The 57022-nt window shown below is 71.9% G+C and carries 48 protein-coding genes, 1 tRNA gene and 1 riboswitch (2 of these 50 cut by a window edge); of the genes, 22 read left to right on the forward strand and 27 right to left on the reverse strand.

All coding sequences use genetic code 11. The annotated features are described in order from the left end of the window. The 9 genes from ACIQVD_RS06420 to ACIQVD_RS06460 form a co-directional block, all read right to left on the reverse strand. A protein-coding gene (locus ACIQVD_RS06420; protein ID WP_400681974.1) for a ThiF family adenylyltransferase crosses the window boundary here: on the reverse strand, positions 1–1060 show its 5' portion. It extends 50 nt beyond the left edge of the window; only the first 1060 of its 1110 coding nucleotides appear in the window; its start codon is at positions 1058–1060; the stop codon falls past the left edge of the window. A 595-nt stretch (positions 1061–1655) separates the two neighbouring features. Then, the gene (locus ACIQVD_RS06425) at positions 1656–3518 is read right to left on the reverse strand and encodes a TniQ family protein (protein WP_402286398.1); all 1863 of its coding nucleotides are present in this window, start codon (positions 3516–3518) and stop codon (positions 1656–1658) included. After that, positions 3515–4765, reverse strand: coding sequence for an AAA family ATPase (locus tag ACIQVD_RS06430; RefSeq protein WP_402286400.1), 1251 nt, complete (start codon positions 4763–4765; stop codon positions 3515–3517). The genes ACIQVD_RS06425 and ACIQVD_RS06430 overlap by 4 nt, the downstream gene beginning before the upstream one ends. After that, entirely contained in the window at positions 4762–7023 is a 2262-nt protein-coding gene (locus ACIQVD_RS06435; protein ID WP_402286402.1) for a transposase, read from the reverse strand. The genes ACIQVD_RS06430 and ACIQVD_RS06435 overlap by 4 nt, the downstream gene beginning before the upstream one ends. Continuing rightward, positions 7023–7853 (reverse strand): TnsA-like heteromeric transposase endonuclease subunit, encoded by an 831-nt coding sequence (locus ACIQVD_RS06440; RefSeq protein WP_402286404.1) that lies wholly within the window; start codon positions 7851–7853, stop codon positions 7023–7025. Before ACIQVD_RS06440 ends, ACIQVD_RS06435 begins: the two co-directional genes overlap by 1 nt. Positions 7854–7997: 144 nt before the next feature. Beyond that, positions 7998–8549, reverse strand: a complete 552-nt coding sequence (locus tag ACIQVD_RS06445; protein WP_402286406.1) for a hypothetical protein — start codon at positions 8547–8549, stop codon at positions 7998–8000. Beyond that, a complete protein-coding gene (locus ACIQVD_RS06450; protein ID WP_402286409.1) occupies positions 8546–9367 on the reverse strand; it encodes a hypothetical protein in 822 nt (273 codons plus the stop codon). Before ACIQVD_RS06450 ends, ACIQVD_RS06445 begins: the two co-directional genes overlap by 4 nt. Positions 9368–9523: 156 nt before the next feature. Beyond that, the gene (locus ACIQVD_RS06455; protein WP_402286411.1) at positions 9524–11671 is read right to left on the reverse strand and encodes a CHAT domain-containing protein; all 2148 of its coding nucleotides are present in this window, start codon (positions 11669–11671) and stop codon (positions 9524–9526) included. Positions 11672–11960: 289 nt separating this feature from the next. Then, a complete protein-coding gene (locus ACIQVD_RS06460; RefSeq protein ID WP_402286414.1) occupies positions 11961–13664 on the reverse strand; it encodes a hypothetical protein in 1704 nt (567 codons plus the stop codon). 47 nt (positions 13665–13711) lie between these two features. Here ACIQVD_RS06460 and ACIQVD_RS06465 point away from each other — a divergent pair, with 47 nt between their 5' ends. Together ACIQVD_RS06465 and ACIQVD_RS06470 are read left to right on the forward strand one after the other, a co-directional pair. Next, complete coding sequence (locus ACIQVD_RS06465) at positions 13712–14191, forward strand: winged helix-turn-helix domain-containing protein (RefSeq protein WP_402286711.1); 480 nt, start codon at positions 13712–13714, stop codon at positions 14189–14191. Further along, positions 14188–14715: a transposase gene (locus tag ACIQVD_RS06470; protein ID WP_402286714.1), complete on the forward strand. Its 528-nt coding sequence runs from the start codon at positions 14188–14190 to the stop codon at positions 14713–14715. Before ACIQVD_RS06465 ends, ACIQVD_RS06470 begins: the two co-directional genes overlap by 4 nt. 460 nt (positions 14716–15175) lie before the next feature. On the opposite strand, the gene ACIQVD_RS06475 is transcribed toward ACIQVD_RS06470, so the two are convergent. Continuing rightward, positions 15176–15373: a helix-turn-helix domain-containing protein gene (locus ACIQVD_RS06475; protein ID WP_402286415.1), complete on the reverse strand. Its 198-nt coding sequence runs from the start codon at positions 15371–15373 to the stop codon at positions 15176–15178. A 177-nt stretch (positions 15374–15550) separates the two neighbouring features. Between ACIQVD_RS06475 and ACIQVD_RS06480 the strand changes: the two genes are divergently transcribed. The 3 genes from ACIQVD_RS06480 (at position 15551) to ACIQVD_RS06490 (ending at position 18581) form a co-directional block, all read left to right on the forward strand. Beyond that, a complete protein-coding gene (locus ACIQVD_RS06480; RefSeq protein WP_402286418.1) occupies positions 15551–15874 on the forward strand; it encodes a transposase in 324 nt (107 codons plus the stop codon). Between the two features lie 1269 nt (positions 15875–17143). Further along, positions 17144–17419: a hypothetical protein gene (locus ACIQVD_RS06485; RefSeq protein WP_402286420.1), complete on the forward strand. Its 276-nt coding sequence runs from the start codon at positions 17144–17146 to the stop codon at positions 17417–17419. A 433-nt stretch (positions 17420–17852) separates the two neighbouring features. After that, positions 17853–18581, forward strand: coding sequence for a M48 family metallopeptidase (locus tag ACIQVD_RS06490; protein WP_402286422.1), 729 nt, complete (start codon positions 17853–17855; stop codon positions 18579–18581). A 129-nt stretch (positions 18582–18710) separates the two neighbouring features. Here ACIQVD_RS06490 and ACIQVD_RS06495 read toward each other — a convergent pair whose 3' ends face one another. Next, on the reverse strand, positions 18711–19274 hold the full coding sequence (locus ACIQVD_RS06495) for an NUDIX hydrolase (protein ID WP_400681970.1): 564 nt from the start codon (positions 19272–19274) through the stop codon (positions 18711–18713). Beyond that, positions 19271–20911, reverse strand: coding sequence for a zinc-dependent metalloprotease (locus ACIQVD_RS06500; RefSeq protein ID WP_402286716.1), 1641 nt, complete (start codon positions 20909–20911; stop codon positions 19271–19273). The genes ACIQVD_RS06495 and ACIQVD_RS06500 overlap by 4 nt, the downstream gene beginning before the upstream one ends. Positions 20912–21101: 190 nt before the next feature. Between ACIQVD_RS06500 and ACIQVD_RS06505 the strand changes: the two genes are divergently transcribed. The 4 genes from ACIQVD_RS06505 (at position 21102) to ACIQVD_RS06520 (ending at position 24269) form a co-directional block, all read left to right on the forward strand. Further along, the gene (locus ACIQVD_RS06505) at positions 21102–22250 is read left to right on the forward strand and encodes an NAD-dependent epimerase/dehydratase family protein (protein WP_400681969.1); all 1149 of its coding nucleotides are present in this window, start codon (positions 21102–21104) and stop codon (positions 22248–22250) included. 88 nt (positions 22251–22338) lie between these two features. Continuing rightward, positions 22339–22779, forward strand: coding sequence for a molybdenum cofactor biosynthesis protein MoaE (locus tag ACIQVD_RS06510; protein ID WP_233533604.1), 441 nt, complete (start codon positions 22339–22341; stop codon positions 22777–22779). Positions 22780–22941: 162 nt separating this feature from the next. After that, positions 22942–23109, forward strand: a complete 168-nt coding sequence (locus tag ACIQVD_RS06515; RefSeq protein ID WP_199528107.1) for a hypothetical protein — start codon at positions 22942–22944, stop codon at positions 23107–23109. A gap of 77 nt (positions 23110–23186) precedes the next feature. Further along, positions 23187–24269: a PDZ domain-containing protein gene (locus ACIQVD_RS06520; RefSeq protein ID WP_400681966.1), complete on the forward strand. Its 1083-nt coding sequence runs from the start codon at positions 23187–23189 to the stop codon at positions 24267–24269. 36 nt (positions 24270–24305) lie between these two features. On the opposite strand, the gene ACIQVD_RS06525 is transcribed toward ACIQVD_RS06520, so the two are convergent. Then, positions 24306–24866: a PPA1309 family protein gene (locus ACIQVD_RS06525; protein ID WP_400681964.1), complete on the reverse strand. Its 561-nt coding sequence runs from the start codon at positions 24864–24866 to the stop codon at positions 24306–24308. Positions 24867–25030: 164 nt separating this feature from the next. On the opposite strand from ACIQVD_RS06525, the gene ACIQVD_RS06530 reads away from it, so the two are divergent. The 4 genes from ACIQVD_RS06530 (at position 25031) to ACIQVD_RS06545 (ending at position 32703) form a co-directional block, all read left to right on the forward strand. Continuing rightward, entirely contained in the window at positions 25031–28021 is a 2991-nt protein-coding gene (locus ACIQVD_RS06530; protein WP_402286718.1) for a UPF0182 family protein, read from the forward strand. A 57-nt stretch (positions 28022–28078) separates the two neighbouring features. Continuing rightward, a tRNA-Met gene (locus ACIQVD_RS06535) sits at positions 28079–28152 on the forward strand. A 260-nt stretch (positions 28153–28412) separates the two neighbouring features. Next, positions 28413–30434, forward strand: coding sequence for a glycosyl hydrolase family 18 protein (locus ACIQVD_RS06540; RefSeq protein WP_402286429.1), 2022 nt, complete (start codon positions 28413–28415; stop codon positions 30432–30434). Positions 30435–30786: 352 nt separating this feature from the next. Beyond that, positions 30787–32703 carry a tetratricopeptide repeat protein gene (locus tag ACIQVD_RS06545; protein WP_400681960.1) on the forward strand — a complete coding sequence of 639 codons (1917 nt, stop codon included), beginning with the start codon at positions 30787–30789 and terminating at the stop codon, positions 32701–32703. Positions 32704–32860: 157 nt separating this feature from the next. Here ACIQVD_RS06545 and hisN read toward each other — a convergent pair whose 3' ends face one another. From hisN to ACIQVD_RS06570, 5 genes are all read right to left on the reverse strand, one after another. Further along, positions 32861–33658, reverse strand: a complete 798-nt coding sequence (hisN, locus tag ACIQVD_RS06550) for a histidinol-phosphatase (protein ID WP_100836431.1) — start codon at positions 33656–33658, stop codon at positions 32861–32863. Positions 33659–33677: 19 nt separating this feature from the next. After that, positions 33678–34001 (reverse strand): DMT family transporter, encoded by a 324-nt coding sequence (locus ACIQVD_RS06555; RefSeq protein WP_400681957.1) that lies wholly within the window; start codon positions 33999–34001, stop codon positions 33678–33680. A gap of 89 nt (positions 34002–34090) precedes the next feature. Continuing rightward, positions 34091–35146, reverse strand: coding sequence for a ribosome small subunit-dependent GTPase A (gene rsgA / locus ACIQVD_RS06560; RefSeq protein ID WP_400681954.1), 1056 nt, complete (start codon positions 35144–35146; stop codon positions 34091–34093). Positions 35147–35161: 15 nt separating this feature from the next. Then, positions 35162–36481 (reverse strand): 3-phosphoshikimate 1-carboxyvinyltransferase, encoded by a 1320-nt coding sequence (aroA, locus tag ACIQVD_RS06565; RefSeq protein ID WP_402286432.1) that lies wholly within the window; start codon positions 36479–36481, stop codon positions 35162–35164. Between the two features lie 27 nt (positions 36482–36508). Then, positions 36509–37216, reverse strand: coding sequence for a M50 family metallopeptidase (locus tag ACIQVD_RS06570; protein ID WP_402286434.1), 708 nt, complete (start codon positions 37214–37216; stop codon positions 36509–36511). A 134-nt stretch (positions 37217–37350) separates the two neighbouring features. On the opposite strand from ACIQVD_RS06570, the gene ACIQVD_RS06575 reads away from it, so the two are divergent. The 8 genes from ACIQVD_RS06575 (at position 37351) to def (ending at position 45059) form a co-directional block, all read left to right on the forward strand. Then, positions 37351–38088, forward strand: a complete 738-nt coding sequence (locus ACIQVD_RS06575) for an SOS response-associated peptidase (RefSeq protein ID WP_400681945.1) — start codon at positions 37351–37353, stop codon at positions 38086–38088. Between the two features lie 32 nt (positions 38089–38120). Beyond that, a complete protein-coding gene (locus ACIQVD_RS06580; RefSeq protein ID WP_402286437.1) occupies positions 38121–38768 on the forward strand; it encodes an alpha/beta family hydrolase in 648 nt (215 codons plus the stop codon). 425 nt (positions 38769–39193) lie between these two features. Beyond that, positions 39194–39940 (forward strand): sigma-70 family RNA polymerase sigma factor, encoded by a 747-nt coding sequence (locus tag ACIQVD_RS06585; RefSeq protein WP_033212168.1) that lies wholly within the window; start codon positions 39194–39196, stop codon positions 39938–39940. Continuing rightward, complete coding sequence (gene rsrA / locus ACIQVD_RS06590; protein WP_100836423.1) at positions 39937–40299, forward strand: mycothiol system anti-sigma-R factor; 363 nt, start codon at positions 39937–39939, stop codon at positions 40297–40299. Before ACIQVD_RS06585 ends, rsrA begins: the two co-directional genes overlap by 4 nt. A gap of 213 nt (positions 40300–40512) precedes the next feature. Next, positions 40513–41883: an HD-GYP domain-containing protein gene (locus ACIQVD_RS06595; RefSeq protein ID WP_400681940.1), complete on the forward strand. Its 1371-nt coding sequence runs from the start codon at positions 40513–40515 to the stop codon at positions 41881–41883. Beyond that, positions 41880–43214: an HD-GYP domain-containing protein gene (locus ACIQVD_RS06600; RefSeq protein ID WP_402286441.1), complete on the forward strand. Its 1335-nt coding sequence runs from the start codon at positions 41880–41882 to the stop codon at positions 43212–43214. The genes ACIQVD_RS06595 and ACIQVD_RS06600 overlap by 4 nt, the downstream gene beginning before the upstream one ends. 107 nt (positions 43215–43321) lie before the next feature. After that, positions 43322–44305 carry a hypothetical protein gene (locus ACIQVD_RS06605; RefSeq protein WP_100836420.1) on the forward strand — a complete coding sequence of 328 codons (984 nt, stop codon included), beginning with the start codon at positions 43322–43324 and terminating at the stop codon, positions 44303–44305. A 115-nt stretch (positions 44306–44420) separates the two neighbouring features. Continuing rightward, positions 44421–45059, forward strand: coding sequence for a peptide deformylase (gene def, locus ACIQVD_RS06610; RefSeq protein ID WP_400681934.1), 639 nt, complete (start codon positions 44421–44423; stop codon positions 45057–45059). Between the two features lie 72 nt (positions 45060–45131). Here the strand turns inward: def and ACIQVD_RS06615 are convergent, their stop codons facing one another. The 3 genes from ACIQVD_RS06615 to ACIQVD_RS06625 form a co-directional block, all read right to left on the reverse strand. Next, the gene (locus ACIQVD_RS06615; RefSeq protein ID WP_402286721.1) at positions 45132–46127 is read right to left on the reverse strand and encodes a ribonucleotide-diphosphate reductase subunit beta; all 996 of its coding nucleotides are present in this window, start codon (positions 46125–46127) and stop codon (positions 45132–45134) included. Positions 46128–46147: 20 nt separating this feature from the next. Continuing rightward, positions 46148–48562: a ribonucleoside-diphosphate reductase subunit alpha gene (locus ACIQVD_RS06620; RefSeq protein WP_402286445.1), complete on the reverse strand. Its 2415-nt coding sequence runs from the start codon at positions 48560–48562 to the stop codon at positions 46148–46150. Positions 48563–48731: 169 nt separating this feature from the next. Beyond that, positions 48732–48870, reverse strand: a riboswitch (cobalamin riboswitch). A gap of 228 nt (positions 48871–49098) precedes the next feature. Beyond that, entirely contained in the window at positions 49099–49593 is a 495-nt protein-coding gene (locus ACIQVD_RS06625; protein ID WP_400681929.1) for a GNAT family N-acetyltransferase, read from the reverse strand. A gap of 269 nt (positions 49594–49862) precedes the next feature. Between ACIQVD_RS06625 and ACIQVD_RS06630 the strand changes: the two genes are divergently transcribed. Beyond that, on the forward strand, positions 49863–50849 hold the full coding sequence (locus ACIQVD_RS06630) for a helix-turn-helix domain-containing protein (protein WP_402286722.1): 987 nt from the start codon (positions 49863–49865) through the stop codon (positions 50847–50849). A 234-nt stretch (positions 50850–51083) separates the two neighbouring features. On the opposite strand, the gene ACIQVD_RS06635 is transcribed toward ACIQVD_RS06630, so the two are convergent. The 6 genes from ACIQVD_RS06635 to ACIQVD_RS06660 form a co-directional block, all read right to left on the reverse strand. Continuing rightward, the gene (locus tag ACIQVD_RS06635) at positions 51084–51842 is read right to left on the reverse strand and encodes a histidine phosphatase family protein (RefSeq protein WP_402286447.1); all 759 of its coding nucleotides are present in this window, start codon (positions 51840–51842) and stop codon (positions 51084–51086) included. Positions 51843–52008: 166 nt separating this feature from the next. After that, positions 52009–53604 (reverse strand): monocarboxylate uptake permease MctP, encoded by a 1596-nt coding sequence (gene mctP, locus ACIQVD_RS06640; protein WP_100838505.1) that lies wholly within the window; start codon positions 53602–53604, stop codon positions 52009–52011. A 20-nt stretch (positions 53605–53624) separates the two neighbouring features. Next, positions 53625–53927 (reverse strand): DUF3311 domain-containing protein, encoded by a 303-nt coding sequence (locus ACIQVD_RS06645; protein WP_402286449.1) that lies wholly within the window; start codon positions 53925–53927, stop codon positions 53625–53627. Positions 53928–54194: 267 nt separating this feature from the next. Further along, positions 54195–54980, reverse strand: a complete 786-nt coding sequence (locus ACIQVD_RS06650; RefSeq protein ID WP_344559039.1) for a GntR family transcriptional regulator — start codon at positions 54978–54980, stop codon at positions 54195–54197. A gap of 240 nt (positions 54981–55220) precedes the next feature. Next, entirely contained in the window at positions 55221–56795 is a 1575-nt protein-coding gene (locus ACIQVD_RS06655; RefSeq protein ID WP_400681917.1) for a glycoside hydrolase family 3 protein, read from the reverse strand. A 62-nt stretch (positions 56796–56857) separates the two neighbouring features. Further along, positions 56858–57022 carry the 3' portion of a carbohydrate ABC transporter permease gene (locus ACIQVD_RS06660; protein WP_400681915.1) on the reverse strand. 756 nt of this gene lie beyond the right edge of the window, so 165 of the gene's 921 nt are visible here — the last part of the coding sequence; its start codon lies beyond the right edge, outside the window; the stop codon is at positions 56858–56860.

Raw genomic sequence — 57022 nt, forward strand, 5'->3', positions numbered from 1 at the left:
CGCAGTCCGGGTGGCTGCGCAGCCGCAGCCGCCGGACCATGCCGTCGGCGGCGGACAGCTCGCACCAGCCGTCCACGCTCGGCGGCAGCACCCCGTCCAGGTACAGCTGGGCGTGCAGCGCGGCGAGCCCCGCGACCGAGGCCGCGACCGCGCCGTCGCAGGCCGGGACGCGGGCCCGGCCGGGGCCCTCGTCGATCAGCTGGGCCAGCAGCCGGGGCCACGCCTCGTCCTCGTCGCGCCGGGCCAGGGTCGCGCAGCTGCCGCAGGCGGAGGCGCCGGGGACGACCAGCGGGCCGACCACGCCGAGGTGTTCGAGCACCCCGGTGTACAGGTGCGGGACGCCGGCCCGCATCAGCTCCTGGGCGTCCACCGCGGCCCCGGTGTACGCGGCGGAGCCGTCCCTCGGGGCGAGCACCACCAGGGTGGGCGGCGGGGGAGCGGCGGGCGGGCGCCGGTAGCGCTCGCCCACCGGGGCGCCGGTGACGCGGTGCACCAGCTCGCGGGCGGCGGTGGAGCGCAGCCGCCCGATGTCGCCCGGGGGCAGGCCGCCGGGCAGGCAGTCCCGGGCGGCGACCCGGCCGCGGTCCAGCACCGCGACCTCGCCGATCCCGCCGGCCGCCAGCGCGGCCCCGACGGCGGCCCCGACCCGCCCGGCGCCGCGCACCTCGACCCGGGCCCGGACCCGGCCGTGCAGCACGGCGGCGGCCTCGCCCGGCGCGGGGTGCACCAGGGAGAGCGAGGCCAGGTCGGGGCCGAGCAGGTCGCGCCGGGCGGGTGGGTACAGCTCCAGCACGTCCCGCAGGGCCTGGGCGTCGTCCAGCAGCTCGCTGCGGCCGAGCGAGTCGAGCACCGCCCGGCAGTACTCGGCGCCCAGCCCGAGCCGCTGCCCGGCGGCGATCAGCGCGGGGCCGTCCCGGCTGCCGTCGATCAGTTCCAGGAAGCCGGCCAGCTTGCGGTCGACACCCTCGATCAGCCGGGCGTGCCGCCGTACGGTGCCGAACTGCAGGGTCTGCTTCTCCCGCCAGAGCCGGGACAGGGCGGGCTTGATCACGGGGCGCATGCGGGTACCTCCCACGGTCGGGACCCCGGCGTCGGGATCGCCGGTGACCGCTGTGATGGAGCACCGCAGTTTGCGAGCCTGCTCGGAGTAATCGCTGGTCTCGCAAGTGGTGGTGCAAGTTAGTTTGCGAGGGTGGAGCACAATACTTTGCGAGTTTCGTGACTGAGGGTGACATCACTGAGAGTGCGGGGCAGGCGGTGCTTGACGTCGAGCCTCTCGGTGAAAGTGTCACCCGAGTAGCTCAGCAGCAGGATTGACGGTGGGTCGAACGGCAATCGGTTGTCGGAGCGCGTCAGTAGCCTCGAAGGTTGAGAGGTCCGTTATGGGCGCACGGATCGTGCTGAATCACGGGGCGATCCGCCGGGAGGGAATGAAGGCGGTCGAGAGGCAGCTTCCGCGGTGGCAGGCGGTGCTGGACGCAGTGCTGGCGTCCCACCAGGGCCAGCCGGTCGACGAGGTGAAGACGGAGCTCGCGCGGCAGTGGCAGCTGGTTGCCGGACGCCCGCTGGCCGAGCCGAAGTTGCCCGACTGGGGGGCCGCCTCGCGACGGGGGAACGGGTGGTTCTGCGCGCTGCGGGTTGAGGCCCCGAGCGCATCAGCGGCCGGGCGTGAGGGGCTGGCCGAGATGGTCGGTGATGAGCGCGTCGGCGAAGGCGTCGGCGGAGCGGGCGAGCCGGATGGCTGGCCCGCTCAAGCCCATCTGCAGGTTTCTGATCTTGGTCTCTTCCGGGGACTTTCTGGCGAGCCGGGTGATCGGAGAGTAAGGCGGGCGCATGACCGTGGCCAGGCGCCATTCGCTGCCGGTCAGGCGGGACCAGATGTAGGCGGACAGGCAGTCGTGCTGCAGCCGTTGTTGGTCGGCGGTCGCGGCAGGGTGGACTTGGGCGTCGTTCAGGAGCTGCTGCAGCTCGAAGCCCCTCAGGTGCCAGAGGCCGAACTGTTTTCTTCGGGCGCTGTAGTTCTCCCGCTTCGGGAGGTTCGCGAGGTGCTGGCCGAAGCGTTCCAGGCCGCCGCGGATGTTGTCGTGGGCTGGCCGGGCGAGCAGGGCTTGGGCGGACAGCAGTTCGTTGTCGTCGTCGAGCCAGGCTGCGGGGATGCCCAGGAAGCGGGCTGCTTCCTGGTGGTCGACGCGGTCGACGGACATGACGAGGTGGAGCGCGACCGCGCGCCGCAGTGTCAGAATTCGTCGAGTCCCGAGCCGTGGGGTGCGGCCGAAGTGGTGGGTGAACGAGTCGAGGGGGATCTCCTGGGGGACGTGTTCGGCCCAGAAGCCGCGCGGGCGGACGTCGAGCAGTCGTGGTTCGGTGCGCTGTGCTTCCGAGCGCCTGTCGAGGGCGGTGAGGAACTCCCTGCGTCGGGAGGGTGAACAGTCCTTGTGAACCCGCGAGCTCCAGATATTGCCCCATCGTGGGTGCCGGTGGTCTGGAGCATGGCTCAGCAGGTCGAAGACCTGGTGGCGGAAGTCCGGGAGGGGCAGGTTCAGGCTGTCGACGGCCATGCTCAGGAGGGCGGCTGTGGCGGGGGCGGACTCGGGGAGGAGCCGCCAGGAGTCGAGGATCCGGGGCCGGGAGCGCGCGGCCCGCCAGCCTGCGGCGGTCTTGTCCTGAGTGTCGATGTGGGTGTCGAGCGAGTCGAGCAGACCGGTCGGCCCGGCGGGAGCCGGGCGGTTGATCCCGGTGGCCAGTATGAGGGTGGTGATGAAGCTCAGGTCGGCGAAGAACTGCGTAGCGGTGGCCGGGGCGGTGGTCTTCAACTGGTCGAGCAGGTGTTGCTGCAGCGCGGCGATGTCGGGGGTGAGTGGGGGCAGGTTCGTCGGTGCCTGGTCGAGGCGGGTGCCGCAGCCCTGCTTGCTCCACTTGATCGTCACCCGGCGGCACTGGGCCGGGTGAAGGTTTCGGACGCCCGTCATGGGGATGGCCCAGGAGGAGGCGCCGGACTGGAGCGGGCCGTGTCCGCAGTCGGGGCAGGCGTGGTGCAGGAAGGCGTTGTGGTCGAGGCATGCGAAGACGACCGGCAGGTGCCACTGGCGTTTCCAGGGGCCGCCGTGCATGTTCTGGATCGGTGATCCGTCGCCGGCCAGGCACTGGGGGCAGAAGCGGGTGGATTCGAGCCGGAGCCAGGGCGGGAGCGGAGCCCTTTCCCCAACCGGGGTTAGGGCGTCGGCGAGCGGCGGGTAGCGGTTGGCGAACGGTTTCAGGGTGAGGTCCTCGGCGCTCCGCTCGTCGAGCCGGGCGGCCTTCGCGAAATCTCGTAGGAGCGGTGCCTCCAACTGCAGCAGGGACCTGAGCGGGACGGCGGAGCGTTTGCCGCTCCGCCAGGTCAGGCCGATGCGCCCGGCCAGCTGGAGCGGGCTCTCGTCGAGGCGGTGGCTTAGCCGGAGGAGGAAGCCGAGCAGGCCCTCGTCGGGCAGCGGGACCAGGCTCCGGGCGAGCGGCCGGTTGTCGGTGGCCGGCGTCATCCGGTCGCCGTCCCGGGCTGGGTGCCGCGGTCGTCGAAGACTGTGTTGCGGCCCCGGCGGCGTTCGGCGCGGGAGGACGGTGGCTCGGCTTCCCGGTCGGTGTCGGTCGGGCGGTCCTCCCGGCCGATCACGATCTCGTCGAGCAGGTCCTCGTCCAGGACTTCCTGTCCGCTGTCCATGGCCTCCTGGGCGCCGTCGGCGATCAGTCGGCCCAGGATGCCGACGACGCCGCCGCTGCGGCGGAACAGGTATTCGGGCATGGTGCCGTCGGTGAGCATGCCCGCCTCGGCGTTCATGAGCCGTAGGTGGACCTCGATGCCGCGGAGGTGGTCGGTGAACGCCTGGATCTCCTTGGCGGTGCCGTAGTGGAAGCGGTCCAGCTCGACCATCTCGAAGCGGCGCTCGGTCTGGGTGACTTCCAGGCCGTGGACGCGGGTGCTCTCCAGCGGCGGCATCACCCACTGTCGTGCCCCGGGGTCCCATTTCGCCTCCCGCAGCAGTCCCATTCCGGGGATGTTGACACCGGTGAGGACCAGCGTGACCTGGAAGCTCATCAGGGCCCGGATCAGGTCCAGGACGTCCTGGTCGTCCTGTCGGTGCATGCGCAGGCGGTTGATGTCATCCAAGACCAAGGCCCGGACGCCGTGGTCCCGCAGCGACAGGGCGACCTGCCGGACCAGTTGGGGAAGCGTCAGCGACCCGGGCGTCGGGCCGAAGAAGTTCAAGATCGCCTGGCAGAGGCTCTTGGGGCTGGCCGTGACCGGGGTCTGGACGTAGGCGATGGGGGCGTGCAGGTCCGAGGTGCCCCCGACGGCGTTCGGGTTCAGGTGCCGGTGCAGGTCGAGCCAGGTGTCCTCGAACGCCGCGGTGACGCTGCTGACCGTCGCGGTCTTGCCGTGGTTGCCGGAGCCGCTGACCATCACGCCGGCCAGCGTCGGGTCGTCCTGGTTAAGCACGTTGCCGTTCAGCCGCCGGTTGATCAGCCGGGAGACCTTCCGGGACATCGGGGTCTGCTGCAGCGGCAGGTTCACGTTGGTCAGCCGCCGGAACAGGTCGTAATCCGCCCGCCGGTTCGGCGGGAGCAGGCCCCACCGGTCGGCGCTCAGCGCTGCGGGCGGTCGCAAGGTGCCGCGGCGGGCCCGGAAGTCCTGCCAGCCGTCGAAGGTGTCCCGGTGCGGGCGGGGCCGCAGGATCAGCTCCGCGATCCGCTCGCGCGAGGGCAGCCCGTCGGGCAGGTCGTGGCTCATGAACCATCCCCGGCCCGGGCGCTCGCGTCGTCTGCTCCACCCGGCAGCAGGAACAGGCCCCCGCCGCGCAGGGCGTCGTCCAGCAGTGGAGGGGCGACTGGCTCGCGCCGCCCCAATTCCTCCCGGCGTCGGCGCCGGGAGGAATCGACGGCTCGGCCGAAGGCGGGGACCGCGACGGTGGCGGTCGCCCGGTCGCTGCCGCGCTCCCCGGACCGGTCGGCTTCGGCCGCGCGGCCGCGCGAGTTCTCCCGGACCCGGCCGGCGCGCTGCCGCCGGCCGGCGGCCGGGGTCTTGCGCGTGGAGGTCTTCCGGGTCGGCCACTGCTCGACGGGGGTGGTGGCCGACAGTAACTCGACCAGGACCGGCAGCAGCTCGTCCTCCGAACGCGGTGCCAGTCCCTGGCGGCGGGCGTGCTCCAGCAACTGTGTCACGCTCGTGTCGGAGAACGCGGGGACCTCGCCTTCGGGCGGCAGCCCCGTCCAACGCAGGGTGTGCCAGGTCTCGTGGTCGTCGGGGTCCTGGAAGAACACCTGCCTGCGGTCGCGCCGGTCGCTGCGGACCACCCACTTCCCGGCGTGCGTCCCGCCCCGCCGCGACGGGCCCCGGAAACGCTCCTGCTCCAGGACATCGGCGTGATACCAGAGTCCGAGGATCCGGACCCCGCGGCGCGAGTGGATCTTCACGTGGTGCTTGCGCAGGACCTTGTAGTAGAGCTCCGGCTCGGGGATCTGCATCGACCAGCCGCCCTGGTGCATCGCGGCGGCGAACAGCGAGTTGGGGCTGTGCTCCTCACCAGGGCCCCAGGCCGGCGCGTACTCGCCGAGCTGGTGCGTCTGCCAGACGGTCACGATCCAGCGTGCGATCACCCCTTCCATCTGCGCGAGGGTCAGGCAGGCGTCGGCGTCCGGGTCGGCGCCACGATCGGCGACGTCGGTGCCGGTGAAGCCCAGCAGGTGCTCGAACAGCATCGTCTTGACCGAGCCGAAGGCCCGCTCGACCGCGAACTTGTCGGTCTGCCGCAGCACCCGCGCGGGCAGGATGTTGCAGCCCAGCTCGCGCTCGGCCTCCACCAGGTCGTGGTTCTTGTAGGGGCCGCCGTGGTCCGTGGTGACCGTCTCCGGCGCGAAGAACGGCAGCCCGGCGACGTCGTGGCCGGCGAACTCGGCGATGATCTCCGCCGGGACGCCCGGGTAGGGCCAGGCCATCTCCTCGCCCCAGCCCTCCCGCATCGGCAGCGGCATCATCACGTCCCGCAGCAGCATCGCGACGTCCACCGACGTGTCCGAGCCCAGCGTGAGCCGGAACGCCGGCAAGGAGTGCGTGAACAGGTCCAGACCCAGCGTCAGCGTCGCGTTCACCGGCTCGCCGAACACGCTCTCGCGCAGCTTCACCGGCAGCGGCGTCGAGTCCAGCGCGAGGACCTGGCCCGGCCGGTGGACCACGAACCGGCGCCCGACACCGGCCTCCGCCGCGGCCTGGGCTGTCCGCAGGTAGCGCTGCCGGCCACCGCCCGGACCGAACCACTCCTCCCAGACCCTGGCCAGCGTCCAGCGCGAGGGGATCTTGTCGACGGGGAAGTCGGGGAACATCTCGTGGACGAACTGGTGCAGCAGCCGGTGCTTGGCCCGCATCCCGATCCGGGCCCGCAGGTCGCATTCCTCCTTGACCGCGAAGACCGCCTGCCGGATCTCCTCGGTGACGCTGGAGCGGCCGGTCAGCCGCCGCGTCCAGCGGCCGTCCGCGCAAGCCAGCAGCAGGCTCTCGCCCTCCAGCGCGGTCAGGCCCTCCAGTGTCCGCAGGCCCAGCCCCTTCAACCCGAGCATCTCCGCCTCGTGCGCGGGGATCGCCGCGATCTCCTCGACCTTCGCCCGCCGCCGCGCGGTCAGTGTCGTGCACTGCGGGTCGTAGGCCGCCCGGGGCTCGCCCGGCCTGGCCCGCAGCGGGTGGCCGTCACGGAAACCGGTCGCGGCCTCCCGCACGTGCTCGGCCCGGACCATCGTCTGCCGCAGCCGCCCCTCCGGAAGATCCGACCGGCTCAGCGGCTGCCCGCCGCCCTGTCGCGGCCGGTCGGGTGAGCGCGTCGGGCGGACGTCGGGATGTTGAACCAGCCAGCGAAGCGTCCGCTCCTCACTCCTGCCGTCCTCGTGGACCAGGCGGAGCCGGCCTAGGTGCGGCTCGATCGACTCGACCGTCCACTCGACCCCGTTCAGCACCAGCCGGCCGCCGGGCGCCAGCTCGCGCAGCCCCTGCCCGGTCATCACGTCCTCCCCGAAGTGGCGGGCCAGACGGGCGAGCCGTCGCCCATCGGACTGCCTAAGTCCGTGGCCAGCTTCCGGTGCCAGAGCAGGTGAGCGGCGTGCGCGCGGGCCACCACCGGCAGTCTCGTCGCCCCCACCAACTCCCCGAAGGCGAGCGGCCCGGCCGCGGCGGCGGCCAGCAACTCCTCCTGAAGGCCCATCGGATCGCGCAGCGGACGGCGCTGGGACGACAGGAAGTCCAAGACGCTGAGGACGTGCGGGCGCCAGCCGGTCACCACCGAGTAGCGCCAGCCGCAGGACTCCGCCATCTGCCCGGCCGCCGCGAACTTCAAGGCGTCCAGCGGCTTGACCAGCCCCGCCGGCCTCACGTCGAACAGCCATGCGTTCCCGTCCGGCAGGACCGCCAGGAAGTCCGGGGTGTGTCGGGCCCGGCCCCCTCGGTGCTCGAAGTCCAGCTCGAACGGCTGGCCCAGCATGTCTGCGGCCCCAGCGAAGTCCATTGCGAGCAGCAGCCGTTGCTCCTCCAGCGACTCGAACCCGTGGTGCCGACCGGTCGAAACCATGAACTGCAGGCCCGGCCGGTGCCCCTGCCTGGCCCGCCAGGTGAACCCGCGCACCGGCGCCGCCGAACCCAGCGGCACCGAGCCGACCTCGCCCACCGGCCAGGCCACCGACCCGCCACCGACCTGCCACGACGTGACCCACCGCCGCCGCCAGCCCTCGGCCAGGTCCAACTCGCCCTGGACTGGCCCGTCTTCCGGATGCGGCACGAACAGCGCGTCCAACTCGCACGAATCGGAGCGGATCACCGGCCGCGTCGAAGCACCCATGGAACTACTTGATCAGCATCACGGACATGCCGTGCCCGAACTCCGAAAAAGTTCGCAAACGTCACAATCGGGTTCGGGCTTGCGCGACTGCGACCGGAAGCAGGGCGTCTCCGAAGGCGAAGGCCCGGCCCTCGAACGCGCCCGTCATCGTTCGAGGTTGATGAACCACCAGCCGAGCGGATCGTCTTCGCAGCCGGGGACGGCGAGTTCGAGGCCATTGCGCTCGGCCATGGCCATGCTGGCCCGGTTGCGGAAGTCGATCTTGGCGGTGACCGAGATGCGGTCGGCGTCCGGCTCCCGGTCGAGGATGTCGTAGAGGGCCTCGGTGAACGCGTAATCGGCGAACTCGCCGCCGTTGTAGCGGTGCCGGTGAGCGACGGCGATCGCGATGAGAAGGCGGACAGGAGCGCCGGGCGGGACGTCGAGTTCAGCAGGGGAGCCATTCAAGCGGGCGTGCGCGACGACGGCGGCCAGGCCCTCAGTGTCATAGGCCAGCTTCAGGCGCTGATCGAGATGCGCGTGGCGCGCGGTGTCCTTGAGGATCTTGTGGCGGATGCCGGCCTGGACCTCCCATTCCCACGGACGGGGGTGGGGCTCGCCGAACGGCGGCCTGGGGGTAGTGCACTCGAAGGATTGCAGGGCGAGGCGATCGCCCTGCGTGTCGGCGGCAGGGCGCCAGGCGAGGAGGGTATTCACCGGCGGGGCGGCAGCTTCCTGGAGGCGGCGTCAGGGGCGTTTAGGCGAGCTGAGAGCAGACGGGCCTGCTCGGCCGTGGGCGGTTGGTGGACGCGCCCCAAGTAGTCACTGTCGTCGAGTGGTTCGTCCAGATCCTCGCCGCCATGGCACGCATCGAGCACATGTACGGATTTCCACAGGGCGCGACGACGTGGCCCTGCAGCAGCGAAATCGGACAGCTGGCCGCGCCAGTGCCAGTCGCCATCGGGGAGGTCGGCCAAGAGCTTCTTGAACGGGTCAGCCGCAGGGACCGCATCGTCGTCGTGGCAGTGCTTCGACGCGAACGCGGCACTGAAGAGCGAGCAGGCCTGCACGTAGTCGGAGTCCCACTTCGATACGAGCTTGGCGCTGGCATCCCAGATGTCGATGTCATGGCGGCACTTCGATGCGAATTTGGCGCTGACGGCCGGGCGGACCCACAAGTGGTCGTAGTCGATCCCGCGAGTCGCATGACCCCAGTTGGCGTGGGTCGCTTCCTTGAGGAGGAAGAACAGCAAGAAGGCGGGTGTGGCGGCGTCCGGTTTCGAGGGCTCCGTCGAGAGGCTGGTGAGGATGCGGTCCGCGGCGCGGTCAAAGCCCTCGGCGGAGGTGTCGGGTGCGCGCTTGCAGCTGATGAGCCAGGTCTGACCGTTGTTGCCCGTGGCCTGTATATCGATGTCCACATCGGAGCCATCGGGGGTGAGCATCACGAGGCCCGCGATGTCCTCCTGGGCTGCAGCAGTGAGGTCCCAGTCTGCAGGATGGATGTCGCGCAGGACGGCGTCGAGCACGTTGGTCATGGGACCAGGTTACCGCTGGGCCGACGCTGTGAACCTGGGTTCGCAAGGCTTCTGCTGCTAAGCCAGTGACCAGCCCCGGCGTCGTTGCTGTTGGTAACGTTCACAAACTATGCGGTCTGTACAGCCAGCGGCTCTATCCCGTATAGACCTCCAGGCTTAGCCGACGGCAAAGGTTCGCTCGGTGTGTTGGCGGAGGGAGGAAAGGAAGATTCGGTCGGGGCGGCCGGCGAAGACGTAGAAGAGGGACTCGGGGATGTAGCCGGGGCTGCGGAACCAGTTGCGGATGAGGGAGCCTTGGCCCTGGTCGTCGGCGATTTCACCGAGGACTTGTTCGGTGTCCTCGTAGACGTGTGCCCGGCGGATTCGGCCAGTGGCGCGGGTGGCCATGAATTCCTCGATCACGGGACGGCCGGTGGCGGTGGGGCTGGCAGCCCACTTCCTGAGCTTTGGGGTTGCGGTGAGGATGTCGTTGACCGCATTAGAGGTCTGGACGTGATGCCAGACGTCCAAGAGGGTGGCGAACTGCCCGGGCTTGGCGATCCCTTCGGCGAGGTAGATCAGGAAACGGTTCATCAGCGTGGCGTTGTGCCGGACGTCGACCGGGACTTGGGTACCGAGAACTGCCAACGCGCCCTCTCGGAGTAGCAGGTCAGTGATTGCTACGGCCCCAGAGCCGCGCGGGGCAACGTGGCAGGCGCTGAGCATGACTACTGGGGGCATGTGGTGGATCCCCAGGAACAGGTGTGAGGCGCCGCCGACCTGGAGTGCGGCAAGGTTGCCGACCATCGTTCCGTGCGCGCTGAGGATGAGGATGTCAGGGCGGTGTTCGGCCACCGCCTCCTGCAGGGTGTCGAGGGTGAGTGTCTCGGCCTGGACGACGGTGAGCGCGTCGGGGATGGCAGTCTGGCGGGCCAGCCGCCAGCCTTCGCGGGAAAGCCGCCCGATTCGGTCGCTGACGGGGATGCACTCGGCGATCAGCACCTTGACGTGATGGTTTAGGCCGAGCGGCGGCGGGACGGCGGTCTGGAGCTGGAGCGTCCTTGTCAGCGGCTGGAGCGGCCGGTAAGCGATAGGCAGGCGGGTGCACAGCGGGGAAGTGTCCCCGGGCATGGTGAGCAGCCCGAGTGGGAAGTCGGAGAACACCGTCAGGGTCGGGGAGCGTTCGATCGCGGCCCGCAGTTCGTCGCTCCATAGTGGCCGAGCAGTGTCGTTCAGTCGGGCGAGCAGGCGTCGGGTGGTGGCGCTGCCGGGGCCGTCGATGAAATGCCGTTCGAGGTCAGCGAGAGCGAGGAACGCCTCCCGGGGTACGGTGGGCAGCATCAGGCCCAGCCCGCTACTTGCGATGGCATGGTGGGTCACTGCGAACTCGACGGCTGCTCGTTCGACCAGGTGATCGGGGCGTTTATGGAGGTTGATAGACCAGGTGTCGTCTGGGCTGACGGCGGGCTGCGGTTCCAACTGCTGCCGGAGTTGGCTGTTGTAGGCGTTGCGAGCGTATGCGGGAGCCGCGCCGGGCAAGCCCAGCGCGAGCGGCACTTTCAGCCTGGCGGCTTCCTCTTTGCCTGTCTGGGGGAGGCGGCGTTCGGCGTCTTCGAAGGAGACACCCTCCCGTTCGAGGCGGGCCAGGGTGGCCAGGCGAATCTGTCCTCTGAGGGCCTGGGTGAACGCCCGGTTGGTGTCCGTGTCCTGAACGGTCGACTCCGTGGTCGGCCAACCCATCTGCCGGGCCAGTCTGCGGTGAGGCAGGGTAAGCGGGGCCAGATCCAGGCGATGGGTGAGGGACAACTCGCCGGTGAGTGCCGGCAGCTCGGGGGCGTAGCGCTGCTGGATAGCGTGCCATTGGGCGGCGAGGGTGCTGTCGTTCAGCTGCGAGTAGGGGGTTGTGGGCAGGGCGAACCCCAGTGACGAGGCCCGTTCCTGGGCCTCGTCGAGCAGCTCGTCCGGGCAGACGGTGAGGACGGGGTAACGGCCTTGCAGGAGGTAGCCGACCCTGTCCGAATCGAAGCAGTCGATCGGCACCATCAGGATGTGGTGGTCGAGGAGTAACTGCTGAGCGGCCTTCAACTTCCGGATGGGGGCGTCGACTAGGTCCAGCAGCGTGGCGGGAAGGTGCAGGCAGTACCAGAGCCCGGGGAGCGCAGCGGCCACGGACTTGGCCAGGCCATGCGGCGCCGTCGACTCTGCGTCGGCCTGCCGCTCAAAGACGACCGGGGCATACGGCGACGTGTCTTGGGCGCGGCCTTCTCTGGGGCCAGGGGTGAACAAGACCGCATACAGCGGGGGCAATTCCAGAGGTAGCGGCATGACGTGGAGGACCTTGTGTGCGCTCGACCGATGACCTGGCCAATCTACCTTTTGAATAAGGGAGTTGGCGACCACTTTGAGCAGTGGAAGAGGAGGTCGAGGACGGTGGCGTAGCTGCGATGAGATCGGCGGTCAGGGAAGGGGATGGTGGGATTGGAGGAGGAAGGCGAGGGGGTCTCAGTGATCCCAAATTCGTGGGTGCGCAGTGTGAGGCTACCTTTAGATCCAGGTTTGGCGGCGTTCAAGCCGCCAATCGGCCGAAAAGCCGACTTGCCTTGGGGACGGGATCTCACTGTTCGTCATGGGGAGCCCAAGTCAGGATGCCACCTGAATCGCCGTATGGTACGAGTGTGACCTGACCGCCACGCTCGGGAATGACTGCACCGGGTTTGAGGTGGACAGCTGGTGTGTAGAACTGCCTGAACCCTAGATCGAGTTCCAATCCGTCAACCGAGATAGTTAGCTTGTCTCGAACCATAAGGGCTGCGGGGAGGGTGTCGATGAACTCCGCTGGAGCTGCGGGCGGAGTGAAGGACAGTTCATCCCAGGCAAATTGGAGGGGTTTTCCTTCTAGCAAGTGAGCGGCTTCGATCCACGGTGCGAAGTCGGTAACTGGCCGGTCGAGCAGTTTGGGCATTCTAATCGTCCGGCCAGCGATGGCCTGGATCCTGATTAGAGCTTCAAGGACGTCATAGGCAGTGGAAGCAGATGCATCCCCAGGATCGGCGATCGGCATCGGTTCACTCCCTGTCGTACGAAGTGGGTTCCGCAGGCAGAGCTGATTCGGAGCTCGGAAATTTGCTAGGAACTTGAATCCGTCCCGTAGGGACTCAAGTCGGCTTCCTTGCGGCTCGCGAAGGCTGAATCTGAACGACTGCTTTTGGTTTTTCACATCCAAACGGACTGTTACATCGAAGGCTCCATTGATCTCCTGTCCGCGCAGGTAGCCGCTTACGCCTGACGACCCCCTGATAACAGTCGTCAGTTCCACAGTCACGCTGGCGAGCTCAGAACCATCAGGGGCCATGATGACCAACAGCATGTCTTGCGGGAACCGCGCAGGCTCCCCTAGGGCACGGATCCTCACGGCCGTTGGCGCACCTGGGGTGGGACCAAGGCCTCCAGGCAGGTCGGCGGTCAGCTCCACCGCTTCGGCCGGCAGGTCTAGATCGCCGCCAAACTCATGGAACTCCTCCAGGCGATCCCTCAGCTCTCCCTCTGCAGGAACGCGGATTTTCAGAGAAAGTGGAATTTCACGCACGTTGGGGGCATCGGCGAATCGAGCTCGAACGGCGATTGCGATCGAAGGTGAACCGTAGCTTTGTGTCGCAAAAACGAGAAACTTATGATCGAGACTATCCAGCTCAATAGGGTTAGTCGTCGCGTATAGATCGTAAGAGTAATGTGGGTCATGCAGATTCACTTGCCGGAACAACGCCTCCAGCAGATTTGGAGCGTCGGATGCTTGAAAACTTTCCGCCGTGGGGTCGCTGCCAGTTAGAGGGCCGCGCAGGAGGGCGGTGAGATCTGCAAGTGCTGCCGCGAGCCGTTCCTTCCCATTGTGCAGGTGATAATCTACCACCTCGGGAAATTCTGAGACCAAAGCCTCTACGAAGTTGAGGCCCTTCCAGTCGACGACCATGTCAGGCAATGCTGGTTGCTCCGCAAGCCAGACAAGGTTCTCCTTAGTGGGATCAAGCGGAGTGACGAGGCTCCACTTTGACACGGCAAGGCCCTCGTCTCGGACGAAGGCGGATAGCCGAGCAAGGGACCGAGTGATCTGCCTTTTCTCGCCGGCTTTTAGGTTCTGTGCGAACTTCTTCACCTGTAGGACATGGAAAGTCTCATCCGGCAGCGGCACCAGGATGTCGATACCACCATCGCCTTTAGAGGGGCGGATGCGGATGCTGTCGGGATGCTTCCGCGACACCATGATCGCTACAGCCTCTTCGACATCGTCACCACTCAGTCGGGTCCACTCAACTCTCGCCACAGGGCAGACTCTACTGAACCTGAAAGGGTGATGTCGGGGCTGTTTGCCTGACGGCCACCGGTTTCCTCCGGGAGTCGGGGCAGAAGAACAGGGAGATCGCCGCCGCGTTGCGGGTGAGCGAGCGGTCGGTCGAGCGGTGGCGGCGGGCCTGGCGCGAGCGCGGAGAAGCCGGCGTCCAGTCGAAGGGGTCCCCTGGGCGCCCTAGGCTCGGACCTGGCCAGCTCGCCAGACTGGAACAGGAGTTGGAGCGCGGCCCGCTCGCCCACGGGTGGGCGGACCAGCGGTGGACGCTCGCACGGATCAAGACTCTGATCGGCCGGCTGTTTCACGTCTCGTACACAGTCGAGGGAACGTGGCAGCTACTCAAACGGCTCGGCTGGTTGTGGCAGCAGCCGGCCCGTCGCGCGATCGAGCGCGACGACGGTGCTGTCGAGGTGTGGCGGGAGGAGACCTGGCCGCGGGTAAGAGAATCGCGGCGGAGCGCAACGCGTGGCTGGTCTTCGAGGACGAAGCCGGGCAGTCGATGACTCCGCCGCGCGCCAGGACCTGGGGCCGGATCGGCCGTACCCCGGTGGTGCGGGTACGGGCCCGGGGCTCCGGACGGCTGTCGATGGCGGGGATGACCTGCTTCAAGCCGGGCGAGCGGTCCCGGCTGATCTACGCGGTGCGCGAGTACCGGGGCCGCAAGAACGAGCCGAAGGGCTTCGGCTGGCGGGACTTCCGCGACCTGATCGTCCGTGCCCGCATCCAGCTGGGCGGCCCGATTGTTCTGGTCTGGGACAACCTCCGCCTCCACCTGACAGTAGGGATGCGGGAGTTCATCGCCGCGAACGCCGACTGGCTCACTGTGTTCCAGCTGCCGACCTACGCCCCCGACCTCAACCCGACCGAGGGCATCTGGTCGCTGGTCAAACGCGACATCGGAAACCTCGCGGCCGCCGGCCTCGGCCAGATCACCCGGGCCGTGAAGCGCAGACTCAAGCGCATCCAGTACCGCCCCGACCTGGTCGACGGCTGTCTCGCCGGCACCGGCCTCATCCTGGACGGCTGACCGGCATCACCCTTTCAAGTTCAGTAGCCTGGTCATCTGACAAGGCTTCAGTGGCAGGCCCTCGGTCCGGCTGGGAGGCGCGGGGCTGGTGGCGGTTAGTGTGGCCCGCGTACGCCGAGATGGTTGAGCGCTCCATCTACGCTCGCACTGGTTGCCGGGGCTGGGGCGAACGCGTCGCTGGCGACGCTGATCGATCTCACCGAGCGGGTTGGGATCTGGATAGTCCAGCCCGACGTCCCCCTGCGAACATCGCCAGCCTCGCCCTGCACGCCGCGCTGGCTTCTTTTGGGGTCGGTGGCGGCCGCGAACGCGTCGCCCGCCACTGCGGGGTGTGGCGATCGGATGATGCAGTCGCTGATCGACTGGGCACTCTCGTTCAGGTGCTCCAAGAGCGCAAGTTTTGCCGCCAAGCTTGATGGTGAAGCTTGGCTCTCTAAGAGTGGGGCTGGGTCTCGATGTTTTAGCCCTGCCCATCAAAGATGACAAGAAGAGAAGAAGGCTTTGTCTGCAGGCCTTTAGCCAGGCAGAGCAGGGTGGCCAAGCTTGGATTTCTCCGCCCATGTTCGATATAGGCGACGCCGCGGAAGCTCAAACCGCTCCTGGCCGCCAGCTCTTCGAGGGTGAGTCCGCGAGCCTCCCGTAGTCGCCTCAGGTGCATGCCGAAGGCATGGAGCTGAGGGTCTGGGGGCTCTGGTGGTAGCACGAATCTGACTCGAACACTGACAGCCGTTTGACTGCCATGAACAGCTGTGCATAATCGGCGCTGACTGATGCTTCAGATCCGTCGACCCGAGGCCAGGCCGCTGGCGGAGCTGGCTCTTCGAGAAGGAGTGCCATGCCAGCCCAGAGGAAGTACCCGGACGAGCTCATCGAGCGCGGGGTCCAACTAGTGATGGACAAGAAGCGAGACCAGCCAGGTCGGGCCGGAATCGTCAGGGAGGTCGGAGATCTTTTGGGAATCCACCCGGAAGTTCTCCGGCACTGGGTGAATAAGGCAGGCCAGAACCCGGCTCCGGCCGCACAGGAATTTGTGGGGGAGTCCGAGCGGGTCAAGGCCCTTGAGGCTGAGAATGCGAATCTCCGAAGGATCAACGCAATCCTCAGGTCTGCTGCCGCATTGTTCGCAGCTGAAATCGAGAACGGAAAATCTATTGGCTGATTCGGTGTGAGCGTTGTCTACTCTACTGACGGTGGGAGGCTATATCACGCCTCCCTTGTATCGGGCGAATAGTGTTGCGCAGGCCCGAGCGGCCTCGGGGATTGGCCGAGGGCTTTACTTCTCGTCGTGGTCCAGTTCGCTGCCGGCTTCTGCGGCTCACGACAAGGCTGATGTCCAGGTTGGGGTTCGGAGGCTTGACGATCAGGTCGGCGACGGCCCGCCGGACCACGGGAGAGGCACTGAAGAGTGAATCCATGGACGCATCGTCCTCAGGTCTCTCCGGCGGACTTCGGCTAGACGATCTCCGGCGAGTCGCTGCAAGTCCTGACTGGCAAGAACGCGACCCTGAAGGTCCGTATCCAGCAGTTGACTCGCGAACGCCGCACCCTTCAAGGACACCTTGATGGAGCCTGTTCCAACCTGTGCTTCGCGTACAAGCGCGTAGCGGCTCTTGAAGCTGACCTCCTTGAAGCACAGCAGCGATGAAGCCTGCTGCCAGCCAGGCCCGAGCATGAGCTCACTGCACTGGTCCATGGCTTGTGGATGGGAAGTAGGCCGACATCTCACGAGTCCTGCTTGCCGCTATCGGCGTCTGATCAATGGCCTGGAGCATGAGACGGACGAAAGCGCAGGTCAGGTGAGGCAAGAGCCTTGCTTGGCTGGCACCTGGGATGCTGCGGCTGCGTCTACTGCCGGAGTCGATAGCCTCGCGTTGAGAGGTGAGAAGAACTCGCAGGTCAGGGCAGGTGCAGTGGCTGCTGGATGACTGTTGGGCGGCCGGTCTTCGACTGTTGCACTCTTGCAAGACAGGGCCACTGTTCGAGCTGGCTTCTGCAGGGCAAAGTGCCTGGTCAGAGGCTTGCGGATGGTAGTCGGAGGTGACTGCATCTTGCAAGGAGAGTCACTTTCTCTTAGGCTACCCGCATCGACGCTCCTGGACAGTTCGTCTATCGCGGAGTGTGGATGGGTCGTTGGGTTCTCTCTATAGCTCGATGACTCTGGTTCGACTGTTGATCGCCCGGGGCAAACGGTTTGGTCTCAGTAGTCGGACCCAGAACTTAAGACCCATAGCGCCTACCACACTTAGTGGTCTGGGCGCTAGTTCTGTTGCTGTGATTTAGTTCACGCCGCCGGCCTCTTGCGCACCCATTGGTGATCACCTCTACAGTCAGCGTGACGATGGACCCCTCGCCCCGGGCGAAACCGTCACCTCCAGGAAGCCCCCGGCCCGCGGGTCGGGGCTTCGCCATATAGAGAAAGGCGCAGAGCATGAAGCGGTTGATCAGCAAGGTCCGTCGGGACCAGGTCGCGGTCGGATACGCCGCCCTGTGCGTGGTGACCTTCGGGGCCGCAGTGCTCCAGCACTACGCGCCGGGGAGCGAGTTCGCCCGGAATGCGCAGCATGCGGCCCTCGCCGGAGCCATTGGCGGCCTAGCGCACCTGGTGGCGCGCGGCGTCAAGTGGGCCAGCGTGCAGTTCGTCGCTCGTCTCGCCAAGAAGGTCCAGGAGGCGACGGTGTCGACGGGCACCAGCGCGGACCTCTGACAAAACGGCGGTGGCCGGACCGGCAGCACGTCGGTCCGGCCACCGCCTTGTTGCGGTCGTTGTTGAACTGTCCCGGACGTAAAAGTCCAGCTCGCCCACGTGGTGGTGGCGAACACCAGGGTTGCCCGAAAATTCGACGCACACAGCAAATCCAGTGCTGGCCCGACGCGGCTGGTGTACTGCGACGCGCGGCGGCATCGTTACTTTTAGTAACGATCGCAAACTGGCGTGCTCCTTCGCAAACTACGCTGCTCCATCACAACCGCAGCTTGCCCGCCCGTCCGGACCGGCGGAAATCCGTTGTCCACAGCCCCGGTGTGACGATCGGTTCATCGCCGCCCACCACCTGTGGACAACGCACCCGGGTGGACCCGTGGGCCGCGCCGTCCCGCTGCCGGACTTCTGTCACGGGGACGGGGTAACGTCCTGTGCCATGGCAGCCGAACGGGACTCCCATCGGTCGGCGTCGCATCGGCGTGCCCGGGCAGCCTCCGGTCCGACGGTCGCGGCGCCCGGTGCGCATGCCAGCACCGGGGCCGATCGTGAGTACACATCCGACCGCGAGCACACCCCCGATCCGACCTGCGCGGCCGACCGCGGCGGCCTCGACCGCACCGGCCCGGAGCGCGGCGGCGTCGACCGCGGCAAGGTCGAGGTCCGCCGCAGCGCCCGCCGCAGCCGCACCGTCTCCGCCTACCGCGAGGGCGACCGCACCGTGGTGCTGATCCCGGCCCGGATGTCGCACGCCGAGGAGCAGCGCTGGGTGGCCCAGATGCTCGACAAGCTGGCCGCGCAGGAGAGCCGCCGGATGCTCGGCGACGAGGCGCTGCAGTCCCGCGCCCGCGAGCTCTCGCGGCTCTACCTGGGCGGTCGCGCCGTCCCCGAGCAGGTCCGCTGGGTCACCAACCAGAACTCCCGCTGGGGCTCCTGCACCCCCAGCGAGCGCACCATCCGGCTCTCCCACCGCCTCCAGGGCATGCCCGAGTACGTGGTCGACTACGTCCTGCTGCACGAGCTCGCGCACCTGCTGGTCCCCGACCACGGCCCCCGGTTCTGGGCCCTGCTGGACGCCTACCCGCGCACCGAGCGCGCCCGCGGCTACCTGGAGGGCGTCGCCTCCGCCGCCCGGCTGCCGCACGTCCCGCCCGCCCACCTCACCTGACGTCCCGCTCCCCGGCCGCCGCACCACCGGCCCGGCCCGGGAGCGGCACGGAGGCCCCCGACCGGCCCCGCCGGGGCGATCGAGGGCCTACGGGACGGCGGAGGACGCCGGGCCGGTGCGGGGAGGGCGTCAGACCAGCGCGCGGGCCCGCGCGACCAGGTCGCGCACCGAGCGGTCGGTGTCGGCGGGCAGCTCGTCCCAGCCGAACCAGCGCAGGTCCAGCGACTCCTCGCTGATCAGCTCGCGCGCCCCGGCCGGGGCCAGCGCCACGTACTGCACGTCGAGGTGGGTGTTCTCCGGCCGGTCCTTCCCGGTGCAGCGCACCCGGTGCCGGTCCAGCTTCACGGGCGCGGGGCGGCCGTCGACGGCGAGCAGCGCCAGGCCGGCGATGCCGGACTCCTCGACCGCCTCGCGCAGCGCCGCCGCGGCCAGCGTGCCGTCGCCGGGCTCGCAGTGGCCGCCCATCTGCAGCCACAGCCCGACCTTCGGGTGCAGGGTGAGCAGCACCCGCCCGCCGTCCGGGTCGACCACCAGCGCGCTGGCGGTGAGGTGCCCGGGCAGGCAGGCCCGCCACATGCCGTCGGGGCGGTCGGCCAGGTGGGCCAGGTAGTCGCGGCGCAGTTCGTCCTGCCCGGCGCCGTCGGGCACCCAGTCGGTGAGGACGCGGACGGCGTCGGCGTGCAGCGCGGTCACTTGGCGGTGCCCTCCGGACCCTGCTCGCCGCCGTCCTCGCCCTTACCGTCCTCGCCCGGGGCATCACCCGAGGCGTCGTCCGGGGCAGCCTTCGGGGCGTCCTCCGCGGGCTGCTCCGCGGACTCCTCCGCCGCCCTGTCCGCCCCGCCGTCCTTGCCCTTGCGCAGGTCCGCCTTCCCGGCACCGGAGCCGGCACCGGAGCCGGAACCGGCCCCGCCGCCCGCCGCCTCGCCGAGCAGCTTGTCCAGCGCGTCGAAGTCGAAGCCGCCCTCGGCCACCGCCGCGGTGTCCCGATGCACGAAGCCGTCCGGGTCGTCCAGGTCGGCGGCGGTGGGCAGCATGTCGGGGTGGCTCCACAGCGCGTCGCGGCCCTCGACGCCGCGGGCGTCGGCGAGCGAGGCCCAGAGGCGGGAGGCGTCGCGCAGGCGGCGCGGGCGCAGTTCGAGGCCGACCAGGGTGGCGAAGGTCTGCTCGGCGGGGCCGCCGGAGGCGCGGCGGCGGCGGAGCGTCTCGCGCAGCGCGGCGGCGTGCGGCAGGTGCGGGGCGGCGGCGGTGTGCACCACGGCGTCGACCCAGCCCTCGACCAGGGCGAGGGCGGTCTCCAACCGGGCCAGCGCGGCCTTCTGCGCGGGGGTGTCCTCGGGCTGGAGCAGGCCGCCGGCCAGCGCCTCCTGGAGGGCCTCGGGGTTGGACGGGTCGAGCTGGCCGACCAGCTCCTCCATCCGCGAGGTGTCGACCTTGATGCCGCGCGCGTACGCCTCGACGGCGCCGAACAGGTGCGCCCGCAGCCACGGCACGTGCGCGAACAGGCGCTGGTGGGCGGCCTCGCGCAGGGCCAGGTAGAGCCGGACCTCCTCGGCCGGCACGTTCAGCCCCTCGCCGAACTCGGCGATGTTCTGCGGCAGCAGCGCGGCCTTCCCGGCGGGGGCCAGCGGCAGGCCGACGTCGGTGGAGCCGAGCACCTCGGCGGCCAGCGCACCGAGCGCCTGCCCGATCTGGGTGCCGAACATGGCGCCGCCCATCGAGCGCATCATGCCCATCAGCGGCCCGGCCACGGCCTGCATCTCCTCGGGCAGCACGCCGCCCATGGCGTTGCCGACCCGCTCGGCGACCGGGTCGACCAGGTCCTTCCAGACCGGCAGGGTGGCCTCGATCCACTCGGCGCGGCTCCAGGCCACCGCCGCGGAGGAGGTGGACGGGAACTCGGTCGCGGAGTCCAGCCACAGGTCGGCCAGCCGGACGGCCTCGGTGACGGCGGTGCGCTCGGCCGCGCCGACCGAGCGGTCCTTGGTCTTCCCCTCGGGCTGCTCGGCGACCACGGTCTGCCGGGCGATGTTCTTGGCCAGGTCCCAGTTCACCGGGCCGCCCTCGAACGAGAGCATCTGCCCGAGCTGCTGGAACGCCGCGCCGAGGTCGTTGGGGTTGAAGCCGCCCATCATCGCGGCGAACGGGTTGTCCCCGCCCTGGCCGCCGCCGGGGCCGCCCATGCCGAACAGCGCCCCGAAGGGGTTTCCGCTGCCGAAGCCGAACGGCTGCTGCGGGGTCGAGTCGCCCGGCTCGCCGTCCTTCTTGCCCTTGTTCTCGCCGTCCTCGGGCTCCTCGGGGGGAACGCCGAATCCGAAGGGGAGGTCGCTCACGGGGTCCTCGATCTGATCGGCCGTCACGCGGGTGGTGTGGCGGGAAAGTCTGCCGCCCGGGGGCTCCGAGCGGTTTCAATGGTCTCGCGGCGACCGCGCCGGGTGCACCGCCGGGGCCGAGCCTCGGGCAGGATGGTCGAGTGCGTGACACTCGTACGTCCGCACTTAAGCTAACCGTGGAGGATGGCCGGTGAGTTCCCCGCCTTCGGACGTTCGCTCTGGGCTGACCGAGGGCGAGGGCGTGCCGGCCGACGCCGGTTCGCCGATTCCAGCCTACGGCGGCAAGCCGCTGACCGTGGCGGTCACCGGCGCGGCGGGCGTGCTCGGCGAGCGCGTCGCGCAGCGGCTGGTCGACTCCCCGCACGTGCGCCGGGTGCTGGCGGTGGACGACCGGCGCGGCGAGGTGCCCGGCGTGCAGTGGCGGGTGCTGGACGTGCGCGACCCGGCGGTGGCCGAGCGGCTGTCCGGCGTCGACGTGGTGGTCCACCTGGCGATGGACCTCGGCATGGAGTCCGACCCGCGGGCCCGCAGCGCCTACAACGTGCGCGGCGCGCAGACCGTGGTGACCGCCGCCGCGGCGGCCGGGGTGCACCGGGTGGTGCTGTGCACCTCCGCGATGGTCTACGGCGCGCTGCCCGACAACGAGGTCCCGCTGGCCGAGGACTCCGAGCTGCGGGCCACCGAGGAGGCCTCGCTGGTCGGCGACCTGCTGGAGATCGAGCGCCTGGCCCGCCGCGCGCCGCGCGCCCACCCGGGCCTGCAGATCACCGTGCTGCGCCCGGCCGTGGTGGTCGGCCCCGGCATCGACACCGTGCTGACCCGGCACTTCGAGGCGCCGCGGCTGCTGGTGGTGGCGGGCTCCCGCCCGTGCTGGCAGTTCTGCCACCTGGACGACCTGGCCTCGGCGCTGGAGTACGCGGCGCTCGGCCTGGTGGAGGGCGAGGTGACGGTCGGCTGCGACGGCTGGCTGGAGCAGGAGGACGTGGAGGAGCTGTCCGGGATCCGCCGGATGGAGCTGCCCGCCTCGCTGGCCCTGGGCACCGCGGCCCGGCTGCACCGGCTCGGCCTGACCCCGGCCCCGGCCGGGGACCTCGCGTACACCATGTACCCGTGGGTGGTGTCCGGCAGCCGGCTGCACGAGGCGGGCTGGCGGCCGCGGCACAGCAACGAGGAGGTGCTGGCCGAGCTGCTCGCCCAGGTGTCGGGCAAGCACGCGGTGGCCGGGCGCCGGCTCGGCGGCAAGGAGGCCGCCACCAGCCTGGGCGCGGCCGGGGCCACGGTGGCGCTGATCGGCACCGCCGCGCTGGTCCGGCGGGCCCGCAGGCAGCGCCGGATCTGAACCGACATCTTTCCGCATCATGGAATTACCGCATCGTGATACGAAAATCCTTGCGGCCGCTCGCCGGGGATGCGGAATGATGGTGGGCATGTCCGAGAACCACGACCCGATCCGCCTGCTCGCCGTCCGCGACACCCCGCTCTCGCTGGACGAGGTGCACGCCGCGGTCGGCGACGACGCGGCCGGCGGCACCACCCTGTTCGTCGGCACGGTGCGCGACCACGACGGCGGCAAGCCGGTCGCCGCGCTGGAGTACAGCGCCCACCCGACCGCCGCGCGCGAGCTGCGCCGGATCGCCGAGAAGGTCTGCGCGGACTTCCCGGTCCGGGCGCTGGCGGCGGTGCACCGCACCGGCCGGCTGGGGATCGGCGACGTCGCGGTGATCGTCGCGGTGTCCTGCCCGCACCGCGGCGAGGCGTTCGCGGCGGCCCGGCGGCTGATCGACGACCTCAAGCACGAGGTGCCGATCTGGAAGCACCAGGTCTTCGCCGACGGCGAGGAGGAGTGGGTCGGCGCCGGCTCCTGCTGACGCCCCCGTGTCCGGCCCCGGGCGGCGCTCGTTCCCCGTTCGGCGGTACCGCCGTGCGGTGGAGAACGGGCCCCGTCCCGTAACCCGGATGCCGCTCGCGCCGTTCCCCCAGCAGGCGGCTAATCTGCTGATACGCATGACGAGCCTGTGGGGAGTTCGAAAATGGCTGTGCTCGCCTGGTTGAGCATTCCTGTGGTGGCCGGGGTGCTGGCCGCGGTCTGGGCCACCTGGGCGGCCCGGCCGCCCCGCGCGATGACCGATCCGACCTCGCTCGCCGAGCACGAGCGGTTCCGCGCCGCGATGGAGCGCAGCACCGGCGCCCGGGACTGACCGGCCCGTCCCCGATCGGCGGTGCCGGGCGCGGACCGCCGGTGCACCCCGAACCGCACTTCCCGTACTGTCGTGCCATGCCACGCCGATCGTCGACGATGCTCGCCGCCACCCTGCTGCTGATAGGCCTGCTCTGTGCCTCGGTGCTGTTCAAGGTGCCGTTCACCGAGATGAGCCCGGGGCCGACGTACAACACCCTCGGCACGCAGGACAAGACCGGCACCCCGGTGATCACCATCACCGGCCACGAGACCTACCCGACCAGCGGCCACCTCAACATGACCACGGTCCAGGTCACCGGGGCGAAGTACCAGCCCAGCCTGGTCTCGGCGATCGTCGGCTGGGTGCGGGACGACGTGCTGGTCGTCCCGCACGACAACGTCTACCCGAAGGGCCAGACCGACCAGGAGGCCCAGCAGGAGAACGCCGAGCAGTTCGCCTCCTCCGAGGACAGCGCCAAGACCGCGGCCCTCAAGCAGCTGGACATCCCGGTCGGCACCGAGATCATCGTCTCCTCGGTGGCCGCGGGCGGGCCCGCCGAGGGCAAGCTGCACGCCGGCGACCAGATCGTCGCGGTGGACGGCACGGCCATCTCCAGCCAGGCCCAGGTCGCCGCGCAGGTGACCAGGCACAAGCCCGGCGAGACCACCGTCTTCACCGTGGTGCCGCACGCCAAGGCCGGCGCGACGCCGGACCCGGCGGACCGGGTCGAGGTGCCGATCGTCACCGGCAAGTCCGCGGACGACGGCCCGGAGCGGGCGGTCGTCGGGATCACGCCCGGCGTCGACCACGTCTACCCGTTCAAGATCGACATCGGCCTGCAGGACGTCGGCGGCCCCAGCGCCGGCCTGATGTTCGCCCTCGGCATCGTCGACAAGCTCACCCCCACCGACCTCACCGGCGGCACGTTCGTGGCGGGCACCGGCACCATCGACGACGACGGCGCGGTCGGCCCGATCGGCGGCATCCAGATGAAGCTGATCGCCGCCCGCGACAAGGGCGCCGAGTACTTCTTCACCCCCGCGGACAACTGCGCCGAGGCGACCAAGGGCACCCCGTCCGGCCTCACCCTGGTCAAGGTCGAGAACCTGGACGGCGCGGTGAAGGCCCTGGACGGCATCCGGGCCGGCGACAGGGCCGCGCTGCCGAAATGCGGTTAGTCACCCCGGCGGGGGCCCCGGCGGGGCCCCGGGCGGTCAGGAGAACGTCGCGAGCAGGGCGTCCGTCAGGTTGGGGACGAGCTCGGGGCCGGTGAGCACCTCGCGCGCGAGGTCCTTCTCGCGCAGCCGCAGCGCGACCTCCTTGGCGCCGTCGCGCAGCACGGCCGCGGTGATCCGGACCTCCTGGCGCTGCGGGTGGGTGGCCACCCAGTCGTTGATCTCCTTCTCGGTGGCGTTCTTCGGCCGGGTGGCCTCGGCGCCGGGCGGGAGCATCAGGCGCTCGACCACCAGGGCGCAGCCGACCACGCCGTCGGGCCAGGCGATGGTGCCGAGGAAGCGGTCGAGCTCGGTGCCCGGGGGGATCTCCTCCTGCTCGACCGGGGTGAGCCCGGTCGGGTTGTCGTCCAGGCCGAGCTGCGAGGCGAGCCGCGGGTTGGCCTTGAGCATCTGGGCGTTGTCGACCAGGGCGAACAGGCGGGCCGGGAGGTCCCAGCCGAGGGTCGCGGCGTGCTCGTCGATCTCCAGGGCGGCCCGGGTGAGCGGGGTGGCCGCGGGCGGGCCGGAGGTGGCGGCGGTCAGGTCAGGGGAGTCGGACATGGGGTCATCCTCACACGTCCGGGGGGGCCGTCTCCAACTCCGACGCAGCCACCGGGAACTCAGGTAAAGACTGATTAAGTTGCATGGGGAGACCGCTGCCGGTTATCGGTGCGGCAGCGGGCATTCCCAACGACGACAGCTGAGGTGGCGCCTTGACCTTCCAGATGCCGGACCGCTCCGGTCCGGGTTTCCGAGCGAGAGTCGGGCCGCCGTCGCGCCGGGCGAAGGTGCTGCTGCTGACGCTGGGCGTCCTGGCGGCGCTGTTCGTGCTGTTCGTGCTGTTCGCGGGGCTGTGGACCGACTGGCTGTGGTTCGACTCGGTGCGCTACGGCTCGGTGTTCACCGCGCAACTGGGCGCCAAGGCCGGGCTGTTCGCGGTCTTCGGGCTGCTGATGGCGCTGGTGGTCGGCTTCAACCTGTGGCTGGCGTACCGGCTGCGGCCGCCGCTGGCCGCGATGTCGGTGGAGCAGCAGAGCCTGGACCGCTACCGGATGGGCATCGCGCCGTTCCGCAAGTGGCTGATGATCGGCCTGTCGCTGCTGGTCGGCCTGGCGGCCGGCGCCGCGGCGGGCGCGCAGTGGCGGACGTGGATGCTGTGGGTCAACGGCACCGCGTTCGGCGTGAAGGACGGCCAGTTCCACAAGGACGTCTCCTACTACGCGTTCAAGCTGCCCTGGTACGAGTTCGTGCTGGGCTTCGGCTTCAGCGCGGTGATCGTGTCGCTGCTGGCGGCCACCGCCGTGCACTACCTGTACGGGGGCCTGCGGCTGCAGGGGCCCGGGCGGCGGGCGAGCGCCGGGGCGCAGGGCCACCTGGCCGTGCTGCTGGGCGTGTTCGTGCTGCTGAAGGCGGTCGCGTACTGGCTGGACCGGTACGCGCTGGCGGTGAAGAGCGAGTCGTACAAGAACGTCGACGGCTGGACCGGCCTGCGCTACGTGGACGCCAACGCGTTCCTGCCGGCCAAGACGATCCTGTTCTTCGTCGCGGTCATCTGCGCGCTGCTGTTCTTCCTGACCCCGATCCGGCGGACCTGGGCGCCGGCGCTGATCGGCTTCGGGCTGATGGCGCTGTCGGCGATCCTGGTCGGCGGGCTCTACCCGGCGCTGGTGCAGCAGTTCCAGGTCAAGCCGAACGAGCAGGCCAAGGAGACCGCGTACATCCAGAAGAACATCGACGCGACCAGGCAGGCGTACGGCATCGCGGACGTGGCCGAGCAGCAGTACGCGCCGACCGACTCCACCGACGCCGGCACGCTCGCCAAGGACGCCCAGACCGTCTCCGACATCCGGCTGCTGGACCCGAACGTGGTCTCGCCGACGTTCCAGCAGAACCAGGCGCTGCGCAACTACTACGCGTTCCCGAAGACGCTGGACGTGGACCGCTACGGCGACCAGGACACCGTGCTGGGCGTGCGCGAGCTGGACCTGACCGGCGTCCAGCAGCACAACTTCATCAACGACCACTTCAAGTACACCCACGGGTACGGCGTGGTCGCCGCCAAGGGCAACCAGGTCGACTCGAACGGCAACCCGGTCTACACCGAGCACTCGCTGCCCGCCGAGGGCAGCATGGGCAGCTACGAGCAGCGGGTGTACTACGGCGAGAAGACGACGATGTACTCCGTCGTCGGGCCCGGCCTGGACGAGATCGACTACACCCGGGACGGCCAGCCGGACCAGACCTCCCAGTACAGCGGCGGCAGCGGCGTCTCGCTGAACAACCCGCTGACCCGGGCCGCGTACGCGCTGAAGTTCGCCGAGCCGCAGATCCTGTACTCGGGGGCGATCAAGGACGACGCGAAGATCCTCTACGACCGCACCCCGAAGGAGCGGGTCGAGAAGGTCGCGCCGTGGCTGTCGATCGACGCCGACCCGTACCCGGTGGTGCAGAACGGCCGGCTGGTGTGGGTGCTGGACGGCTACACCACCTCGGACGGGTACCCGTTCTCGTCCAAGACCACCTTCGGCGACGCCACCAAGGACTCGCTGACCGACCAGCGCGGGCGCACCCTGACCGCCGTCAACCAGGTCAACTACATCCGCAACTCGGTGAAGGCCACCGTGGACGCGTACACCGGCGAGGTGACGCTCTACCAGTGGGACGAGGCCGACCCGGTGCTGAAGACCTGGATGAAGGCGTTCCCGGACACGGTGAAGGCCAAGGCGGACATCCCGGCCACCCTGCTGCCGCACCTGCGCTACCCGCAGGACCTGTTCAAGGTGCAGCGCGACCTGCTCGGGCAGTACCACATGACGGACGCCACGGCGTTCTTCAACGGCACCGACATCTGGGAGGTGCCGGAGGACCCGACGGTCAACACCCACGAGGTGCAGCCGCCGTACTACCTGACGCTGCGGATGCCGGACGCCCAGGAGGCCAGCTTCTCGCTGACCACCTCCTTCGTGCCCTCGGGCCGCAAGAACCTGGCCGCGTTCATGACCGCGGACGCCGACCCGGGGCCGGGCTACGGCAAGCTGCGGATCCTGCGGATGCCGTCCGGTTCGGGCGCGCTCGGCCCGGCGCTGACCCAGGCGAAGTTCAACTCGGACTCCGAGGTGGCCCGCCAGCTGACCCTGCTGCGCAGCGGCACCGACTCCGACGTGGTCTACGGCAACCTGCTGACCCTGCCGGTCGGCGGCGGCATCCTCAACGTGGAGCCGGTGTACCTGGTGGCCCGCGGCGCCAAGGTGCCGGTGCTGAAGAAGGTGCTGGCGGTGTACGGCGACCACAACGTGGCGCTGGAGGACACCCTGGACCAGGCGCTGGCCAAGGTGCTCGGCGGCGCGGCCGACGGGGCCACCACCCCGACCGCCCCGGCCGACCCGCAGAACCCGGGCACCGGGACGCCGACCACGCCCACCACGCCGGACAGCCCGGAGGTGCAGCAGGCGCTCACCGAGGCGCAGAAGGCCTTCGACGACGGCCAGGCGGCGCTGAAGAACGGCGACTGGACGGCGTACGGCAAGGCCCAGGAGGCGCTGAAGAAGGCCATCGGCGACGCGATGGCCGCCGAGCAGAAGGCGTCCGGCGCCACCGCGCCGGCCCAGCCGGGCGGCGGGGCCGCCGCCTCGCCGTCCGCCTCCCCGCCCGTCTCCCCGCCCGCCTCGCCCCCCGCCGCGCCCTCGGCCGCGCCCTCGGCCTCGCCGACGGGCTGAGCTGCGGAAACCGGTTTGTTGGTCCACCCCGTGATCGTGATACAGTGGTTTCACCGACGCGGGGTGGAGCAGCTCGGTAGCTCGCTGGGCTCATAACCCAGAGGTCGCAGGTTCAAATCCTGTCCCCGCTACTCAGTAGCGAAAGGCCCGGAGGCATCAGCCTCCGGGCCTTTGCCATTCCTTGGGCGTCGGGCCGATTGACACCCCATGTGGTCCAGTCCAATCTGAGTCATGCCCATGGCGGGCGGCCCCCACCGTCCGCCTTGATGCGTTGCAACTCCTTTGCCGGCACCGGGAATTGATCACGTGCCGGCTCCGTCTGCCGCTCTCCCCGACCGGGTGTCGGACGGCGTTCCTGCATCCCCACGTGACAGGAGAGAGGCACATCCGCATGCATCGCCACAATCGCAGGGCCTGGGCCGTCACGGCCGCGGCCGCCACGCTGCTCGCCGGGGCGGTCTCACTGCTGGGAGCCCCCAGCGCGAGCGCCGGACCGGGCAACACCACCGGGGCCCCCGCCACCAGCGGCGGCATCAAGGTCGCGTACTTCGACCAGTGGTCGATCTACCAGAACGCCTACTACCTGAAGAACGTCGACACCAACGGCATGGCCGGGAAGCTCGACTACCTGCTGTACGACTTCGCCAACATCGACCCGGCCAACCTGACCTGCTTCGAGGCCAACTCGGCGGCCTCCCAGGACGAGAACAACCCGAACGCCGGCGACGGCGCGGGCGACTACTACGCCGACTACGCCAAGACCTTCGCCAACGGCAACAGCGTCGACAACTCCACCGACACCTGGAACCAGCCGCTGGCCGGCAACTTCCACCAGCTCCAGGAGCTGAAGGCGAAGTACCCGAAGCTCAAGGTGCTGCTGTCGATCGGCGGGTGGACGTACTCCAAGTACTTCTCCGACGCGGCGGCCACCGACGCCTCGCGCAAGAAGCTGGTCTCCTCCTGCGTCGACATGTTCATCAAGGGCAACCTGCCCGCCCAGGGCGGCTACGGCGGCCCGGGCACCGGCAAGGGCATCTTCGACGGCTTCGACATCGACTGGGAGTACCCGGGCGGCGGCGGCCACACCGGCAACCACTCCTCGACGGCCGACAAGCAGAACTTCACCGCCCTGCTGGCCGAGTTCCGCAGCGAGCTCAACACCCAGGGCGCCGCGGACGGCAAGACCTACGCGCTGAGCGCGGCGCTGCCGGCCGGCCAGGACAAGATCCAGAACATCGAGACCAACAAGATCGGGCAGTACCTGACCTTCGCGGACCCGATGACGTACGACATGCACGGCGGCTGGGAGGCCCAGGGCCCGACCAACCACCAGACGCCGGTCTACCAGAGCCCGAACGACCCGATGAACAACGTGCCGCCGGGCAACGCCAAGTACTCCATCGACGAGGCGATCAAGGCGTACACGGTCGGCGACCCCTCGTACGGCATCCCCGGCGGGTTCCCGGCGAACAAGCTGAACATGGGCGTCCCGCTCTACTACCGCGGCTGGACCGGCGTGGCGGCCGGGGCCAACCACGGGCTGTTCCAGCCCGCGGCCGGCCCGGCCCCCGGCGCGCCGAACTCCGGCAACGTCGCGGGCGTGCGGATGTACAAGGAACTGCTCGGGACGGTGGACAACCCCGCCTACACCTACTGGGACGCCGCCGCGCAGGCCGCGTACTTCTACGACGGCACCACTTTCTGGTCCGGCGAGAACGCCAAGTCCATCCAGGCCAAGATGGACTACGCGCACTGCAACGGACTCGGCGGATCGTTCGTCTTCTCGCTCTACGACGACCCGAACGCGGCGCTGCTCAACCCGCTGATGACCGCGACCGGCGGCTCGGCCGCCTCCTGCCCGGCCCCGCCGACCGGCTCGCCGAGCGCCAGCGCCAGCGCCTCGCCGTCGAAGTCCCCGTCGCCGTCGCCGTCCACCAGCCCGTCCACCAGCCCGTCGACCAGCCCCTCGACCTCGCCGTCCGGCAGCCCGTCCGGCAGCCCGTCCTCCTCGCCGACCTCGCCCGGCGGCGGGATCGTGGCCAACCCCGGCTTGGAGTCCGGCGCGCTCAGCCCGTGGACCTGCTCGGGCGGCGCCGTGGTCGGCGGCGGGCACACCGGCTCCTACGCCCTGCAGGGCAACGCGAGCGCCGGTGACACCGCGCAGTGCCAGCAGACCGTCACGGTCAAGCCGAACACCTCCTACACGCTGTCCGCCTGGGTCAAGGGCAACTACACCTACCTGGGCGTCACCGGCTCCGGCGCGGACAGCTCGACCTGGACCCCCGGCGGGAGCGCGTGGACGCAGCTGTCCACCAAGTTCACCACCGGCGCCTCGGTCACCTCGGTGACCGTCTGGGTCCATGGTTGGTACGGACAGGGTGCCTACCAGGCCGACGACTTCAGCGTCAGCTGAGGCTCCGTCAAGACCCTTTTAAGGAAGGCCCGGAGGATTCCGTCCTCCGGGCCTTCCCCCTTGCGGGCGCGCGGAGTTGATCGACTCCGGTACGATGCGTGGCCGGGGTTTGTGGGGCCCAGTGTCGGGAAATCGACAAAGAGCCGAAGCGATCTCGCCGGGCTTCGGCCCCGCTCCGCCAAAACGGACGGAGCAGGTGTACGCGGTGTGCGGGTGATGCGACGATGGACCACGAGGGGGACGCGGCGCGGCCGTTGACGGGCCGTCCGGTCCGGCGTGCCCCCCGGGGGAGACGACCCGGGCCGACGGCCCGGGGCGGATGCCGCGACACTCGGGGGGAGCGGGAGTCGGCATGAAGCTCATCGGCAACAGCGGGACGGGGGAACGACTGGCGGCCGGCAGCACCGCGGACACCGACACCGGTGCCCGCCCCACCGACCAGTCCACCGGCAGCCTGCCCGCCCAGCGCGGCACCGCGGGCGGCATCGACGTGACCGGCTACGGCCCCGAGAGCCTGGTCCACCTGACCGCCGACCAGGTCGCCGCCGCCTCCGTCCGCGACCTGATCGACCCCGACGACGACGCCGCCGACAGCTTCGAGACCGCCCTCGCCGCCCGCGAACAGGCCGCCCTCGAGGCCCGCCACCGCGGCTCCGCCGACGCCGGCGACCCGGGCGCCGCCAGCCAGCTCGGCGCCCTCCTGCTGCGCCGCGGCGACCTGCTCGACGCCGAGCGCTACCTGCGCGCCGCCGCCGCGGCCGGACTGCGCGCCGCCGCCAACAACCTCGGCGTCCTGCTCCACCAGCAGGGCCACCGCACCGAGGCCGCCCAGTGGTGGCGCCAGGCCGCGGTGGCCGGCTCCGCCCCCGCCGCCCACGCCCTCGGCCTGCAACTGCGCGACCAGGGTGAGGAGGAGGCCGCCGAGTACTGGCTGCACTTCGCCGCCGAACAGGGCCACCCGCTCGGCGCGTACGCCCTCGGCGACCTGATGGAGCACCGCCGCGACGTCCGCGCCGAGCGCTGGTTCAAGGCCGCCGCCGACTCCGGCCACCGCGAGGCCGCCTACCGCCTCGCCCGGATGCGCGAGGCCGCCGGCGACAAGGACACCGCCGAGACCTGGTACCGCACCGCCGCCGCCCGCAGCCACGCCCGCGCCGCGCTGCGCCTGGGCGTCCTGCTCGAAGCCCGCGGCGACCTCGACGAGGCCGCCCGCTGGTACCGGCAGTCCGCCCAGAACGGCGAGGCCCGCGCCGCCTGCGCCCTCGGCTTCCTGCTCCGCGACACCGGCGACCTCTCCGCCGCCGCCGAATGGTGGCAGGAGGCCGCCGAGGCCGGCGACGGCACCGCCGCCAACGCGCTCGGCGCGCTGCACGCCGGCCGCGGCGAGAACGCCGTCGCCGAACGCTGGTACCGCGCCGCGCTCGACGCCGGCGACCACAACGGCGCCTTCAACCTCGGCCTGCTGTGCGCCGGCGCCGGGCGCGAGGCCCAGGCCGAGCAGTGGTACCGCCGCGCCGCGTACGCCGGCCACCGCGAAGCCTGCAACGCGCTCGCCATCGTGCTGCTCCAGCGCGGCGACGAGTCCGGCGCCGAACCCTGGTTCTCCAAGGCCGCCGAGGCCGGCTCCGTCGACGGCGCCTTCAACCTCGGCGTCCTGCACGCCGGCCGCGGCGAGACCCGGCAGGCCCAGGAGTGGTACGCCCGGGCCGCCGCCGAGGGCCACGGCGAGGCCGCCCTGCAACTCGCCGTCGCCCAGGAGCAGCGCGGCAACCTGGCCGGCGCGCTGGAACGCTACCGGCAGGCCGCCGACGGCGGCTCCGCGGAGGGCGCCTTCCGGCTCGCCTCGCTGCTCGACCGCCGCGGCGACGCCGACGCCGAGGCCGAGCACTGGTACGCGGTCGCCGCGGACGCCGGACACCGCCGGGCCCAGGTCCGGATGGGCGTGCGCGCGGCCGAGCGCGGCGCGCTCCAGATCGCCGAGAGCTGGTACCGGCGCGCCGCCGAGGGCGGCAGCCGCAGCGCCGCGTTCAACCTCGGCCTGCTGCTGGCCCGGCAGGACAGCGAGGCCGAGGCGATGCTCTGGTACACCCGCGCCGCGGACGCCGGCCACGGCCGCGCCGCGCTGCGGCTGGCGCTGCTCGCGCTGCGGCGCGGCGAGGCGATCCAGGCCGAGAACTGGTGCCGCCGCGCGGCGGAGTACGGGCCGGCCGAGGTCGCGGAGCGGGCGGGGCGGCTGCTGGGAGCGCTGAGCGCGGAACTGAGCGCGTAGCGGGGGAGCGGGCCTCAGCGGGGGAGCGGGCCGCGGCGGGGTCGCGGGACAGGGCAGGACGCTGTCCCGCGTCGCGGTCCGGCGGTGCGTGCCCGGTCGGCCGCGCGGTTCCTCGCGCCCCTGCCGGTGCGCTCCCCGGCGGTGCGCTCCCCGGCGGTCACACGCTGAGCGAGCGCAGCACGGCCTCGTGGAGGACGCCGTTGGTGGCGACCGCGTCCGCGCCGGTGGGGCCGTCGATGCCGTCGAGGCCGGTGAAGCGGCCGCCGGCCTCCTGGACGATGACGCAGGGGGCGGCCATGTCCCAGAGCGAGAGCTCGGGTTCGGCGGCGATGTCGACGGCGCCCTCGGCGACCATCATGTAGGACCAGAAGTCGCCGAAGGCGCGGGTGCGCCAGCAGATCCGGGTGAGGTCGAGGAAGGCGTCGAGGCGGGCGCGCTCCTCCCAGCCGCTGAGCGAGGAGAAGGAGAGCGAGGCGTCGGCGAGGCGGGAGACCTTGGAGACGTGGATGCGCTGGGCCTTGGCCAGGCTGCGGCCGGCGAACGCGCCCAGGTCCTTGGCGGCCCACCAGCGGCGGCCGAGCGCGGGGGCGGAGACGATGCCGACCACCGGGACGTGCTCGCCGTCGGGCTGCTCCTCCAGCAGGGCCACCAGGGTGGCCCAGACCGGGACGCCGCGGACGTAGTTCTTGGTGCCGTCGATCGGGTCGATCACCCAGCGGCGCGGGCCGGAGCCCTGCAGGCCGTACTCCTCGCCCAGCACCGCGTCCCGGGGGCGGGCCCGCTGCAGGACGGAGCGGACGAGTTCCTCGGCGGCCTTGTCGGCGTCGCTGACCGGGGTCAGGTCGGGCTTGGTCTCGATCTTCAGGTCGAGCGCCCGGAACCGCTCCATGGTGATCGAGTCGGCCGAGTCGGCGAGGACGTGGGCGAGTCGGAGGTCGTCGTGGTAGTCGGCCATGCACGGCACCCTAGCGGACTCAGTGTCCCGAGCCGCTGAGCTGGAGACCGATCACGCCCGCGATGACCAGGGAGATGGACACCAGTTTGAGGACGGAGGAGGACTCCCCGAGGAAGACCATCCCGTACACCGCGGTGCCGGCCGCGCCGATGCCGGTCCACACCGCGTAGGCGCTGCCGACCGGGAGCGTCTTCAGGGAGAGGGTGAGCAGGCCGAAGGAGCCCAGCGCGAAGAGCGCGAAGCTGATGGTGGGCCAGAGCCTGGTGAAGCCGTGGCTGAGCTTGAGGTTGACCGCGAATCCCGTTTCCAGCAGACCGGCGAGGATCACCATGGCCCATGCCATCGGGTTGACTCCCTGTCAGGTAGGAAGGTGTGACCTTCCTATCGTTACCCAGCGCAGCGGCCCCAGCGACTCGTGATCGCCGGGAATTCTCACTCCGCCTCCGGCGCCTCGCGGGTGGCCAGCAGCCGGCGCAGCGAGTACAGCCGGGCCGGGTCGGCGTGGCCGCCGGCGACCCAGGCGTCCAGCGCGCAGTCCGGTTCGTCGTGCGAGCAGGCGCGCGGGCAGTCGGCGGTGCCGGGCTCCAGGTCGGGGAAGGCGAGGATGACCCGGGACGGGTCGATGTGGGACAGGCCGAAGGAGCGGAAGCCGGGGGTGTCGATCACCCAGCCCGGGTCCAGCGCCTTCTTCGAGCCCGGCTTGGCGCCGGGCGGCGGGGGCAGCCGCAGGGCCAGCGCGGAGACGGTGGTGTGCCGGCCCCGGCCGGTGACCGCGTTGACGTGGCCGGTGCTGCGCTGCCGCTCCGGGACGAGCGCGTTGACCAGGGTGGTCTTGCCGACGCCGGAGTGCCCGATGAACACCGTGGTGCGCCCGCGCAGGTGCGCGCGCACCGCCTCCGCGCCGGCCGTCTCCAACTCGTCGGCCCGGGTCACCACGTAGTCGATGCCCAGCGGCGCGTACGACTCCAGCAGCTCGTCGGCCGGGGCCAGGTCCGACTTGGTGAGCACCAGCAGCGGCTCCATCCCGGCGTCGTACGCGGCGACCAGGCAGCGGTCGATCAGCCGGGGGCGCGGCTCCGGGTTGGCCAGCGCGGTGACGATGGCCATCTGCTGGGCGTTGGCGACCACGATCCGCTCGTACGGGTCGTCGTCGTCCGCGGTGCGGCGCAGCACCGAGCTGCGCTCCTCGACCCGGACGATCCGGGCCAGCGTGTCCGGCTCGCCGGACAGGTCGCCGACCACGCTGACGGTGTCGCCGACCACGACGCCCTTGCGGCCCAGCTCGCGGGCCTTCATGGCGGTGACCAGGCGCTCGTCCTTCGTGCCGCCGTCGACCAGGCAGGTCATCCGGCCCCGGTCCACGGTGAGGATCATCGCCTCGGCGGCGTCCTCGTGCTTGGGCCGGGTGCGGGTGCGGGGGCGGGAGCCCCGGCGGCCCGGGCGGCTGCGGATGTCGTCCTCGTCGGCGTCCTTGCCGTAGCGGCGCATGCTCGTGATCCCCCGTCAGCCCTGGCCGAGGAGGTCGGCCCACATCTGCGGGAAGTCCGGCAGCGTCTTGGCCGTGGTCGCCACGTTCTCCACCAGCACGCCCTCGACGGCCAGGCCCAGGACGGCGGCGGCGGTGGCCAGCCGGTGGTCCTCGTAGGTGTGGAAGACGCCGCCGTGCAGCGGGCGGGGCCGGATCCGCAGGCCGTCCTCGGTCTCCGAGACGTCGCCGCCCAGCCCGTTGACCTCCTTGGCCAGCGCGGCCAGCCGGTCGGTCTCGTGCAGCCGCAGGTGGGAGATGCCGTACAGGTGCGACTCGGAGTCGGCCAGCGCCGCCACCGCGGCGATCACCGGGGTCAGCTCGCCCACGTCGTGCAGGTCGACCTCGATCCCGTGGACCTTGCCGGTGCCGGTGAACTCCAGCCCGTCGTCGGTGAACTGGCAGCTCCCGCCCATCGCGGTGTAGATCTCGCGCAGCTGGTCGCCCGGCTGGTAGGTGTGCCGGGGCCAGTCCCGGACGGTCACCCGGCCGCCGGTGGCCAGCGCCGCCGCGAAGAACGGGGCCGCGTTCGACAGGTCCGGCTCGACCACCAGGTCGCGGCCGATCAGCGCGCCCGGGGTGACCCGCCAGACGTCCTTCTCGCCGCCGTCCTCCGGCGCGTCGACCTGGCCGCCGGCCTTGCGGATCATGTCCACGGTCATCCGGATGTGCGGCAGCGAGGGCACCGTCCCGCCGGTGTTGCGGATCTCCACGCCGTTGTTGAACCGGGCGCCGGAGAGCAGCAGCGCCGAGATGAACTGCGAGGAGGACGAGGCGTCCACCTCCACCGACCCGCCGTCCAGCGCGCCCGCGCCGTGCACGGTCAGCGGGAAGCCGCCGCGACCGCCGTCCTCGATCCGGGCGCCCAGCGCGCGCAGCGCGTCGATCACGCCGTGCTGCGGGCGCTCGTGGCTGCGCGGGTCGCCGTCGAAGTGCACCGGGCCGTCCGCCAGGGTGGCCAGCGGCGGCAGGAAGCGCATCACCGTCCCGGCGTTGCCCACGTCCACCCGGGCCGGGCCGCGCAGCCGCTCGGCCGGGATCACCCGCCACGCCTCGCCGCCGCCGGTGCCGCCGGACGCCGCGTTCACCGTCTCCTCGACCGTCACGCCCAGCGCCCGCAGGCCGTCCGCCATCAGCTGCGAGTCGCGGCTGCGCAGCGGGCGGCGCACCCAGCCCGGGCCGTCGGCGAGGGCGGCCAGCACCAGCGCGCGGTTGGTCGCGGACTTCGAGCCGGGGATGGTCACGGCCGCGTCCACGGCGGCGGTGGCGACGGGGGCGGGCCACAGGGAGTCGGTCATGGCGCCAGTCTATGAGGCGCGGCGCTCCTACCGGGGCAGCAGCCAGGCCGCTCCGAGCCCCAGGCAGGCCAGTGCCACCGCCAGGAACGCCAGCAGCCACAGCGCCCCCGGCACGCCCGTCAGCCGCGCCAACTGGTCGGCGTCCGAGCCGGGCGCGCCGCCGCGCCGCCGCCGGGTCGCCCACAGCTCCAGCATCGGACGCACCCCCGCCAGCAGCAGGAACCACACCCCCAGGTAGGCGAACGCCCCCTGCCATTCGGCCGTCCCGTACCAGGACACCGCGACGAACGCCCCGCCGGTCGCCAGCACCGCCGCCACCCCGAACAGGTTGCGCAGCGTCAGCAGCATCATCGCCAGCAGCGCGATGCCGATCCACAGCAGCGCGGTGATCCGCCCCGCCGCGAGCAGCGCCGCCCCGCCCAGGCCCAGCAGCGAGGGCGCCGGGTAGCCCGCCGCGGCGGTCAGCACCATGCCCGGGCCGGTCGGCCGCCCGGAGGAGACCGTCAGCCCCGAGGTGTCCGAGTGCAGCCGGATGCCCGACAGCCGACGCCGGGTCAGCAGCGCCGTCAGCCCGTGCCCGCCCTCGTGCGCGATCGTCACCACGGTGCGGGTCCACAGCCACACCGGGCGCACCGCCACCGCCAGCAGCGCCACCGCCGCCGTGCCCCACACCAGCCAGTGCGGCGGGTCCGGCTGCACGCTCGTCACCCGGTCCCACAGTCGCGCGAAGTCCATCGCCGCCGGCCTCCGATCACCGTCGCTTCCCCTGCCCGGGGCGGGCAGCCTCCCACGGGAGGACGGGTCCCCGGTAGCCGCCGGTTCTCCCGGACGGCCCCGCCCGCCCGGCCCGCTCTGGCAAGCTGGACGCCATGTGCGGACGCTTCGCCTCCTCCACCGACCCCGCCGAACTGGTCCGGCTGTTCGGCGTCCAGCAGTGGGACCCGACCGAGACGATCGCGCCCAGCTGGAACGTCGCCCCCACCGCGAAGACCTACGCCGTCCTCGACCGGGCCCCGCGCGGCCGGGGCCGCCCGGTGCGCCAACTGCACGCGCTGCGCTGGGGCCTGGTGCCCGGCTGGGCGAGCAGCCCCGACACCGCGGTCAAGATGATCAACGCCCGGGCGGAGACCGTCCACGAGAAGCCCGCCTACCGGCAGGCGTACGCCTCCCGGCGCTGCCTGATACCCGTCGACGGCTACTACGAGTGGCAGACCGCCCCCACCGACGACCTCGCCCGCCCGCCCCGCCGCCCCTACTTCGTGCACCGCGCCGACGGCGCGCCGCTCGCCCTGGCCGGGCTGTACGAGTTCTGGCGCGACCGCGAACGCCCCGGCGACCACCCCGACGCCTGGCTGGTCACCTGCACCGTCGTCACCACCGCCGCCGAACCGCTGCTCGCCCCCGTCCACGAGCGGATGCCGCTCCACCTCGGCCCCGACCGCTGGGACGCCTGGCTCGACCCGCACGCCGAGACCGCCGACCTCACCCCGCCACCGCCCGGCGACCTGCGCATCCACGCCGTCCCCGACGAGGTCGGCAAGATCCGCAACAACCACCCCGGCCTGACCCGGCCGCGCACCGAGGACGACCGCACCACGCTGTTCTGAGCGGCCCGCGCACGAGGAGGGGCGGGGGACGGATGGGTACGCTCGGGGCCGTGCAGCGCATCATCGACACCCCCGCCGGGGACGCCAGGCTCCACTACCACCGCGCCGCCCGCCCGCGCGCCGTGCTGCTGCTCGGCCACGGCGCGGGCGGCGGCGTCGAGGCCCCCGACCTGCGGGCCCTCGCGGCCGCGCTGCCGGCCGCCGGCGTCACCGTGGTGCTGGCCGAGCAGCCCTGGCGGGTGGCCGGCCGCAAGCTCGCCCCCGCCCCGGCCGCGCTCGACGCGGGCTGGCCCGCGCAGTTCGCCGCCGCGGCCGAGGAGGGCCTGCCGGTGTACGCGGGCGGCCGCAGCGCCGGCGCCCGGGTCGCCTGCCGGACCTCCGCCGCGCTGGGCGCGGCGGGCGTCCTCGCGCTGGCCTTCCCGCTGCACCCGCCCGGCAAGCCGGAGCGGAGCCGGGCGGACGAACTGCTCGCCACCGGCCTGCCCACCCTGGTCCTCCAGGGCGGCGCCGACACCTTCGGCACCCCGGACGAGTTCCCCGCCCTGCCCGCCACCCACCGCCTGACCGGGGTCCCGCACGCCTCGCACGCCTTCAAGACCCCGAAGAAGGCCCCGCTGTCCCAGGACGAGGCCCTGGAACTGATCACCCGCACGGCCGCCGACTGGCTCCGCCGGCCCTGAACCCCGCCGCCCGGCGCCTCCGGGCCCCCGGCGGGCGGAGCGGGCGGTGTGACCGTCCTCATACCGCCCCCCTGCCGCGCCCTTCGCGGCTGCGGTTCCGCGCCCCGCCAGGGGAGGGGAAGGGAGGGGAGCGGCGCGGGGCGGCCGGAGCGGGCCGGCAAGGCCACGGCTCCGGCAGTGAGTTGTGCCGTCCGGGAATGCCCGGGTGGCGGACGGGGTTGCACGAGGCGTCAGAACATGCCCCCGGTGGAAAGGCAGCGTCCATGGGTTCGATCGCGTGCCGCGAGCGGCCGGAAGAGCGGGCTGCGCAGTCTGCGCTCCTGCCGGACTGGTCGGAGTGGGTTGTCGCGGGCGAGAAGCCGGTCAGCCCGATATCCTCGCTTGCGGGTCGGCCCGAGGTGGGCCGTGTGCGGGTTTCCGAGGAGGTGGGTCCAGTCGTCGGGACCGATGACGCGGCCGTGTCGGGCGCTGCCGGCGCCGACCAGGGCCGTCCGGAGGGCGAACAGCTCACCGGCGACGAACTGGCCGAGGCGATCGGCGAGGACACCTTCCGGGTGTCCGAGAACGAGAGCGAGGGGGCCAGGCGCGAGCGCTTCGAGCGCGACGCGCTCGGCTACCTGGACCCGATGTACTCGGCGGCGCTGCGGATGACCCGCAACCCCGCCGACGCGGAGGACCTGCTCCAGGAGGCGTTCGCCAAGGCGTACGCGTCGTTCCACCAGTTCCGCGAGGGCACCAACCTCAAGGCCTGGCTGTACCGCATCCTCACCAACACGTTCATCAACTCGTACCGCAAGAAGCAGCGCGAACCCCAGCGCACCGCGGCCGAGGAGATCGAGGACTGGCAGCTGGCGCGCGCCGAGTCGCACATGTCGACCGGCCTGCGGTCGGCCGAGGCGCAGGCGCTCGACCACCTGCCGGACAGCGACGTGAAGGACGCGCTCCAGGCCATCCCGGAGGAATTCCGGATCGCGGTGTACCTCGCGGACGTCGAGGGCTTTGCGTACAAGGAGATCGCGGACATCATGGGTACACCCATCGGTACGGTGATGTCCCGACTGCACCGTGGCCGCCGCCAGTTGCGCGGCATGCTGGAGGACTACGCCCGCGAGCGGGGGCTGGTCCCGGCCGGTACCGGTGCAGGGCAGGAAGCGAAGGGCGCGGGCTCATGAGCTGCGGAGATCCGCACGAGACCGAGTGCGGTGAGGTGCTCGACCACCTCTACGAGTTCCTCGACAACGAGATGGCCGAGGGCGACTGCGCCAAGCTGCGGGTGCACTTCGACGAGTGCTCGCCGTGCTTGGAGAAGTACGGCCTGGAGCAGGCGATCAAGGCGCTGATCAAGCGCTCCTGCGGGTGCGACGACACCCCGACCGACCTGCGGGCCAAGGTGCTGGCCCGGATCGACTCGATCCGCACCCAGCGCTCGGGAGAGGTGGACACCTCGGTGATCGAGGTGTCCTCGGTGAGCGTCGAGGTGACGGTCGACGGGACGGCCGGGCACGGCTCGGCGGTGGCGACCGCCGAGTAGCGCTCACTCGATCGGGTGAGCCGACGCTGCTCCGGCTGCGGCGATGCGCGATCGTGCGCCACGTCCGTGCGGGCGGGCCCTATTCTCTGACGAGTCCTCACGTCGGAGGGCCCGGTACGGGCGGGGGAGGCCGAGATCGCCAGCGGAAGCGAACGCCAGCGGAGCGCCGCGGCCCTGCCGGGGCCGGCCGCGGGCTACCTGGCCGCCGTCCTGGTGGCCGCGTTCGCGGTGCTGCTGCCGCTGGCCGCCGTCGGCCCAGGGCTGGACTGGCCCCGGATCGGCCTGCTCGCCCTGCTGCACCTGTGCCTGGAGTCGCTGGCGCAGGGCGCCCGCACCCCGTGCGCCCGGCTCTGGCGCCGACTGCGCGGCCGCCCCGCCGACGAGGCCCCGGCCGACCCGCGGGGCAGCGGCTTCTTCCCGGTGCTGTTCGCGGGCGTGCTGATGCTGCCGCCCGCCGCCGCCGCCCTGGTCGCCCTGCCCGGGGCACTGCTCGGACCCGCCGTCCCGCCGCGCGGCCTGCGCCGGGTGTGGAACGCCGCCCAGCTGGCCCTGGCCGCCGCTGCCGCCGCCGAGGTGTTCCGGCTGCTCGGCGGGGCCCGGCTGCTGCTCGGCACCCGCTTCCCCGGGGCCGCGCTCGGCGCGCTGGCCGCGATCCTGACGTTCTGCCTGGTCAACGGCGTGCTGGTGACCGGCATGGTCCGGCTGACCTGCGGCTCGGCCGGCCCCGGCGCGGCCCGCGCGCTGCGCCGGGCCGCCCCCGCCGCGCTGCTGCACGGCGCGGGCGGGCTGATGATCGCGGTGCTCTGGCAGGGCCCGTACGGGGCGTTCGCCGCCGTGCTCGGGCTGCTGCCGCTGACCATCACCGCCTGGCTGTCCGCGCAGGGCCACCGCGAGCGGGCCGCGCACCGGGCCACCGTGCAGGCCCTGGTGCAGGCCGTGGAGATCAAGGACTCCTACACCCGCGGCCACAGCGAACGGGTCGGCCGGGCCTCGGTGCTGATCGCCCGCCAGCTCGGCCTGGCCGAGGACCGGGTGCGCACCCTGCACTTCGCCGGGACGCTGCACGACGTCGGCAAGCTCGCCGTCGCCACCGAGCTGCTGCGCCGCAACGGGCCGCTGACCGACGCCGAGCGGCGCGCCGTCGAGGTGCACCCGGTGTTCGGGCACGAGCTGGTGCGGCAGCTGGACTTCCTCGGCGAGGGCCGCGACGGCATCCTGCACCACCACGAGCGGATGGACGGCCGCGGCTACCCGCACGGGCTGACCGGGGACCGGATCCCCGAGTTCGCCCGGATCATCTCGGTCGCCGACGCCTTCGACTCGATGACCTCCACCCGCTCCTACCGGCGCGGCCGCCCCGTCCCGGAGGCGGTCGCCGAACTGGAGCGGTGCGCCGGCAGCCAGTTCGACCCGGTGATGGTCTCGGCGCTGGTCGAGGCCGTCGCCGAGCACGGCTGGCAGCCCGAACCGCCGCCGCCCGGCGGCTGGGACGGCGAGGTGCCGGACATCCCGCTCGGCGTGCCCGAGCCGGCCCGGCTGCCGCAGCAGTCCGGCACCGGCCTGCCGACCGGGGGAGCGGCGTGACCACCCGCCGCCCGGCCCCGGCCGACCTGCTGCTCGCCGCCTCCGCCGCGCTCGCCGCCGCCGCCGTGCTGCACGCGCTGGCCGGCGGCGTCGCCCAGGGCCGGGTCGCACTGGCCTTCGCGGTGCTGATCGGCCTCGGCCAGTGCGCCGGGCCGGCCCTGCCCGGCGACCGCGAACCCGCGCCCGTCGCCACCGCCGTCGCCCTCGCGTACGCGCTGCTCGGGCCGCTGCACGGGCTGCCCACCACGCACGGGGTGCTGCAGGTCGCGGGCGTCACCGCGGCCGGCACCCTGCTCGGGCTGGGCGCCCAGCTCGGCGGGCAGGCCGTGCTGGCCGCCGCCCGGCACCGGCCGCGCACCCCGCCCGCCGGGCTGGACGCCGCCGCCCGCCGGCTGGTCACCGTCGCGTTCGCCGCGCTGCTGTTCCAGCCGCTGTACAACACCGGCCTCACCGACCGGCTGCCCGGCCCCGCGTACGGGGCGCTGCTGGCGGGCGTGGCCGCGCTGGCCGCGCTCGGCGACGCGGTGCTGGCCGCCGCCCAGCAGGCCGCCCGCACCGGGCTGCGGTACGCCGCCGCGCTGGAGGACCAGCTGCACGCGCTGCTCGGCATCGGCTCCGCGCAGGTCGCCACCGGGCTGCTGCTGAGCCTGCTCGCCGGGGAGGCCGGGCTGTGGGCGCTGCCGGTGTTCTGCCTGCCGCTGATCCTCGCCCAGACCTCGTTCCGGCGGGCCGTCGCGGTGCGGGCCACCACCGGGCAGACCATCGAGACGCTGGCCCGGGCCACCGAGATCGCCGGGTACACCACCCCGGGGCACGCCCGCCGGGTCGCCGACACGGCGTGCGCGCTGGGGCGCGAACTCGGGCTCGGCAGCCGGGAGCTGACGCTGCTGGAGTACGCCGCGCTGATGCACGACATCGGGCAGCTGTCGCTGGTCGAACCCGTCCCGGGCGGGGCCACCGCGCTGCTGCCCGACGGCGAGCAGCAGCGCATCGCCCGGCTCGGCAGCGAGGTGATCCAGCGCACCGGGGTGCCCCGGCAGGTGTGGCAGCAGGTCGCCCGGCTGGCCGACCCGTGCCGCCTGGCCGACGGCCGGCACGACCCCACCCTGCCGCTGGCCTCCCGGATCATCCGGGTCGCCAACGCCCACGACGACCTGCGCACCGCCGCCGCCGACCGCCCCCGCGGCGGCCTGCTCGACCCGCTGGAGCACCTGCGGCTGGAAGCCGGGCCCGGCTACGACCCGGTGGTGCTGGACGCGCTGGCCCGGCTGGGCCGCCGCGGCCACCGCGCCGCCCGCGGTCCGGACCGCCGCTGCCGCCCGGCGGCCTGAATGGCCGCGCGGGGCGCGCGGCCGGGGGCGGGCGTGGTTGGATGCGGTCGTGGCGGGAAGACCCGGAGGCGGGGCGACCCGGTGACGACCGACGGCAAGGGACCAACGTGAGGATCTTCCACCGCGCACGGCACCGTCCGTCGGCGACCTGGCGGCAGACCACCGACCGTGCGTTCACCCTGATCGGCGACGGCCGCTACGAGGACGCCGGGGCGCTGCTGGTGATGGCGGCGGACCTGGAGCCGTGGCTGTCGGACTCCTGGTTCAACCTGGCCCTGCTGCACAAGTTCCGCCGGGACTGGGAGCAGGCCCGCTCGGCCGGCCTGCGCGCCGTCGCCCTGCTCGACCGCCAGCACGGCGCCCCGGACTGGTGGAACCTCGGCATCACCGCCACCGCCCTCCAGGACTGGCCGCTGGCCCGCCGGGCCTGGCAGGCGTACGGGCTGCGGCTGCCCGGCGGGCCAGCGCTGGACGGGCCGATCGAGCTGGACCTGGGCACCACCCCGGTGCGGCTGTCCCCGGACGGCGAGTCCGAGGTGGTGTGGGGCCGGCGGCTGGACCCGGCCCGGATCGAGGTGCTGTCCATCCCGCTGCCGTCCTCCGGCCGCCGCTGGGGCGAGGTGGTGCTGCACGACGGCGCCCCGCACGGCGAGCGGGTCGCCGACGGCGTCGCCTACCCGGTCTTCGACGAGATCGAGCTGTGGGCGCCGTCCCCGGTGCCGACCTGGGTGGTGCTGCTGCAGGCCGCCACCGCCGCCGACCGGGACGCGCTGGAGAAGACGGTGGCCGACGCCGGGTACGCCGCCGAGGACTGGACCTCCTCGGTGCGGCTGCTGTGCCGCACCTGCTCGGAGTCCCGGATGGCCATCGACGACGGCCACACCGCCCACCACGACCCGCACGACGACGGCGACCCGCTGCACCCCGGCCACCTCAGCCACCTCAGCCAGGGCGCGGCCGGCGGCCCCTGGCAGGTCGAGCGCGAGTGCGGGATCGCCGCGCCCGCCGGCCTGGTCCGCTCCCTGCTGGAGCGCTGGGCCGCCGCCTCCCCCGTCACCCGCGCCTACCGGGACCTCGAAGAGGTCTGCTGACCCTGCCGCATCCCGGGGGGCCGGGAGGTGACCCCGCCCCGGACCGCGCTCCGGACCGCGCCCCGTACCCTGGACCGGTACACCAGGCGGATGCGGACGAAAGCGGAACCGAGCGATGGCCGAGCACCACGACCACGAGCACGAGCACGGACACGACCACGCGCACGAGGACACCGAGCCCCAGCGGGTGGTGGGCGAGGAGCCCGACCTGACGAAGGGCACCGCCCGTCCGATCACCGTGGTCGGCAACCCGGTGCTGCACCGCGAGGTCAGGACCGTCACCGCCTTCGACGGCGAACTCTCCGCGCTGATCGACGACATGTTCCAGTCCATGTACGCGGCGGAGGGCGTCGGCCTGGCCGCCAACCAGATCGGCGTCGACCTGAAGGTCTTCGTCTACGACTGCCCCGACGACGAGGGCGTCCGGCACGTCGGCCACGTGGTCAACCCGGTCCTGGAGGAGCTGCCGGCCGGCCGCCGGGTGCTGGACGACGGCCAGGAGGGCTGCCTGTCCGTCCCCACCGCCTACCAGGAGCTGGCCCGCCCCGACTACGCGGCCGTCACCGGCCAGGACAAGGACGGCAACCCGGTCCGGGTCGAGGGCACCGGCTTCTTCGCCCGCTGCCTCCAGCACGAGACCGACCACCTGTACGGCTACCTCTACATCGACCGCCTCTCCAAGCGCGACCGCAAGGACGCGCTGCGGCAGATGGCCGAGGGCACCCCCAAGTACGCCACCGTCCCGAACGACTGACGCCGCGGCGGGCACGCGCGGAGGGCCGCACCCCGTCGGGGTGCGGCCCTCCGTCGTCGGTGGCGGGGCGGCCTAGAAGTCGTCGTCGAAGGAGACCGAGCCCTCGACGGCCACCTGGTAGGCGGAGACCCGGCGTTCGAAGAAGTTGGTGAGCTCCTGGACGTTCTGGAGCTCCATGAAGCCGAACGGGTTGGTGGAGCCGTAGCGGATCGGCAGGCCGAGGCGGGCCAGGCGCTGGTCGGCGACGGCCTGGAGGTACTCGCGCATCGACTCGGTGTTCATGCCGGGCAGGCCCTCGCCGCACAGGTCGCGGGCGAACTGGAGCTCGGCCTCGACGGCCTCCTCCAGCATCTCGGTGACCTGCCGGGCCATCTTGTCGTCGAAGAGGTCGGGCTCCTCCTCGCGCACGGTGTCGACCACCGAGAACGCGAAGTCCATGTGCATCGACTCGTCGCGGAAGACCCAGTTGGTGCCGGTGGCCAGGCCGTGCAGCAGGCCGCGGCTGCGGAACCAGTACACGTAGGCGAACGCGCCGTAGAAGAACAGGCCCTCGACGCAGGCCGCGAAGCAGATCAGGTTGAGCAGGAAGGCCCGGCGGTCCTCCTTGCTCTCCAGCGAGTCGAGGTGGTCGACCGCGTTCATGTACGTGAAGCAGAACTGGGCCTTCTGCGCGATGGAGGGGATGTTCTCCACCGCCGCGAAGGCGGCGTTGCGGTCCTCCGGGTCGGGCAGGTAGGTGTCCAGCAGCGTCAGGTAGAACTGGACGTGCACGGCCTCCTCGAACAGCTGCCGCGACAGGTAGAGCCGGGCCTCGGGGGAGTTGATGTGCTTGTAGAGGCTCAGCACCACGTTGTTGGCGACGATCGAGTCGCCGGTGGCGAAGAACGCGACCAGCCGGCCGATCATGTGCCGCTCGCCCTCGGAGAGCTTGGCGAGGTCGGCGACGTCGGAGTGCAGGTCCACCTCCTCCACGGTCCAGGTGTTCTTGATCGCGTCCCGGTACCGGTCGTAGAACGACGGGTAGCGCATCGGACGCAGCGTCAGCTCGAAGCCCGGGTCGAGCAGCATCTTCTTCTGGTCTTCGGTGCTCACTGGCAGGCCTCGCAGGACTCGGGGTTCTCCAGCGAGCAGGCGATGGCGTCCTGCTCGGCCTGGGAGAGGGCGGGGGTCTGCACCGGCACGGGGGCGGCGGTGCGGGTGGCGCCGGACGCGGCCTGGGCGATCCGGGTCGCCGGGCGCGAGCGCAGGTAGTAGGTGGTCTTCAGACCGACCTTCCAGGCGTAGGAGTACATCGAGGAGAGCTTGCCGATGGTCGGCGCGGCCATGAACAGGTTCAGCGACTGGCTCTGGTCGATGTACGGCTGGCGGGCGGCGGCCAGGTCGATCAGCGCGCGCTGCGGCAGCTCCCACGCCGTGCGGTACAGCGAACGGACCTCCTGCGGCAGCCAGTTGAACTCCTGGATGGAGCCGTTGGCGTCGCGCAGCGCGTCCCGGGTCTGCTGGTCCCAGACGCCCAGCTCCTTGAGCTCGCGCACCAGGTACGGGTTGACCTGGAGGAACTCGCCGGACAGCGTCTCGCGCTTGAACAGGTTGGAGACCTGCGGCTCGATGCACTCGTAGACGCCGGCGATGGACGCGATGGTCGCGGTCGGGGCGATCGCCAGCAGCAGCGAGTTGCGCAGGCCGACCTCGGCGATCCGGGCGCGCAGCGCCTCCCAGCGCCCGGTCCACCGCGGGTTGGCGCTGCCGAAGTGGTCGACGTGCAGCTGGCCGCGGGCGGCGCGGGTCTCGCCGTACGCCTCGTGCCGGCCGAACCGCTCGGCCAGGTCGGCGGAGCGCTCGTACGCGGTGAGCATGATGCGCTCGGAGATCAGGGTGGAGAGGGTCTTGGCCTCGGCGGAGTCGAAGTCGATCCGCAGCTGGAAGAAGACGTCCTGCAGGCCCATCACGCCCAGGCCGACCGGCCGCCAGCGGGAGTTGGAGGTGCCGGCCTCGGTGGTCGGGTAGAAGTTGATGTCGATCACGCGGTCGAGGAAGGTCACCGCGGTGCGGACGGTGGCGTCCAGCCGGTCCCAGTCCATCGCGTTCAGCAGGTCGGCGGCGGTGGCGCCGGGGGCGACGTGCGCGCCCAGGTTGACCGAGCCGAGGTTGCAGACCGCGGTCTCGGAGTCGTCGGTGACCTCCAGGATCTCGGTGCACAGGTTCGAGGAGTGCACCGTGCGGCCGGGCAGCGCGGTCTGGTTGGCGGCCCGGTTGGAGGCGTCCTTGAAGGTCATCCAGCCGTTGCCGGTCTGCGCCAGGGTGCGCATCATCCGGGCGTACAGGGTCTGCGCGGGGATGGTGCGCACGGCCTTGCCGGCCAGCTCGGCCTTGACGTACGCCTCGTCGAACTCGGCGCCCCACAGGTCGACCAGCTCCGGCACGTCGGCCGGGGAGAACAGCGACCAGTCGGCGTCGGCGTTGACCCGGCGCATGAACTCGTCCGGGATCCAGTGCGCCAGGTTCAGGTTGTGGGTGCGCCGGGCCTCCTCGCCGGTGTTGTCGCGGAGCTCCAGGAACTCCTCGATGTCGGCGTGCCAGGTCTCCAGGTACACGCAGGCCGCGCCCTTGCGCCGGCCGCCCTGGTTGACCGCCGCCACGGAGGAGTCCAGGGTGCGCAGGAACGGCACGATGCCGTTCGACTTGCCGTTGGTGCCGCGGATCAGCGAGCCGCGGGAGCGGATCCGCGAGTAGGACAGGCCGATGCCGCCGGCGTGCTTGGAGAGCCGGGCGATCTGCGCGTACCGGTTGTAGATCGAGTCCAGGTTGTCCAGCGGCGAGTCCAGCAGGTAGCAGGAGGACATCTGCGGGTGCCGGGTGCCGGAGTTGAACAGCGTCGGCGAGCTGGTCAGGTACTCCAGCCGGCTCATCAGGGTGTACAGCTCGGCGACCTCGCGCACCGACTCCTCGGTGGTGCCGACCGCCAGGCCCGCCGCCACCCGCAGCAGGAAGTGCTGCGGGGTCTCGACCACCTTGCGGGTGATCGGGTGGCGCAGCAGGTAGCGGGACTGGACGGTGCGCAGGCCGAAGTACTCGAAGCGGTCGTCGCCCGCCTCGTCGATCAGCGAGTCGAACAGCCCGGCGTGCCCGGCCACGAACGCGGCGGTGGCGTCGCCGATCAGGCCCTCGGCGTGGCCCACGGCCACCGAGGAGGAGAACGAGGTGACGCCCTGGGTGGCGGCCTCGTCGCGGATCTCCAGCGCCAGCAGGCGGGCGGCCAGCTTCGAGTACTGCGGGTCCTCGGCGATCATCGACGCGGCGGCCTCCACGGCCAGCCCGCGCAGCTCGGCGAAGTCCGAGCCAGCGTGGCGGCCGCGCAGCGCGGCGGCGGCGACGTGGCCGGGGTCCACCTGGGGGAGGTCGGTGCTGCGGTCGGTGAGCAGCCGGAGCAGCGCCGCACCGGGGTCGGTGAAGGCGTCGGCGGATCCCTGGGACGGCAGGGTGACTGAGGCGGCGACGGTCAAGGCGCACTCTCTCCTGTGGCGGCGGACGTGGCTCGGGTTGTCCGGCACCGCACGCGGCCAGGGGAGGGCGGCACGAAGGAACGAGAACGCGTTCCGGCGCGCGAAGACCACCCCCGGTCCGCCCGCGAGACCGGACGGCAAAGCTGTGCTGCATGGCGTCTGCGGGGATGCCGTGTCGCACACCGTCGGCAGGTCCTCGGACTGCGCGGGCGTCGCAGCAACCCGCTCACCGTTGCGGGGCAGTCCCGGATTCGCACCGGATTCCCCTGCGTCGACAGCGAGAGTGAGCATACATGTTGTGGTGGCTGGAACTGGAAGCACCAGATGTAGTAGCGCGTGTCGCGTCGGCGGTGCCGCGCGTAGACAACGAAACCGTCCGCGAACCGTCCGCCGGCCGCCCACGAACCGTCCGCCGACCGCCCACGAACCGTCCGCGAACCGCCCACTGACGGCCCGTGGGCCCGCCCGTGAACCCGCCCGCGGACGGCCCGCGGACGGCTTCGGGTCCGGGCTCGGGGCCCGGCTCGGGCCCGCCCTCAGAACCGCGTCGTGTAGACCCACAGGTCCGTGCCGGGCGCCGCCGACCAGTCCCGCGCGGGGCTGCGGACGAAGCCCAGGGCGTCGTAGATCCGGTGCGCGGCGGTCATCGACGGCCGGGTGGAGAACGCCATCCCGGCCAGCCGCAGTTCCCGGCTGCGCGCGATCGAGGCCCGCACCAGGGCCCGGCCGACACCGCGCCCGCGGGCCGCCGCGCCGACCGCGAGCATCCGGATCTCGCCCTCGTCGGGGTGCGCGACGTCCGCCCACGCGGTGCCGCCGGGCGCGAAGGTCACGCAGCCGAGCACCGCCCCGCCGTCGTCGACGGCGACCAGGAGCTCGGCCTCCCGGTTGCGGCGGGCGGCGTCGCGGAGGAGTGCGGCGTAGGGGGAGTCGGGGCGGGTGTGGCCGTCGCCGACGAAGGCTTCGACGCTGACCTCCCCGGCTCCGGCGAGGTCGCGGTCGAGGGCGCGGCGGACGGTCGGGGAGCGCATCCGGACAGTGTGCCGGACGGCCGACGGCGCGGGTCGGCCAGGTCCGGGTCGAACGGGTAGCCGCCCGGCCGGTGCACGTCGTCGCGGCCGTGCCGGCCGTTGCGGTCCAGGTCGCGGCCGACCAGGACGCCGAGGAGTCCGAAACTGCCGAGGAGGCCCAGCAGGGCGAGTGCGGTGGTCATGCCTCCACTGTCCGCGCCCGGCCGGGGCCGGACGAGTGGCAGGAACGCACCATTGCCACGAAATCCTGCCACTGCCATGCTGGCCGGATGCGGAAGCTGGAGAACGTCGCCGTCGTGGTGCTGGAGGAGGTCCACCCCTTCGAACTGGGGGTGGCCTGCGAGGTGTTCGGCCTGGACCGGAGCGAGAGCGGCCTGCCGGTCTACGACTTCGCCCTGGTCGGCGACCGCCCCGGCCCGATGCGCACCCACTCCGGCTTCACCGTCGACGTCCCGCACGGCCCCGAGCGGATCGCCGGGGCCGACCTGGTGATCGCCACCGCCACCGGCATCCGCGCGCACTACCCCGAGGAGGTCTGCGCGGCGCTGCGGGCCGCCCACGACCGCGGCGCCCACCTGCTGTCGATCTGCTCCGGCAGCTTCCTGCTCGGCGCGGCCGGCCTGCTCGACGGCCGCCGCTGCACCACCCACTGGCGCTACGCCGACCTGATGGCCGAGCGCTTCCCGCTGACCACCGTCGAACCCGGCGTGCTGTACGTGGACGACCACCCGGTGATCACCTCGGCCGGCACCGCCGCGGGCATCGACGCCTGCCTGCACCTGGTCCGCAAGGTGCAGGGCGCCGAGGTGGCCCGGGCGATCGCCCGCCGGATGGTGGTCGCCCCGCACCGGGACGGCGGCCAGGCCCAGTTCATCAACCGGCCGGTGCCCGAGGGCGGCGGCGAGTCGCTGGCCGGGGTGCTGGAGTGGATGCGCCGCCACCTCGACCGGGAGACCGGCGTCGACCAGCTCGCCCGGCTCGCCCACATGTCGCCGCGCACCTTCGCCCGCCGCTTCCGGGAGGAGACCGGCACCACCCCGCACCGCTGGCTGACCGGCCAGCGGGTGCTGCTCGCGCAGCACCTGCTGGAGTCCACCGGCGAGAGCGTGGACGCCATCGCCACCCGCTGCGGCTTCGGCAACGCCGCCACCCTGCGACACCACTTCGGCCGCCGCCTGGGCACCACCCCGCAGGCCTACCGCCGGGCCTTCGGCGGCCCGCGCCGCGCCGCCGGGCCGCAGTACCAGGACGCCTGACCGGGGCACGGCGGGGGAGCCGGAACGGGGGCTGGAACGAGGGACCGGGCCACGGACACCGGGCTGCGCCGGCAGGCGTCCGGGCCCGGGGTGCCTGTGCCGGGGGTCGCCCGCCCGAGTCGGCCGCCGGCGCTCGCGGCCCCGTGGCGGGGGCCAGGTCGGGGGTCGGGCTGCTGTGGTGCCGGGCTGCGACGGCAGGGCGTCCGGGCCCGGGGTGCCGGCGTGGGGCTGCGGTCAGGTCGAGAGGTGGTCGGTGCGGTTCCAGCCGGTCGGGCGCAGCCGTCCCTCGTGGGACCGCCACGTGCTGGTCGAGCAGTTCGCCACCGGGGGCAGGGCCAGCAACTCCCGCTCGGTCGGCCGGTCCAGGACGTGGCGCAGCATCAGCACCGTGCAGTCGTGCGCCACCACCAGCACCGACCGGCCGGCCTCCTCCGCGCACAGGTCGCGCAGCAGGTCGCGGACCCGCAGGGCCACGTCCAGCCAGGACTCGCCGCCCGGCGGCCGGTAGTACAGCTCGCCCATCCGCCGCCGCCGGGCCGCCTCCGCGGGGTGGTCGCGTTCGATCGCGGCCTTGGTGAGCATCTCCAGCACGCCCAGCTCGCGGTCCCGCAGCCGCTCGTCGTGGCGCACCGCCAGCCCCACCTGGACGGCTCCCAGCCCGGACGCCTGGGCCAGCGCGATCCGGGCGGTCTCGGCGGTGCGCACGTACGGGGAGCACCACACCGAGCGCGGCCGGTCGGCGGGCGGCAGTTCGGCCCACCAGCGGCCCAGGTCGCGGGCCTGGTCCTGGCCGTGCAGGGAGAGCGGGATGTCGGCGTCCCGGCAGGTGATCGGGACGGAGAGCGCCCCGCTGGCGTCCGCGTGCCGGAACTCCACGTTGGCGGTGGACTCGCCGTGCCGGGTGGCGATCAGGACCGAGGGCAGTCTCGGTCCGGCGTCCGGCTGCTGCGCCTCCGGACGGTGCCCGTTGCGTACCGTGGTGAGGTCGGTCATGGCGGTGGCTCCCCGTGGTCGGTGGCGCGGGCGAGTGGACCCGTCTCCCCCGGTCTCTCCAGGGAGCGGGCGGTCATAACAGATGGTCGCGCCGTCACCCCAGTGTCGATCGGGGCAACGGCGCGACCACAGGGCGCATGGCGCGGCTATGCGCGCCCCCGGTGCGTCAGTGCGCCACCGCGGGCTGTGGAGCGCGCTCCACGGCCTCGTCGCCGGACTCCGCGGAATAGTCCGCCTTCGAGGTCTCGTCGGCCCCCTCCGGGGCCTTCAGGGCCCGCAGCACCAGCGTCAGGACCACGGCCACCGCCAGGTTCAGCACGAACGCGGTCAGACCGATGTAGCCGGTCTGCCCGATCCCCGGGATGTTCGAGCTGCTGCCGCCGAAGTGCTTGGTGGCCGGGGAGGAGATCCCCCAGGCCAGCCAGGTGCCGTACACCATGCCGACCGCCCAGCCCGCCAGCAGCGCCCAGCGGTGGAACCACCGGGTGAACAGGCCCGCCACCAGTGCCACCGCGGTCTGCAGGATCCACAGGCCGCCCAGCAGCTGGAAGTTGATCGCCACCTGCTTGTCCATCAGCAGCACGAACACCAGCGCGCCGACCTTCACCAGCAGCGAGGCGATCTTCGCCACCCGGGTCTCCTCGGCCGGCGTCGCGTCCGGCTTCAGGAACTCCTTGTAGACGTTCCGGGTGAACAGGTTCGCCGCCGCGATCGACATGATCGCCGCCGGCACCAGCGCGCCGATCCCGATCGCCGCGAACGCCACCCCGGTGAACCAGGACGGGAACATGTCCGCGAACAGCTGCGGCACCGCCAGCTGGCTGTTGTAGCCCTTCACGCCCTTGCCCACCCCGGCCGCGATCGCCAGGAAGCCCAGCAGCGCCAGCAGGCCCAGCATCAGCGAGTACGCCGGCATGATCGCCATGTTCCGGCGCACCGTGTTGCGCGACTTCGAGGCCAGCACGCCGGTCACCGAGTGCGGGTACATGAACAGCGCCAGCGCCGAACCGAACGCCAGCGTCGCGTACGCCCACTGCCCCGACGGGCCGACCACCAGCGCCCCGCTCGGCTTCCCGTTCGCCCCGGGCGTGGCGAACTTGTGCTGCGCCGCGTCGAACACGTGCCCGTAGCCGCCCAGCCGCATCGGGATGTAGACCACCGCCACGATGATCACGATGTAGACCAGCGCGTCCTTGACGAACGCGATCAGCGCCGGTGCCCGCAGGCCCGAGGAGTACGTGTACGCGGCCAGCACGCCGAACGCGATGAACAGCGGCAGGTCCTTCAGGAACCAGTTGCCGCTGCCGCCCACGCCCAGCACGTCCAGCACCGCCTGGATGCCGACCAGCTGCAGCGCCACGTACGGCATGGTCGCCAGGATGCCGGTCAGCGCCACCGCCACCGACAGCCCGCGCGAGCCGTACCGGCCGCGCACGAAGTCCGCCGGCGTCACGTACCCGTGCACCCGCGACACCGACCACAGCCGGGGCAGGAACAGGAACACCAGCGGGTACGCGATGATCGTGTACGGCACCGCGAAGAAGCCCGCGGCGCCGGCCGCGTAGATCGCCGCCGGCACCGCGATGAACGTGTACGCGGTGTACAGGTCGCCGCCCAGCAGGAACCAGGTGATCCAGGTGCCGAAGCTCCGGCCGCCCAGCCCCCACTCGTGCAGGTGCGCGGCGTCCGCGGCGCGCCGCCAGCGGGAGGCCAGGAAGCCCATCACCGTCACCGCGGCGAAGAACAGCAGGAAGACCGTCATCGCGGTCCAGTCGACGTGCTTCACGACCGGCCCCCGTCCGACGGCTGGGCGGGCAGGACCGGGACGGCGGGGACGGCCTTGCGGGCCGCCTCGTCCCGCCGGATCAGCAGGTACGCGGCGCCGGTGAACAGCGCCGACACCGGCACCCACAGCAGCTGGTACCAGTAGAAGAACGGCATTCCGCCGAGTTCGGGAGAGATCTTGCTGTAGGACGGCACCCACAGCACCACCACGATCGGCACCAGCAGGCACAGGCCGGCCAGCACCCGGGCGGGGGAGACCACGGGCGGTGCGCCCGCGGCAGGGACTTGGGACGACGACACGAGCGGCTCCTGGCTGACGAGGAGTCACCTCAGTGGCACCGCAACGCACATGGCTGTGCGCCCGCCGAGCAGCACCCTCGGTGATCGAAAGGTCCCCGAGAGGCTAGGGCAGCGGAGCGACCCGTGTCACTACCCGGTCAACCCGGATCGCCCGTTCACACGGGCCGGTTCGACCGCGTGGTGCGGTGTTGTCCCGGAACCGCCCGTCGGACTGGGCCGGCCGGTTCGACCGCGTGATGCAGTGTTGTCCCGGAACCGCCCGTGGAACTAGGCCGGCCGGTTCAACCGCGTGATGAACTTGTACCGGTCGCCGCGGTAGATCGAGCGCACCCACTCGACCGGCGCGCCGTCCGCGTCGAAGGAGTGCCGGGACAGCTGCAGCATCGGCAGGCCCAGGTCGGAGCCGAGCAGGCCGGCCTCGCGCGGGTTGGCCAGGGTGGTCTCGATGGTCTCCTCGGCCTCCGCGACCGTCACCCCGTAGACCTCGCGCAGCGCGGTGTACAGCGAGTTGTGCTTGGCCAGGTTGCGCCGGAGCGCGGGGAAGCGCTTGGCGGACAGGTGCGCCACCTCGATGGCCATCGGGTCGCCGTTGGCCAGCCGCAGGCGCTCGATCCGCAGCACCCGGCCGCCGGGCTTGATGTCCAGCAGCGGGGCGAGCCGCTCGTCGGCGGAGATGTAGGCGACCTCGACCAGCCGGGAGGTCGGCTCCAGTCCCTGGGCGCGCATGTCCTCGGTGTACGAGGTGAGCTGGAGGGCCTGGGCGACCTTCGGCTTGGCGACGAAGGTGCCCTTGCCCTGGATGCGCTCCAGCCGGCCCTCGACGACCAGCTCCTGCAGGGCCTGCCGGACGGTGGTGCGCGAGGTGTCGAACTGGGCGGCCAGCGCGCGCTCCGGCGGGACCGGCGTCCCGGCCGGCTGGGTCTCGGTCAGCTGCAGCAGGTGCCGCTTGAGGCCGTAGTACTTGGGGACCCGGGCCGTGGCGGTGGCAGGGCCGGTCTGGGTCGGCACGGTGGAGCCCTCGGCGAGCGCCGCCGTGTCCCTGTCGCCACTCATGGCAGCTCTCACTCCTCGTTGGAGGCGGTCCCTTAACGGACCCCTAAGTCCTATGTAACAGCACATGTTTGCACGCACGGGAGAGCAAACGTGAGCCCTCGGCCGCATTCGCGGCCGGTGGCGGGCCCGTGGCGGCCCGGCGGCGGCCCCGGGGGGCCCTCCGGGTGTCCGGGGCCCCCGGTCAACGCGACGGGCCCGGAACGGGCGCCAGGCGCCCGCCCCGGGCCCGTCCCGAGTGTCTCAGCCGGCCTGGGCGGCCGTCACCGTGAGCCCCGCCAGGGCCTCCGCCGCGGCGACCGCGCAGACCCGCGAGCCGCCGTAGGTGGCCAGCGTGGTCACCCCGCGCGGGGCGAACAGCTCGGCCACGCCGTGGGCGGTGCCGATCTCCACCACCACCGCGTCCGGCCGGTGCTCGACCAGGGCCAGCGCGGCCCGGCGCATCCAGCCGTGCCGGTGCACGTCGCGCACCACCAGCACCAGCGGGCGGCCGACCGCCGCGCCCAGCAGCGGGGCGGTGTCGATCTCGGCGTCGTCGGCGGCCACCGCGACGTGCAGCAGGCCGGAGCCCTCGGTCACCGTCGCGGGCGGGGAGACCCGGCTGGAGGTGGTGCCGGGCACCAGCTCGGCCAGCGGCCCGGCCACGCCCCACGGGGTCTCGTCGCCGGCCGCGATGTTCGCGCCGGGGGAGAACTCCACCACGTGCGGGACGCCGCCCAGCGGGCGCAGCCCGCCGGTGATCCGCAGCGCCCGGCGGGCGGCGGTCAGGCCGACGCCGACCTCGGCCTGCTGGCCGACCAGCGAGGCCCGCAGCTCGGCCGACCAGCGGGCGACGGCCCGGTTGCGCTCGGCGGCCTCGTGCAGCCGTCCGGCGGACAGCCGGCCCTCGCGGACCGCCCAGACCAGGGCGTCGCGCAGGTAGACGAAGGCGTCCTCGTCCTGGAGGCCGCCGCCGACGCAGATGGTGTCGGCGCCGGCCGCGACGGCCCGCACCGAGCCGGCCGCGACGCCGTGGGTGCCGGAGATGGCGCCCATCTCGATGCCGTCGGTGACGATCAGCCCGTCGAAGCCGAGCTCCTCGCGGAGCAGGCCGGTCAGGATGCGCTGCGACATGGTCGCGGGCAGCTGGGCGTCGTACGCGTCGAACAGGATGTGCGCGGTCATGATGCTCTTCGCGCCGGCCGCGATGGCGGCGCGGAAGGGCAGCAGGTGCGCGGCGAACTGGTCGGCGGCCAGGTCGATCCGGGGCAGCCCGAGGTGCGAGTCGCCGGCGGTGTCGCCGTGGCCGGGGAAGTGCTTGGCGCAGGCCGCGACGCCGGCCGACTGCAGGCCGCGGACGTAGGCGGCGGTGTGCCGGGCGGCCAGCTCGCCGTCGCCGCCGAAGGACCGGACGCCGATCACCGGGTTGTCCGGGTTGGAGTTGACGTCCGCGTCGGGCGCGTAGTTGAGGTTCACGCCGACGCCGGCCAGGTCGAACCCGATGGAGCGGGCGACCCGCTCGGTGAGGTCGGTGTCGTCGACCTCACCGAGCGCCAGGTTGCCGGGGTAGGAGGAACCGCTGACCACTTCGAGGCGGGTGACGTCGCCGCCCTCCTCGTCGGTGGCGACCAGCAGCTCGCCGTTGAGGGCGTACAGCTCCGAGGTGAGCGCGGCGACCTGCTGCGGGGTGCGGATGTTGCGGCCGAACAGGGCGACGCCGCCGAGTTCGCCGTCGCCCAGTCTGCGGCGCAGCCACTCGGGCGCGGTCAGACCGGCGAAGCCGGGCTGCAGGACCGCTCCGGCGTCGCGGAGGAGATCGGCGCTTTCCGTACCGGGCATCGCCTTGGTTCCTTCCCTGGAGGTGGAGGTGTGACAGGTGCAGTGGGGTGGGGAAAGGGGGATCAGCCCTTGACCGCACCGGCGGTGAGACCCGCCGACACCTTCTTCTGGAAGAACACGAACAGGATGATCACGGGCAGCGAGACCAGCAGACCGCCGGCCATCTGCGCGCCGTAGTCCGCGCCACGGGTGGGAGTGGTCGAGTAGAACGTCAGCCAGGTCATCGA

Source organism: Kitasatospora sp. NPDC090308 (genome assembly GCF_044769485.1).
Taxonomy (GTDB): Bacteria; Actinomycetota; Actinomycetes; order Streptomycetales; family Streptomycetaceae; genus Kitasatospora; species Kitasatospora fiedleri.

Excerpts from the sequence above, each read along its gene's own strand:
- ACIQVD_RS06425 (WP_402286398.1), bottom strand. The coding sequence starts at position 3,518 with ATGACGCCGGCCACCGACAACCGGCCGCTCGCCCGGAGCCTGGTCCCG.
- ACIQVD_RS06430 (WP_402286400.1), bottom strand. The coding sequence starts at position 4,765 with ATGAGCCACGACCTGCCCGACGGGCTGCCCTCGCGCGAGCGGATCGCG.
- ACIQVD_RS06435 (WP_402286402.1), bottom strand. The coding sequence starts at position 7,023 with ATGACCGGGCAGGGGCTGCGCGAGCTGGCGCCCGGCGGCCGGCTGGTG.
- ACIQVD_RS06440 (WP_402286404.1), bottom strand. The coding sequence starts at position 7,853 with ATGGGTGCTTCGACGCGGCCGGTGATCCGCTCCGATTCGTGCGAGTTG.
- ACIQVD_RS06450 (WP_402286409.1), bottom strand. The coding sequence starts at position 9,367 with ATGACCAACGTGCTCGACGCCGTCCTGCGCGACATCCATCCTGCAGAC.
- ACIQVD_RS06455 (WP_402286411.1), bottom strand. The coding sequence starts at position 11,671 with ATGCCGCTACCTCTGGAATTGCCCCCGCTGTATGCGGTCTTGTTCACC.
- ACIQVD_RS06470 (WP_402286714.1), top strand. The coding sequence starts at position 14,188 with ATGACTCCGCCGCGCGCCAGGACCTGGGGCCGGATCGGCCGTACCCCG.
- ACIQVD_RS06475 (WP_402286415.1), bottom strand. The coding sequence starts at position 15,373 with ATGCACCTGAGGCGACTACGGGAGGCTCGCGGACTCACCCTCGAAGAG.
- ACIQVD_RS06480 (WP_402286418.1), top strand. The coding sequence starts at position 15,551 with ATGCCAGCCCAGAGGAAGTACCCGGACGAGCTCATCGAGCGCGGGGTC.
- ACIQVD_RS06485 (WP_402286420.1), top strand. The coding sequence starts at position 17,144 with ATGAAGCGGTTGATCAGCAAGGTCCGTCGGGACCAGGTCGCGGTCGGA.
- ACIQVD_RS06490 (WP_402286422.1), top strand. The coding sequence starts at position 17,853 with ATGGCAGCCGAACGGGACTCCCATCGGTCGGCGTCGCATCGGCGTGCC.
- ACIQVD_RS06510 (WP_233533604.1), top strand. The coding sequence starts at position 22,339 with ATGTCCGAGAACCACGACCCGATCCGCCTGCTCGCCGTCCGCGACACC.
- ACIQVD_RS06515 (WP_199528107.1), top strand. The coding sequence starts at position 22,942 with ATGGCTGTGCTCGCCTGGTTGAGCATTCCTGTGGTGGCCGGGGTGCTG.
- ACIQVD_RS06520 (WP_400681966.1), top strand. The coding sequence starts at position 23,187 with ATGCCACGCCGATCGTCGACGATGCTCGCCGCCACCCTGCTGCTGATA.
- ACIQVD_RS06525 (WP_400681964.1), bottom strand. The coding sequence starts at position 24,866 with ATGTCCGACTCCCCTGACCTGACCGCCGCCACCTCCGGCCCGCCCGCG.
- ACIQVD_RS06530 (WP_402286718.1), top strand. The coding sequence starts at position 25,031 with ATGCCGGACCGCTCCGGTCCGGGTTTCCGAGCGAGAGTCGGGCCGCCG.
- ACIQVD_RS06540 (WP_402286429.1), top strand. The coding sequence starts at position 28,413 with ATGCATCGCCACAATCGCAGGGCCTGGGCCGTCACGGCCGCGGCCGCC.
- ACIQVD_RS06545 (WP_400681960.1), top strand. The coding sequence starts at position 30,787 with ATGAAGCTCATCGGCAACAGCGGGACGGGGGAACGACTGGCGGCCGGC.
- hisN (WP_100836431.1), bottom strand. The coding sequence starts at position 33,658 with ATGGCCGACTACCACGACGACCTCCGACTCGCCCACGTCCTCGCCGAC.
- ACIQVD_RS06555 (WP_400681957.1), bottom strand. The coding sequence starts at position 34,001 with ATGGCATGGGCCATGGTGATCCTCGCCGGTCTGCTGGAAACGGGATTC.
- rsgA (WP_400681954.1), bottom strand. The coding sequence starts at position 35,146 with ATGCGCCGCTACGGCAAGGACGCCGACGAGGACGACATCCGCAGCCGC.
- aroA (WP_402286432.1), bottom strand. The coding sequence starts at position 36,481 with ATGACCGACTCCCTGTGGCCCGCCCCCGTCGCCACCGCCGCCGTGGAC.
- ACIQVD_RS06570 (WP_402286434.1), bottom strand. The coding sequence starts at position 37,216 with ATGGACTTCGCGCGACTGTGGGACCGGGTGACGAGCGTGCAGCCGGAC.
- ACIQVD_RS06575 (WP_400681945.1), top strand. The coding sequence starts at position 37,351 with ATGTGCGGACGCTTCGCCTCCTCCACCGACCCCGCCGAACTGGTCCGG.
- ACIQVD_RS06580 (WP_402286437.1), top strand. The coding sequence starts at position 38,121 with ATGGGTACGCTCGGGGCCGTGCAGCGCATCATCGACACCCCCGCCGGG.
- rsrA (WP_100836423.1), top strand. The coding sequence starts at position 39,937 with ATGAGCTGCGGAGATCCGCACGAGACCGAGTGCGGTGAGGTGCTCGAC.
- def (WP_400681934.1), top strand. The coding sequence starts at position 44,421 with ATGGCCGAGCACCACGACCACGAGCACGAGCACGGACACGACCACGCG.
- ACIQVD_RS06615 (WP_402286721.1), bottom strand. The coding sequence starts at position 46,127 with ATGCTGCTCGACCCGGGCTTCGAGCTGACGCTGCGTCCGATGCGCTAC.
- ACIQVD_RS06625 (WP_400681929.1), bottom strand. The coding sequence starts at position 49,593 with ATGCGCTCCCCGACCGTCCGCCGCGCCCTCGACCGCGACCTCGCCGGA.
- ACIQVD_RS06630 (WP_402286722.1), top strand. The coding sequence starts at position 49,863 with ATGCGGAAGCTGGAGAACGTCGCCGTCGTGGTGCTGGAGGAGGTCCAC.
- ACIQVD_RS06635 (WP_402286447.1), bottom strand. The coding sequence starts at position 51,842 with ATGACCGACCTCACCACGGTACGCAACGGGCACCGTCCGGAGGCGCAG.
- mctP (WP_100838505.1), bottom strand. The coding sequence starts at position 53,604 with ATGACGGTCTTCCTGCTGTTCTTCGCCGCGGTGACGGTGATGGGCTTC.
- ACIQVD_RS06650 (WP_344559039.1), bottom strand. The coding sequence starts at position 54,980 with ATGAGTGGCGACAGGGACACGGCGGCGCTCGCCGAGGGCTCCACCGTG.
- ACIQVD_RS06655 (WP_400681917.1), bottom strand. The coding sequence starts at position 56,795 with ATGCCCGGTACGGAAAGCGCCGATCTCCTCCGCGACGCCGGAGCGGTC.